The sequence below is a fragment of the Geodermatophilus sp. SYSU D01105 genome, assembly GCF_054050095.1.
This window is the reverse complement of the sequence record NZ_JBJGYR010000025.1, coordinates 1-56781: the sequence shown is the minus strand read 5'-3', so window position 1 is coordinate 56781 and position 56781 is coordinate 1. Positions and strand designations below refer to the sequence as shown.

The 56781-nt window shown below is 75.3% G+C and carries 54 protein-coding genes and 1 riboswitch (1 of these 55 only partly in view); of the genes, 30 read left to right on the top strand and 24 right to left on the bottom strand.

The genetic code is table 11. From position 1 onward, the window contains the following. From ACI79I_RS20675 to ACI79I_RS20660, 4 genes are all read right to left on the bottom strand, one after another. A protein-coding gene (locus ACI79I_RS20675) for an FAD-binding and (Fe-S)-binding domain-containing protein (RefSeq protein ID WP_456994194.1) crosses the window boundary here: on the bottom strand, window positions 1–1536 show its 5' portion. 1308 nt of this gene lie to the left of the window's left edge; only the first 1536 of its 2844 coding nucleotides appear in the window; it begins with the start codon at window positions 1534–1536; the stop codon falls past the left edge of the window. A 43-nt stretch (window positions 1537–1579) separates the two neighbouring features. Further along, on the bottom strand, window positions 1580–2221 hold the full coding sequence (locus tag ACI79I_RS20670) for a response regulator (RefSeq protein ID WP_456994193.1): 642 nt from the start codon (window positions 2219–2221) through the stop codon (window positions 1580–1582). Then, on the bottom strand, window positions 2218–3633 hold the full coding sequence (locus tag ACI79I_RS20665) for a sensor histidine kinase (RefSeq protein ID WP_456994192.1): 1416 nt from the start codon (window positions 3631–3633) through the stop codon (window positions 2218–2220). The genes ACI79I_RS20670 and ACI79I_RS20665 overlap by 4 nt, the downstream gene beginning before the upstream one ends. 192 nt (window positions 3634–3825) lie before the next feature. Then, window positions 3826–5121 carry a hydroxyacid-oxoacid transhydrogenase gene (locus ACI79I_RS20660; protein ID WP_456994191.1) on the bottom strand — a complete coding sequence of 432 codons (1296 nt, stop codon included), beginning with the start codon at window positions 5119–5121 and terminating at the stop codon, window positions 3826–3828. 196 nt (window positions 5122–5317) lie between these two features. Between ACI79I_RS20660 and ACI79I_RS20655 the strand changes: the two genes are divergently transcribed. Beyond that, a complete protein-coding gene (locus tag ACI79I_RS20655; protein ID WP_456994190.1) occupies window positions 5318–5569 on the top strand; it encodes a hypothetical protein in 252 nt (83 codons plus the stop codon). A gap of 52 nt (window positions 5570–5621) precedes the next feature. Here the strand turns inward: ACI79I_RS20655 and ACI79I_RS20650 are convergent, their stop codons facing one another. Continuing rightward, a complete protein-coding gene (locus tag ACI79I_RS20650) occupies window positions 5622–6023 on the bottom strand; it encodes a cupin domain-containing protein (RefSeq protein WP_456946621.1) in 402 nt (133 codons plus the stop codon). 292 nt (window positions 6024–6315) lie between these two features. Beyond that, window positions 6316–7968, bottom strand: coding sequence for a flavin-containing monooxygenase (locus ACI79I_RS20645; RefSeq protein WP_456994189.1), 1653 nt, complete (start codon window positions 7966–7968; stop codon window positions 6316–6318). Window positions 7969–8220: 252 nt separating this feature from the next. Here ACI79I_RS20645 and ACI79I_RS20640 point away from each other — a divergent pair, with 252 nt between their 5' ends. From ACI79I_RS20640 to fmdA, 6 genes are all read left to right on the top strand, one after another. Further along, entirely contained in the window at window positions 8221–9552 is a 1332-nt protein-coding gene (locus ACI79I_RS20640) for an MFS transporter (protein ID WP_456994188.1), read from the top strand. Window positions 9553–9762: 210 nt separating this feature from the next. Then, window positions 9763–10821, top strand: coding sequence for a DivIVA domain-containing protein (locus ACI79I_RS20635; RefSeq protein ID WP_456994187.1), 1059 nt, complete (start codon window positions 9763–9765; stop codon window positions 10819–10821). A gap of 67 nt (window positions 10822–10888) precedes the next feature. Continuing rightward, a complete protein-coding gene (locus tag ACI79I_RS20630; RefSeq protein WP_456994186.1) occupies window positions 10889–12439 on the top strand; it encodes a gluconokinase in 1551 nt (516 codons plus the stop codon). 102 nt (window positions 12440–12541) lie between these two features. Next, window positions 12542–14116, top strand: a complete 1575-nt coding sequence (locus ACI79I_RS20625) for an FMN-binding glutamate synthase family protein (protein WP_456994185.1) — start codon at window positions 12542–12544, stop codon at window positions 14114–14116. 208 nt (window positions 14117–14324) lie between these two features. Further along, window positions 14325–14603 carry an FmdB family zinc ribbon protein gene (locus tag ACI79I_RS20620; RefSeq protein WP_456994184.1) on the top strand — a complete coding sequence of 93 codons (279 nt, stop codon included), beginning with the start codon at window positions 14325–14327 and terminating at the stop codon, window positions 14601–14603. Window positions 14604–14728: 125 nt separating this feature from the next. Beyond that, a complete protein-coding gene (gene fmdA, locus ACI79I_RS20615) occupies window positions 14729–15982 on the top strand; it encodes a formamidase (RefSeq protein ID WP_456994183.1) in 1254 nt (417 codons plus the stop codon). Window positions 15983–16040: 58 nt separating this feature from the next. Here the strand turns inward: fmdA and ACI79I_RS20610 are convergent, their stop codons facing one another. Beyond that, the gene (locus ACI79I_RS20610; RefSeq protein ID WP_456994182.1) at window positions 16041–16208 is read right to left on the bottom strand and encodes a hypothetical protein; all 168 of its coding nucleotides are present in this window, start codon (window positions 16206–16208) and stop codon (window positions 16041–16043) included. Between the two features lie 121 nt (window positions 16209–16329). On the opposite strand from ACI79I_RS20610, the gene ACI79I_RS20605 reads away from it, so the two are divergent. Continuing rightward, on the top strand, window positions 16330–16584 hold the full coding sequence (locus ACI79I_RS20605; protein ID WP_456994181.1) for a hypothetical protein: 255 nt from the start codon (window positions 16330–16332) through the stop codon (window positions 16582–16584). 298 nt (window positions 16585–16882) lie between these two features. Next, a complete protein-coding gene (locus ACI79I_RS20600; RefSeq protein ID WP_456994180.1) occupies window positions 16883–17632 on the top strand; it encodes an AmiS/UreI family transporter in 750 nt (249 codons plus the stop codon). A 58-nt stretch (window positions 17633–17690) separates the two neighbouring features. On the opposite strand, the gene ACI79I_RS20595 is transcribed toward ACI79I_RS20600, so the two are convergent. Then, entirely contained in the window at window positions 17691–18314 is a 624-nt protein-coding gene (locus ACI79I_RS20595) for an FMN reductase (RefSeq protein ID WP_456994179.1), read from the bottom strand. Further along, window positions 18311–19471 (bottom strand): LLM class flavin-dependent oxidoreductase, encoded by a 1161-nt coding sequence (locus ACI79I_RS20590; RefSeq protein ID WP_456994178.1) that lies wholly within the window; start codon window positions 19469–19471, stop codon window positions 18311–18313. Before ACI79I_RS20590 ends, ACI79I_RS20595 begins: the two co-directional genes overlap by 4 nt. Before the next feature lie 208 nt (window positions 19472–19679). Beyond that, a riboswitch (cyclic di-AMP (ydaO/yuaA leader) is annotated at window positions 19680–19828 on the top strand. A 238-nt stretch (window positions 19829–20066) separates the two neighbouring features. Here ACI79I_RS20590 and ACI79I_RS20585 point away from each other — a divergent pair. From ACI79I_RS20585 to ACI79I_RS20560, 6 genes are all read left to right on the top strand, one after another. After that, complete coding sequence (locus ACI79I_RS20585; protein ID WP_456994177.1) at window positions 20067–20948, top strand: aggregation-promoting factor C-terminal-like domain-containing protein; 882 nt, start codon at window positions 20067–20069, stop codon at window positions 20946–20948. Between the two features lie 471 nt (window positions 20949–21419). Further along, window positions 21420–22055 (top strand): class I SAM-dependent methyltransferase, encoded by a 636-nt coding sequence (locus ACI79I_RS20580; protein ID WP_456994176.1) that lies wholly within the window; start codon window positions 21420–21422, stop codon window positions 22053–22055. Between the two features lie 59 nt (window positions 22056–22114). Further along, window positions 22115–22759, top strand: coding sequence for a TetR/AcrR family transcriptional regulator (locus tag ACI79I_RS20575; protein ID WP_456994175.1), 645 nt, complete (start codon window positions 22115–22117; stop codon window positions 22757–22759). Between the two features lie 37 nt (window positions 22760–22796). Next, window positions 22797–24353 carry a flavin-containing monooxygenase gene (locus ACI79I_RS20570; protein ID WP_456994174.1) on the top strand — a complete coding sequence of 519 codons (1557 nt, stop codon included), beginning with the start codon at window positions 22797–22799 and terminating at the stop codon, window positions 24351–24353. Further along, the gene (locus tag ACI79I_RS20565; RefSeq protein WP_456994173.1) at window positions 24350–25195 is read left to right on the top strand and encodes an SDR family NAD(P)-dependent oxidoreductase; all 846 of its coding nucleotides are present in this window, start codon (window positions 24350–24352) and stop codon (window positions 25193–25195) included. The genes ACI79I_RS20570 and ACI79I_RS20565 overlap by 4 nt, the downstream gene beginning before the upstream one ends. An 18-nt stretch (window positions 25196–25213) precedes the next feature. Next, window positions 25214–25942: a DUF72 domain-containing protein gene (locus tag ACI79I_RS20560; RefSeq protein ID WP_456994172.1), complete on the top strand. Its 729-nt coding sequence runs from the start codon at window positions 25214–25216 to the stop codon at window positions 25940–25942. Between the two features lie 9 nt (window positions 25943–25951). On the opposite strand, the gene ACI79I_RS20555 is transcribed toward ACI79I_RS20560, so the two are convergent. From ACI79I_RS20555 to ACI79I_RS20540, 4 genes are all read right to left on the bottom strand, one after another. Next, entirely contained in the window at window positions 25952–26143 is a 192-nt protein-coding gene (locus tag ACI79I_RS20555) for a hypothetical protein (protein ID WP_456994171.1), read from the bottom strand. A gap of 158 nt (window positions 26144–26301) precedes the next feature. Then, complete coding sequence (locus ACI79I_RS20550) at window positions 26302–26586, bottom strand: hypothetical protein (protein ID WP_456994170.1); 285 nt, start codon at window positions 26584–26586, stop codon at window positions 26302–26304. Window positions 26587–26719: 133 nt separating this feature from the next. Beyond that, window positions 26720–27895 (bottom strand): DUF2332 domain-containing protein, encoded by a 1176-nt coding sequence (locus ACI79I_RS20545; protein WP_456994169.1) that lies wholly within the window; start codon window positions 27893–27895, stop codon window positions 26720–26722. Between the two features lie 96 nt (window positions 27896–27991). Then, entirely contained in the window at window positions 27992–28381 is a 390-nt protein-coding gene (locus tag ACI79I_RS20540; RefSeq protein WP_456994168.1) for a DUF2784 family protein, read from the bottom strand. Between the two features lie 99 nt (window positions 28382–28480). Here ACI79I_RS20540 and ACI79I_RS20535 point away from each other — a divergent pair, with 99 nt between their 5' ends. Further along, complete coding sequence (locus ACI79I_RS20535) at window positions 28481–28891, top strand: hypothetical protein (protein WP_456994167.1); 411 nt, start codon at window positions 28481–28483, stop codon at window positions 28889–28891. Between the two features lie 12 nt (window positions 28892–28903). On the opposite strand, the gene ACI79I_RS20530 is transcribed toward ACI79I_RS20535, so the two are convergent. After that, complete coding sequence (locus ACI79I_RS20530; protein ID WP_456994166.1) at window positions 28904–29287, bottom strand: VOC family protein; 384 nt, start codon at window positions 29285–29287, stop codon at window positions 28904–28906. A 45-nt stretch (window positions 29288–29332) separates the two neighbouring features. On the opposite strand from ACI79I_RS20530, the gene ACI79I_RS20525 reads away from it, so the two are divergent. From ACI79I_RS20525 to ACI79I_RS20515, 3 genes are read left to right on the top strand one after another with little or no spacing between them, the layout of a single operon-like run. Continuing rightward, a complete protein-coding gene (locus ACI79I_RS20525; RefSeq protein WP_456946646.1) occupies window positions 29333–29542 on the top strand; it encodes a DUF4177 domain-containing protein in 210 nt (69 codons plus the stop codon). A 16-nt stretch (window positions 29543–29558) separates the two neighbouring features. Then, window positions 29559–30383 carry a pentapeptide repeat-containing protein gene (locus ACI79I_RS20520; RefSeq protein ID WP_456994165.1) on the top strand — a complete coding sequence of 275 codons (825 nt, stop codon included), beginning with the start codon at window positions 29559–29561 and terminating at the stop codon, window positions 30381–30383. Beyond that, window positions 30380–30928 carry a GXWXG domain-containing protein gene (locus ACI79I_RS20515; protein ID WP_456994164.1) on the top strand — a complete coding sequence of 183 codons (549 nt, stop codon included), beginning with the start codon at window positions 30380–30382 and terminating at the stop codon, window positions 30926–30928. Before ACI79I_RS20520 ends, ACI79I_RS20515 begins: the two co-directional genes overlap by 4 nt. Window positions 30929–30933: 5 nt before the next feature. Here ACI79I_RS20515 and ACI79I_RS20510 read toward each other — a convergent pair whose 3' ends face one another. The 5 genes from ACI79I_RS20510 to ACI79I_RS20490 are packed head-to-tail and all read right to left on the bottom strand — an operon-like array spanning window position 30934 to window position 35938. Continuing rightward, window positions 30934–31380: a hypothetical protein gene (locus ACI79I_RS20510; RefSeq protein WP_456994163.1), complete on the bottom strand. Its 447-nt coding sequence runs from the start codon at window positions 31378–31380 to the stop codon at window positions 30934–30936. A gap of 59 nt (window positions 31381–31439) precedes the next feature. Next, complete coding sequence (locus ACI79I_RS20505; RefSeq protein ID WP_456994162.1) at window positions 31440–32075, bottom strand: ATP-binding protein; 636 nt, start codon at window positions 32073–32075, stop codon at window positions 31440–31442. Beyond that, window positions 32072–32956, bottom strand: a complete 885-nt coding sequence (locus tag ACI79I_RS20500; protein ID WP_456994160.1) for an MEDS domain-containing protein — start codon at window positions 32954–32956, stop codon at window positions 32072–32074. Before ACI79I_RS20500 ends, ACI79I_RS20505 begins: the two co-directional genes overlap by 4 nt. A gap of 46 nt (window positions 32957–33002) precedes the next feature. Further along, entirely contained in the window at window positions 33003–34406 is a 1404-nt protein-coding gene (pntB, locus tag ACI79I_RS20495) for a Re/Si-specific NAD(P)(+) transhydrogenase subunit beta (RefSeq protein ID WP_456994159.1), read from the bottom strand. Continuing rightward, the gene (locus ACI79I_RS20490; protein ID WP_456994211.1) at window positions 34403–35938 is read right to left on the bottom strand and encodes a Re/Si-specific NAD(P)(+) transhydrogenase subunit alpha; all 1536 of its coding nucleotides are present in this window, start codon (window positions 35936–35938) and stop codon (window positions 34403–34405) included. Before ACI79I_RS20490 ends, pntB begins: the two co-directional genes overlap by 4 nt. A gap of 370 nt (window positions 35939–36308) precedes the next feature. Between ACI79I_RS20490 and ACI79I_RS20485 the strand changes: the two genes are divergently transcribed. Together ACI79I_RS20485 and ACI79I_RS20480 are read left to right on the top strand one after the other, a co-directional pair. Continuing rightward, window positions 36309–38378 carry a putative bifunctional diguanylate cyclase/phosphodiesterase gene (locus ACI79I_RS20485; protein WP_456994158.1) on the top strand — a complete coding sequence of 690 codons (2070 nt, stop codon included), beginning with the start codon at window positions 36309–36311 and terminating at the stop codon, window positions 38376–38378. Window positions 38379–38410: 32 nt separating this feature from the next. After that, window positions 38411–39229: an HDOD domain-containing protein gene (locus ACI79I_RS20480; protein ID WP_456994157.1), complete on the top strand. Its 819-nt coding sequence runs from the start codon at window positions 38411–38413 to the stop codon at window positions 39227–39229. Between the two features lie 84 nt (window positions 39230–39313). Here the strand turns inward: ACI79I_RS20480 and ACI79I_RS20475 are convergent, their stop codons facing one another. Then, window positions 39314–40480, bottom strand: a complete 1167-nt coding sequence (locus tag ACI79I_RS20475) for an acyl-CoA dehydrogenase family protein (RefSeq protein WP_456994156.1) — start codon at window positions 40478–40480, stop codon at window positions 39314–39316. Between the two features lie 7 nt (window positions 40481–40487). Next, on the bottom strand, window positions 40488–41663 hold the full coding sequence (locus ACI79I_RS20470; RefSeq protein WP_456994155.1) for an acyl-CoA dehydrogenase family protein: 1176 nt from the start codon (window positions 41661–41663) through the stop codon (window positions 40488–40490). Window positions 41664–41832: 169 nt separating this feature from the next. Here ACI79I_RS20470 and ACI79I_RS20465 point away from each other — a divergent pair, with 169 nt between their 5' ends. The 3 genes from ACI79I_RS20465 to ACI79I_RS20455 all read left to right on the top strand — a co-directional run bounded on the left by ACI79I_RS20465 (window position 41833) and on the right by ACI79I_RS20455 (window position 46893). Next, on the top strand, window positions 41833–42186 hold the full coding sequence (locus tag ACI79I_RS20465) for a TFIIB-type zinc ribbon-containing protein (RefSeq protein ID WP_456994154.1): 354 nt from the start codon (window positions 41833–41835) through the stop codon (window positions 42184–42186). A 68-nt stretch (window positions 42187–42254) separates the two neighbouring features. After that, entirely contained in the window at window positions 42255–43082 is an 828-nt protein-coding gene (locus ACI79I_RS20460) for a hypothetical protein (protein ID WP_456994153.1), read from the top strand. Between the two features lie 424 nt (window positions 43083–43506). Continuing rightward, entirely contained in the window at window positions 43507–46893 is a 3387-nt protein-coding gene (locus tag ACI79I_RS20455; protein ID WP_456994152.1) for a hypothetical protein, read from the top strand. Window positions 46894–47019: 126 nt separating this feature from the next. On the opposite strand, the gene ACI79I_RS20450 is transcribed toward ACI79I_RS20455, so the two are convergent. Continuing rightward, complete coding sequence (locus ACI79I_RS20450) at window positions 47020–48189, bottom strand: 4-hydroxybenzoate 3-monooxygenase (RefSeq protein ID WP_456994151.1); 1170 nt, start codon at window positions 48187–48189, stop codon at window positions 47020–47022. Between the two features lie 50 nt (window positions 48190–48239). Continuing rightward, on the bottom strand, window positions 48240–49016 hold the full coding sequence (locus tag ACI79I_RS20445; RefSeq protein ID WP_456994150.1) for an IclR family transcriptional regulator: 777 nt from the start codon (window positions 49014–49016) through the stop codon (window positions 48240–48242). A 69-nt stretch (window positions 49017–49085) separates the two neighbouring features. Here ACI79I_RS20445 and pcaH point away from each other — a divergent pair, with 69 nt between their 5' ends. The 5 genes from pcaH to pcaC are packed head-to-tail and all read left to right on the top strand — an operon-like array spanning window position 49086 to window position 53023. Next, complete coding sequence (gene pcaH, locus ACI79I_RS20440; RefSeq protein WP_456994149.1) at window positions 49086–49832, top strand: protocatechuate 3,4-dioxygenase subunit beta; 747 nt, start codon at window positions 49086–49088, stop codon at window positions 49830–49832. Continuing rightward, the gene (gene pcaG, locus ACI79I_RS20435; RefSeq protein ID WP_456994148.1) at window positions 49829–50491 is read left to right on the top strand and encodes a protocatechuate 3,4-dioxygenase subunit alpha; all 663 of its coding nucleotides are present in this window, start codon (window positions 49829–49831) and stop codon (window positions 50489–50491) included. Before pcaH ends, pcaG begins: the two co-directional genes overlap by 4 nt. Before the next feature lie 38 nt (window positions 50492–50529). Continuing rightward, window positions 50530–51858, top strand: a complete 1329-nt coding sequence (pcaB, locus tag ACI79I_RS20430; RefSeq protein WP_456994147.1) for a 3-carboxy-cis,cis-muconate cycloisomerase — start codon at window positions 50530–50532, stop codon at window positions 51856–51858. Then, window positions 51855–52628: a 3-oxoadipate enol-lactonase gene (gene pcaD, locus ACI79I_RS20425; protein WP_456994146.1), complete on the top strand. Its 774-nt coding sequence runs from the start codon at window positions 51855–51857 to the stop codon at window positions 52626–52628. Before pcaB ends, pcaD begins: the two co-directional genes overlap by 4 nt. After that, entirely contained in the window at window positions 52625–53023 is a 399-nt protein-coding gene (gene pcaC / locus ACI79I_RS20420) for a 4-carboxymuconolactone decarboxylase (RefSeq protein ID WP_456994145.1), read from the top strand. The genes pcaD and pcaC overlap by 4 nt, the downstream gene beginning before the upstream one ends. A 72-nt stretch (window positions 53024–53095) precedes the next feature. On the opposite strand, the gene ACI79I_RS20415 is transcribed toward pcaC, so the two are convergent. Next, window positions 53096–54853 carry a ScyD/ScyE family protein gene (locus ACI79I_RS20415; RefSeq protein ID WP_456994144.1) on the bottom strand — a complete coding sequence of 586 codons (1758 nt, stop codon included), beginning with the start codon at window positions 54851–54853 and terminating at the stop codon, window positions 53096–53098. Window positions 54854–55130: 277 nt separating this feature from the next. On the opposite strand from ACI79I_RS20415, the gene ACI79I_RS20410 reads away from it, so the two are divergent. Further along, a complete protein-coding gene (locus ACI79I_RS20410) occupies window positions 55131–56591 on the top strand; it encodes a benzaldehyde dehydrogenase (protein WP_456994143.1) in 1461 nt (486 codons plus the stop codon). Window positions 56592–56781 lie beyond the last annotated feature (190 nt).

Genomic DNA, 56781 nt, shown 5'->3' with positions numbered 1-56781 from the left:
GTCGTCCTCCACCCGCGCCGGCCGCACCAGGACGCCGGGGTTGAGAACGTCCCCGGGGTCGAACAGGCCCTTGACCCGCTCGAACAGCGCGAGCACCTCGGGGGAGTACATGGTCGCCAGCAGCTCGCTGCGGGCCCGGCCGTCGCCGTGCTCGCCGGACACCGACCCGCCGAAGCGGGCCACCAGGCGGGCGGCGTCCTGCACGAAGGAGCGGTAGGCCGCCCGGCCGCGGTCCTCGCCGTGCCCCAGCGGGAAGTCGATGCGCACGTGCACGCAGCCGTCGCCGAAGTGGCCGTAGGGCACGCCCTGCAGGCCGTGCTCGTCCAGCAGTGCCTCGAAGCCGCGCAGGTAGGCGCCCAGCTGCTCCACCGGCACCGCGGCGTCCTCCCAGCCGGCGTGTGCCGGGCGGCCGTCGGAGGTGCGAGCGGCCAGGCCCGCGCCGTCCTCGCGGATCCGCCAGATGGCGGCGGCCTCGGCCGGGTCGGTGACCACCAGGGAGTCCAGCCCTCCGGCGTCGCCGAGCACGCCCCTCGCCTTGGCCTCGATCTCGGCGACCGAGTCCCCGGTCAGCTCGACGATCAGCCAGCCGTCGCCGCGGGGCAGGTCCGGCACGACGGCGGCGGGGACGTCGCGCAGCCGCTGGACGATGCGCTGGTCCAGCCCCTCGCACGCGGTCGGCTCGTGCCGCAGCAGCGCCGGGGTGGCGTCGGCGGCGTCGGCCATGGACGGGTAGCCCAGCACGACCAGCCCCCGGTACGGGGCGTCGGTCACCAGCCGCACGGTCGCGCCGAGCACCAGGGCGAGGGTGCCCTCGCTGCCGACCAGCGCGCGGGCGACGTCGAAACCGCGCTCTGGGAGCAGGTGCTCCAGCGAGTAGCCCGACACCTGCCGGCCGAAGCGGCCCAGCTCGGTGCGGATGGGTGCGAGGTGCCCGTCGACCAGCGCCCGGAGCTCGCCGAGCACCCCGCCGGCCGGGGCGCCGTCCGGGCCGAGGGTCAGCCGCTCGCCGGCGCCGGTGACGACGTCGAGGCCGACCACGTTGTCCGACGTCCGGCCGTAGCCCAGGGCGCGGGAGCCGCAGGCGTTGTTGCCGATCATCCCGCCGATCGTGCAGCGGTTGTGCGTGCTCGGGTCGGGGCCGAAGCGCAGGCCGTGCGGCCGCGCCGCCGCCTGCAGCGCCGCCTGCACGACGCCGGGGTCGACGGTCGCCGTCCGGGCCTCCGGGTCGATGGCACGCACCCGGGCGAGGTACCGGCTGGTGTCGACCACGACGCCGGGGCCCACGGCGTTGCCGGCGATCGAGGTGCCCGCGCCGCGGGCGGTCAGCGGGACGCCCAGCTCCCGGCAGACGGCGAGGGTCGCCTCAATCTCGTCGGGGTGCCGGGGCCGCACCACTGCCCGCGGCAACACCCGGTACAGCGAGCCGTCGGAGGAGTAGAGGGCCCGGGCCAGCCCGGAGTCGTCGACGTCACCGATCCCGGCTCCGCGCAGCGCGGCGAGCAGGTCGGTGGCAGGGGGTGCGGCGGACCGGGTCACGCCCTCCAGTCTCGGCCCGGACCTCGGCGCGCGGCGAGCGGGGTCACTCCGCGAGCCCGGGCGGGTCCTCGGCCAGGTGGGTGCGCGCCCACAGCGCCGCCGACGTCCGGTCCCGCACGCCGATGCGCTGGAACACGCTGGTCAGGTGCGCCTTCACGGTGCCCTCCCGGATGCCGAGGGCGCGGGCGATCTGCTTGTTCGCCATCCCGCGGCCGACCAGGGCGAGGACCTCCTGCTCCCGCTCGGTCAGGTCGGCGACCCGGGCCGGGCCCCGCCGGGCGTGCAGCAGCGTCCGCGCCACCCGAGGGTCGAGCGGGGAGTGCCCGCGAGCGGAGGAGCGGATGGCGGTCAGCAGGTCGGCCGGTTCGGTGTCCTTGAGCACGTACCCGCCGGCGCCGGCGTCGAGCGCCTCCACCACCCGCTGCTGGTCGGAGAACGAGGTGAGCACGAGCACCTCGACGGCGGGGTGGTCCTCGACGATCCGGCGGGTCGCGGTGACGCCGTCCATCACCGGCATGGACAGGTCCATGAGGACGACGTGCGGGGCGAGCCGGGCGACCGCGGCGACCGCCTCGGCACCGTCGGCGGCCGTGCCGACGACCCGCATGTCGTCGGCGGCGGCGATCAGGCCGGCCAGGCCCGAGCGCATGAGCGCGTGGTCGTCCACCACGAGGACGTCGATCACGGTCGCGGGACCTCCAGTCGCAGGCTCGTGCCCGCGCCGGGCGCGGTGCGCAGGGACAGGGTCGCCCCCTCGGCGGCGGCCAGGTCGGCGAGCAGGCGCAGGCCCAGGTGGCCGCCGCGCCCGTCCAGCGCCGGGCCGACGTCGAAGCCGACCCCGTCGTCGGTGATCTGCAGGACCACGGCGCCGGGGAGTTGCTCGACGGTGACGTCCACCCTGCGGGCGCCCGAGTGCTTCACCACGTTGCGCAGCGCCTCCTGGACGGTGCGCAGGACCAGGGCGGCGGTCCCCGGCGGCGGGGCGAGCCCGCCGGCGACGGACAGCCGGACGTCGATCCCGCGGGGCCGCAGCCGGTCGGCGCAGTCGGCCAGGGCCATCTCCAGCCCCGCCTGGTCCAGCGTCGGCGGGTAGATCTCCACCAGCAGCGACCGCAGCGACGCGACCGAGTCCCGCAGCGCCCCGGCGGCCTGCCCGAGCCCGTCGGCGACCTCCGGCGCAGGAGCGCTCGCCGGGGACTGCCGGAGCTGGTCGGCGGCGCGGGCCACGAGCAGGGCGGTCGCCGACACGTCCTGCACCAGGCCGTCGTGCAGGCTCCCGGCGATCCGGCGCCGCTCCTCGGTGGAGGCGTCCAGCGCCCGCGCCTGCAGCAGCTCGCGCTCGTGCTGGCTGGCCCGCAGCTGGGTGACCATCCGGCGGGCCAGCGGCAGCTGCACGGCCACCATGGTGAGCAGCACCGCCACGGAGATCGGCGCGAACTCCCACCAGATCTCCTGCTGGCGCGCGGTGGCCTGGCCGTAGTCGGAGTAGGTCTCCAGCAGCAGCGGCCGGCCGTCGGGCCCCTCGATCTCCCGGTAGACCTCCAGCAGGCGCCCCTCCGCGGCCTCGAACCGGTTCTCCGGGCGGCTCAGGTCGCTGACCTCGGCGCGGGTGACGCCGTCCTGCAGGGCCTGCCGGTCGTCGTCGCCCAAGGGGAAGGAGCGGCCGATGAGCCGCGGCTCGTCCGAGTAGGCGATCCGTCCCTCGGGGGTCCAGATCTTGATCCGCAGGATGCCGACCTTCGGCAGGCGGTCGCGCATGCGGTCGTCGAACGCGGCGATCGACGCCGGGTCCCCGGCGAGCAGCCGCTGGTCGAGCGTGGGTTGCACCAGGACCTCGGCCAGCAGGTCGGTCATGCGCCGCGCGTCGGCGAGGGCCTCGTGCTCGGCGGCCCGGGCGCTGGCCCAGACACCGACGCCCAGCAGCAGCAGGATGGCGACGACGTTGGCCACGACGAAACGGGTCACCACCCGGCCCACCGACGGCGAGCGCGGTCGCTGCCGCGCCGCCGGGCTCTCGACCAGGGGCACCCAGCCGGCGTCGGGGCCGGGCGGGGTCAGGGACGGCGGGGCCACGGTCGTCCGCGAGCGCGTGGCCATGGCCCACCCACCCCCCGCGCGCGCCGTTGCGCATCCCGTGCCGGCCCCGGACCGTCCGGCGCCGCCCTGCTGGGGAGTTGTGTCACCGGGTGGGTCGATCGCGCAAGGGGACGGGCGTCCTACGACCTCATCCGGTGACCCCGCTCCAGCCGCAGCAGCGGCTGGAGCGGGGATCGGGCCACCAGCCGCGGGTCACCACAGCGAGAGCGAGCGCGAGAAGATCCCCGCGACGTCGTCCTCGGTGACCTCCTTGGGGGCGGTGGCCAGCAGCCGCTGCTGCTTCATCGTGCCGTCGACCAGGTCGGGGATGTCGCCCTCGTCGTAGCCGACCGCGCCGATGCCGCCGGGGATGTCGATGTCGCGCATGAGCGCGCTGAGCACCGTGGGCAGGAACTGCGTGGGGTCGTCGGTCTGCTCGGCGCGGGGGTCCAGCAGCCGCGCGGCGCGCAGGTGCCGCTCCGGGTCGGCGTCGAAGGTGAACCGGAACGCCTCGGGAGCGGTCAGGGCCACCGACATGCCGTGCGGGATCATCGGCTCGTCGGCGGGGTAGTCCTTGGGGTGGAAGTCCTTGACCCGCCCGGCGATCGGGTAGGCGTTGGCGTGCGGGATGTGCACGCCGGCGTTGCCGAAGCCCAGCCCGGCGAAGGTCGCGGCCATGGCCATCTCCCCGCGGGCGGCCTCGTCCTCCCCGTCGCGCACGGCCCGGCGGAAGGACCCGGCCAGCAGCGACAGCGCCTTCTCCGACCACATGTCGGCGATCGGGTTGGCGCCGTTGTACGGGACCCGCTGCTCGGGGCGCTTGTGCTCGTAGCTCGTGTAGGGGCGGGCGGTGTAGCTCTCCAGCGCGTGACACAGGATGTCCATCCCCGCCGCCGCGGTGACGCCGGCCGGCTGCGTGCGGGTCAGTGACGGGTCGACGACGGCGAGCGTCGGCCGCAGGCGAGCGTGGCTGATCCCCGTCTTGACCTTGAGCGAGAGGACGTCGAGCACGCAGATCGTGGTGCTCTCCGCGCCCGTGCCGGTGGTCGTCGGGACGGCGACCAGCGGGTTGAGCGGGTTCACCGGGGCCTTGCCCTCGCCGACCGGCTTGTTGACGTAGTCCATGAGCTCACCGGGGTTGGTGGTGAGCAGGTTGATCGCCTTGGCGGTGTCGATGCTGGTGCCACCGCCCACGGCCACGATCGCGTCCCAGGGGCCGTGCTCGCGCGCCCAGTCGACGGCGTACCCGAGGCTCTCGTCGGTCGGCTCGACGTGGGCTCCGTCGAAGACCACCGCCTCGATGCCGAACGGCGTCATCTGGTCGGCGACCCGCTGCGGGTGCCCGGTCGCGGCCACGCCGGGGTCGGTGACCACGAGGACCCGCTTGGCGCCGGTCTGGCTGAGGTCGTAGCCGATCTCGTCGGAGGCGCCGGGGCCGAACTTCAGCTGCGGCGCGCCGTAGGTGAAGACGCTCTCGGGGTTCGCGGGGGAGTAGGTGGGCGACGGCATGGCCCCTCCTCGGTCGGCGCTGACGGTCGGGTGCGGTACGCCCCTGCGAGTCTGCTGCCGCAGCCGGGACGGGGCCAGCCCGCAGCGCCTCCGCCGCTAGACCACCGACCTGGGACACCCGGCGGCGACACGCGGGAGGCCCCGGGTGAGACATCTCCCAGTGTCACGAAACGGTCACGCCGGGACACTGGACCGCGTGCTGGACTACCTCGTCGTCGGCGGACTGCTGGCCGTCATCGCCTTCTGCCTGTTCATCCTGACCCGCATCCAGCCGGAGCAGCCGGCGCAGCAACGCCGGTCGGTGGGCGACGGGGGGACCACCCTGATGCCCGCGCAGGTCGCGCCCTCCCCGGCCCTCGCCCCGCGGCCCCAGCCGGCCGCGGCCCGGCCGCCCGTGCCGCGGTCGGTCCGGCGCGGCTCGGTCCAGCGCGCCTCCGCCGAGCGCTGAGCGGAGCGGGGAGCGCCGGCCTCCTGCGTTCCCGCGCCCCGCTCGGGGAGGGTCACTCGGTCGGCGGCTCGTCCTGGCCCGACTCCTCGGCCGCGTCGGCCTCCTCCTTGGTCTTGTGCACCGCACCGTCGGCGTGCTCCGGCGGGCCGTACACCGTGTAGAGGACCAGGGGGTTGGGCCCGGTGTTGACGAAGTTGTGCTTCGTGCCGGCCGGGACGACGACCAGGTCGCCCTGGGCCACCTTCTTCTTGTTGCCCGAGATCTGCGCCTCACCGGTGCCGCTGACGAAGGTGAGGATCTGGTCGATGTCCTCGTGCACCTCCTCGCCGATCTCCCCGCCCGGCGGGATGGTCATGATCACCAGCTGGGTGTTCTTGCCGGTCCAGAGGACGCGGCGGAAGTCGGCGTACTTCTCGGCCTCGGTCGCGATCGTGTAGTGGATGACGGACGCCATTCCAGGGCGCTCCTCTCGTCGGGCGGGCAGGGCAGCTGCGGCCGGGCGCACCGGGCCCCGGCGGCTGCGCTGCTCCTGCCCGCCGACGTGCGCGGTTAGTCCTGGATCGGGGAGGAGTTGATCACCCTCACCCGGCGGTGGGTCCGGCAGCGGGCCCGCGTCCGGTGGGCAACAGCCGGTGGTGTGCGTTCGTGGCGGCTCCTGCGGCAGGGACCCGCCACCACCGCACACTGCTCCGGCTCACCGGGCTCCGCGCGCCGGTCCGTTCCTCCCGGCGGTGCTCCGGCCGCCGTCACCCGGCGAGGACGAAGCCCTCGTAGTCCTTGGCGGCCACCTCGTCGCACCGCTCGCGGTACAGGCCCACGCCGCCGATGTAGGGCATGAACACCCGCGGCTTGCCCTCGACGTTCGAGCCCATGTACCAGGAGTTGGCGGTCGGGAAGAGGGTCGCGTTGCCGACCTCCTCGTTGTGCTCGACCCACGCCTGCTCGGCCTCGGGGGTCGGCTCGATGGTGCGCAGGTCGTGCTCGCGCACGTACCCGATGGCGTCGGAGACCCACTCCACGTGCTGCTCGATCGACACCATCATGTTGGACAGCACCGAGGGGCTCTGCGGCCCGGTGATGACGAAGGCGTTGGGGAAGCCGGCCATCGCGATGCCCAGGTAGGTGCGCGGCCCGGCCGACCAGTGGTCGGTCAGCCGCTGCCCGCCGCGACCGCGGATGTCGATGGCGGTCAGCGCGCCGGTCTGGGCGTCGAACCCGGTGGCGAGCACCAGGGCGTCGAACTCGTACTCCCGCTCGGTGGTCCGCACCCCGTTCGGCGTGATCTCCACCAGCGGCGTCTTCCGCAGGTCCACCAGGTGGACGTTCTCGCGGTTGTAGGTCTCGTAGTAGTCGGTGTGCACGCAGATCCGCTTGGTGCCGATCGGGTAGTCCTTCGGGCACAGCGTCTCGGCCACCTCGGGGTCGTGCACGATCTCCCGGATGCGCTCGCGGACGAACTCCGCCGCGGTGTCGTTGGCCGCCGGGTCGGTGAGCATGTCGGTGTAGGCGGCCATCAGGTCCACGAGGGTGTTGTCCCGGTCGTGCCAGGCCTTCTCGTACCGGCGTCGGCGGGACTCGGCGTCGTCCTCGAGCGCCCCCTTCTCCGGCGGCGGGGTGGGGATGCCCAGCGGCGAGGTCCGCGCGTCCTGCCGGAACTCCGGGTAGTGCGCCTTCATCTGCTCCTGGTAGCCCGGCGGGAACGGGTGGTTGTGCGCCGGGACGGCGAAGTTCGGCGTCCGCTGGAAGACGGTGAGGTCGGCGGCCTGCTGCGCGATCAGCGGGATGCTCTGGATCGCCGAGGAGCCGGTGCCGATGACGCCGACCCGCTGGCCGGTGAGGTCCACGCCCTCCCGCGGCCACCGGGCGGTGTGGAACCACGGCCCCCGGAAGCTCTCCAGACCCGGGATCTCCGGCTTCTTGTAGATCGACAGGCAGCCCGAGGCGTGCACGACGAACTGCGCCGACAGCACGTCGCCGCGGTCGGTCCGGACGATCCAGCGCCCGGCGTCGTCGTCCCAGACCGTCGACTCCACCCGGGTCTCGAACCGGATGTCGCGGCGCAGGTCGTAGCGGTCGGCGACGTGGTTGGCGTAACGGAGGATCTCCGGCTGCGTCGGGTACTTCTCCGTCCACTGCCACTCCTGCTCGAGCTGCGGGTCGAAGGAGTAGGAGTACTCCATGCTGCGGACGTCGCAGCGGGCTCCGGGGTAGCGGTTCCAGTGCCAGGTGCCGCCCACGCCGTCGGCCATCTCGATGACCTGCACCGAGCACCCGAGCTGCCGCAGCCGGTGGAGCATGTACATGCCGGAGAACCCGGCGCCGATGACCACCACGTCGACCTGGCGGGGTGCGGCGTCGGGCGCGGGAGCCTGCTGCTGGGCGGGGGCGGTCTGGGTCATGGGACGGGTCCTCCTCGGCGCGGCCGGACGGGCCCGCGACCCGGCTGCCGGGTGTCGCGGGAGCGGTGGCCGGGGCGACGACGCCGTCACCCCGTGTGAGCTGGGTCACAAGCTAGGAGCGCCGATCCGGCCGGGTCAAGGCCGCGGCGGAGGGTGGCGGTGCGCGCCCACGGGGGACGACGGCGGTCGCGTGGTGAGCGATCTCACGGGTCGGACCGGAAGCACCCGGGGCAGGTGGACGTCGTCCTTGGGGTGAGCACGCCGACCGCACCCCGACCGAGCGCCCGTGCCTACACCGTGTGGCTGGTGGCGCTGGCCGCGTACGCGGTCGCCGTCTTCCACCGGGCCTCCCTGGGTGTCACCGGGGTGGAGGCGCAGGAGCGGTTCGCGGCGGGGGCCTCGGCGATCTCGCTGTTCGTCGTCCTCCAGCTGGTCGTCTACGCCGGCATGCAGGTGCCGGTGGGGGTGGCCCTGGACCGCTTCGGCTCGCGGAACCTGGTCCTCGCCGGGGCGCTGACCATGGCCGCCGGGCAGGCACTGCTCGCGCTGGCCGGCGACGTGCCCACCGCGGTCGCCGCGCGGGTCCTGGTCGGGGCCGGTGACGCGATGACCTTCGTCAGCGTGCTGCGGGTGATCGGCTTCTGGTTCCCCGGCCGGACGGTCCCGCTGATCACCCAGCTCACCGGCATGCTCGGCCAGTTCGGGCAGATCGCCGCCGCGTACCCGCTGGTCACGCTCCTGCACTCCACCTCGTGGGAGGCGACCTTCCTCGGCGCCGCGGGGATCGGCGTCCTCGTCGCGGTCCTCGTCGTCGTGGCGCTGCGCGACGCGCCTCCCGGCACGGTGCTCACCCCGCCCTCGGGGCTGGCCGAGGTGCGCCGCAGCCTGGCGCTCACCTGGCGCGAGCCGGGCACCCGCATCGGGCTCTACACCCACCTGGTCACCCAGTTCTCCGGCACCGTGTTCGCCCTGCTCTGGGGGTACCCGTTCCTCGTCGTCGGTGAGGGCCGCAGCCCCGAGACGGCGGCGGGCCTGCTGACCCTCCTGGTCGTCGTCGGGATCGCGGTGGGACCGCTGCTCGGCCGGCTCTGCGGCCGCTGGCCGCTGCGCCGCTCCTCCCTGGTCTTCTCCATCCTGCTGGCCACCGCGGCCACCTGGACCGTCGTGCTGCTGTGGCCGGGCCGGGCCCCGCTCCCGCTGCTGGTGGTGCTGGTCGTCGTCCTCGGGACCAACGGGCCCGGCTCGATGATCGGGTTCGACTTCGCCCGGACCTGGAACCCCGCCGAGCGGCAGGGCAGCGCGAGCGGGGTGGTGAACGTCGGGGGGTTCCTCGCCTCCCTGCTGACCATCCTGGCCGTCGGCGCCGTGCTCGACCTGCTCACCCCGGGTGCCTCCACCGCCTACTCCCTGGACGCCTTCCGCGCCGCCTTCGCCGTCCAGTACGTGTTCTGGGCGATCGGTTTCGTCGGGGTGCTGCGCCACCGGCGGCAGCTGCGCGAGCGGCTGGCCGGTGACGGTGTCGTGCTCGCGCCCCTGCACGTCGCCGTCGGGGCTCGGCTGCGCGGGGAGTCGGCCTACCGCTGACCCGGGACCACCGACCGTAGTCGTCTCGGTACAGGCCGACGGGACTACGCCGAGGGGTCCGCGCGTCCCGCGGCGGGACGTCGTCGCTGCGGCTGCGGACCGGGCGGTTCTGGCATCGTCCGGAGCCCCGAGCAGTCGTTCGAGCTGTCCGGACGTGGGGCCGGTCGAGCTGTGGCACGGTCGCACGCCGGGTCAGAGAGGGAGGCCCGGATGTTCCGACACCGCGAGGTCGTGGCTGCAGACGGCGCCCGGCAGACGGACGCCTCCAGTCCCGGCGCCGCGTCGGCCCGCCCGAACCTCACCGGCGACCTCGAGACCCTCTTCGCGCCCCGTCCGCTGTTCCGGACGGCGCTGCGCGGCTACGACCGGTTGCAGGTGGACAACTACGTCGCCTGGGTCGAGTCCGAGCTGGTGGCCACCCGCAGGGAGAACGAGGACCTGCTCGCCCGGTACGGGGCCTGCTCGGCGGAGCTGGAGCTCTCCCGCCGCCTGCTGGCCTGCTCGCCCGAGGGCAGGGAGATGGTGCGCACGTCCGAACGCGTCGGCGAGATCCTCCGCCTGGCCGCGGACGAGGCCGCCCAGCTGACCGAGGCTGGGCAGGCCGAGGCCGACCGGATCCGTGGCCAGGCGCGCGGCGAGGCCGACCTCCTGCTGCGGCGGGCGCACGAGGTCAAGGACGAGGCGGTGGCCGAGTCCGTGCGGATCCAGGAGGAGGCCCAGCGCGTCCGCGAGGACGCCGCCGCGGAGTGGGAACTCGCCGGTGCCGAGGCGGCCCGGATGCGGGCGGAGGCGGCGACCGAGACGGCCGAGGAACGGCACCGGGCCGCGGAGGAGGCGGCAGTCACCAGGCGGGAAGCCGAGGAGCAGGCGGCGGAGGAGCTGCGGCAGGCCCGGTCGACCGCCGACCGGTTGCTGGCCCAGGCCGCGGCCGAGCGCACGCGGCTCGCGGAGGAGGCGGCGGCCGAGCGGGCCCGGGAGGCCGCCGAGGCCGCAGCGCGGATCTCGGCCCAGGTGGAGCAGACCCTCGCCGACCTGGCGCAGACCTGCGCGGCCCGCGTCGACGCGGCCCAGGAGCGGTTCGACGACCTCGAGCGGCGGCGCGCCGAGGCGCGGGCCGCGCTGCGCCGGCTCGCCGGCCAGATCGGCGACGCGCTCGGGACGCTCTCGGGCGTGCTGGCCGCGGAGGAGCAGGCCGCCCGGGAGGACGAGGGCGTGCCGGAGGAGCGTGCGCAGGAGCGCTCCGTGGCGGAGGAGCAGCTCGCGTCCTGAGCCCGGTGGCGCCCCGCCGCCGAGCCGAGCACGATCCCCAGAGCGGGAGCTGCTCGGGAGGGGTGTCGTGGACGTCGTCGTCGGGCTCGACTCCGGGACGACGGCGACGAAGGCGGTCACCGCCGGCACCGACGGGCGGGTGCGCGACCTCGCCAGCGTCGGGTACCCGCTGCTGGTGCCCGCTCCCGGCCGGGCCGAGCTCGACGCCGGACGGTTGCAGACCGCGGCGGTGGAGGCGCTCGCGGCGGTGAGCGCCCGCGCGCGTGAGCGCGGCGACCGTGTCCTCGGTGTCTCGCTGAGCACGGCCATGCACGGGCTGGTGCCGATGGACGACCGGGGCGCGCCGCTGGGCCCCGTGCTCACCTGGGCCGATGCCCGCGCGGCCGAGTGGGCCACCGCGCTGGTCGCCGACGGGCGGGCCGCGGACCTGCACGCCCGCACCGGCACCCCCGTGCACGCGATGTCCCCGCTGGTGAAGCTGTCCTGGGAGCGCGCGCAGGACCCCGACCGGGTCGCCGGGACGCCGCGCTGGGGCGGGGTCAAGGAGCTCGTCGTGGCCGCTCTCGTCGGAGGGCGGCACGTGGTCGACCGGTCCAGCGCGTCGACGACCGGGTTGTACGACATCCGGGGCGGCCGCTGGGACGAGGAGGCGCTGGCGATCGCGGGGGTGCGGGCCGACCAGCTCGGCGAGGTGCTGCCCACGACGGCGGTGCTGACCGGCCTGCGCGCCGACGTGGCCGAGGCCACGGGGCTGCGCGCGGGGCTGCCGGTCGTGGTCGGCGCCTCCGACGGCGTGCTGGCCAACCTGGGCGTGGGCGCGGTCCGGCCGGAGGTGGCCGCGGTCTCCCTCGGCACCAGCGGTGCGATGCGGGTCGTCGTCCCGGCGCCCACGGTGGACCCCGGCCACCGGCTGTTCTGCTACGCGCTCACCGACGACCACTGGGTGGTCGGGGGAGCGGTGAACAACGGCGGTTCCGTGGTCCGGTGGGCGGCCCGGGCGCTGGCGGCCGGCTTCGACACGCCCGATCCGGAGGGCGAGGCCGCCGACGACCTCGACGCGCGCCTGCTCGCCGAGGCCGCCGAGGTGCCGGCGGGCAGCTCCGGGCTGCTGTGCCTGCCCTACCTGCTCGGGGAGCGCGCCCCGTGGTGGCGCTCGGGCCTGCGGGGCGCCTACATCGGGCTGCGCCGGGAGCACCGCCGGCCGCACCTGGTGCGGGCCGCGGTCGAGGGTGTCTGCCAGCAGTTGGCGCTGGTCCGCGACGCCTTCGCCGCCACCGACCTGCCGGTGCGCGAGGTGCGGGCCACCGGCGGCGCGGTCGCCTCGCCGCTGTGGGTGCGCACGCTCGCGGCCGCCCTCGACCTGCCGGTGCGGGTCGCGGACTCGCCGGAGGGGACCGGCCTGGGCGCCTGCCTGCTCGGCCTGCACGCGCTGGGCGCGCTGCCCGACCTCGACGCCGCCACCGCGCTGGTGGCCGTCAACGACCCGGTGCAGCCCGACCCCGGCGAGGTCGCGGTCTACCGCCGGCTGCGGCCGCTGGTCGACCGCTCCACCCAGGCGCTGACCGACGTCCTCACCACGCTCGACGCGCTCGACGACGGCCCCGGCGCGCCCGCCTGACCAGGCGGCGCGGGCCGCAGTGCCGGCGGGCGGGCGCGGGTTCTCGGCGCGGGCGCCGTCCTCGACCCGCCGGAAGCGGCCGTGGCGTGCCAGGGTGAGGGCATGAAGCGCGGGTCGCGTGCCGCCGTCGCCGGTCTCTCCGCCCTGGCCGCGGTCGCCGCCCGCGACCTGCTGCAGCGCGAGCACACCCTGCTGCGCAACTTCCCCGTCCTCGGGCACGCGCGGTACCTGCTCGAGTCGGTGGGCCCGGAGCTGCGCCAGTACCTCGTGGCCGGCAACAACGAGGAGCGGCCGTTCACCCGCGACCAGCGGCGGTGGGTCTACGCCTCGGCGAAGAAGGAGAACAACTACTTCGGCTTCGGCACCGACAACGACCTCGAGTACACCGCGGGCTACCCGGTCATCAACCACCGCACCTTCGGCCGCGCCGTCCCGCCGTCGCACCCCGCCTCGGCGCACGACGTGCAGGTGCCCTCGGCGAAGGTGCTCGGCGGCCCGCGTGGCCGGGCGCGGGCGTTCCGGCCGGCGTCGGTCGTCAACATCTCGGCGATGAGCTTCGGCTCGCTCTCCGGTGCGGCGGTGGAGGCGCTCAACCGCGGCGCGGCGCTGGCCGGCTGCCTGCAGAACACCGGCGAGGGCGGCGTCTCGGTGCACCACCGGCACGGCGGGGAGCTGGTGTACCAGATCGGCACCGCCTACTTCGGCTGCCGCGACGAGCACGGCCGCTTCGACCTCGCAAGGCTGAAGGACCTCGTGGCCGGCGCCCCGGTGCGCGCGCTGGAGATCAAGCTCAGCCAGGGCGCCAAGCCGGGCCTGGGCGGGGTGCTGCCCGGCGCCAAGGTGTCCGCCGAGATCGCCGCCGCGCGCGGCGTCCCCCAGGGCGTGGACTGCGTGAGCCCGTCCCGGCACGCGGAGTTCTCCGACACCGACGGCCTGCTCGACTGGGTGGAGCTGCTGGCGGCCGAGACCGGGCTGCCGGTGGGCATCAAGTCCGCGGTCGGCGACATGGCCTTCTGGGACGAGCTCACCGACCTCATGGACCGCACCGGCCGCGGTGTGGACTTCGTGACCGTCGACGGCGGTGAGGGCGGCACCGGCGCCGCGCCGCTGATCTTCACCGACTCGGTCTCGCTGCCCTTCCAGCTGGGGTTCGCCCGGGTCTACTCGACCTTCGCCCGCCGGGCGCTGCACGAGCGGGTCACCTTCATCGGCGCCGGGAAGCTGGGCCTGCCCGACAACGCGATCGTGGCGTTCGCCCTCGGCTGCGACATGGTGAACGTCGGCCGCGAGGCGATGCTGGCGATCGGCTGCATCCAGGCGCAGAAGTGCCACACCGACACCTGCCCCACCGGCGTCGCGACGCAGAACCCGTGGCTGTCCCACGGGCTGGACCCGTCGCTGAAGTCGGTGCGGGCGGCCAACTACGTCGAGACGCTGCGGCGGGACCTGTTCAAGGTGGCCGAGGCCTGCGGCGTCGAGCACCCGGGGCTGATCCCGGTCGACGCGGTGGAGATCCTCGACGGGCGGACCAGCTCCACGCCGCTGGGCGAGGTCTACGGCTACGAGCCCGGCTGGGGCCTGCCGTCGGCCGCCGACCGCGCGGAGATCGTGCGGTTGCTCACCGGGACCGTGCCGCAGGGTGGCTCCGCGCCCGAGTCCGCCCACGCCGTGGGCTGAGGGAGGACCCCCTCCTCACCCCTCGCAGGCACGCGGCGGTGCCCGGACGGGCCGACCGCACCGGCGGTCACGTCCCAGGGGCCAGCCGTAGCGACGCGCGAGGGGGACGGATCCGGCCGGGAGGGGGAGCCCGCGCGACCTCCGCGAGCGTCGCGCCACCACTAGCTTCGCCCGAACCTGAGCGGTCCCGACACCTCGGAGGACCCCGATGGCGGCCTACCTCTACCGGTGCACCACCTGCGGTCCGTGGGAGATCCGGCGCCCCGTCGGCACGGCGGAGAGCACCAGCCCGTGCCCCGCCTGCGGAACGGACGGCCGACGGCTCTACACACCACCCCTGCTGTCCCGCACCCCCGCACCCGCGGCCGCCGCGCGGTTGCGGGAGGAGGCCAGCCGCGACGAACCCGCGGTGACGACGGCGGTGCCCCCAGCCGTGCGCCGTCCGGCCCCGCGCGACCCGCGGTGGAGCTCGCTGCCCCGCCCCTGACCCGCCCGCGCGGTGCCCCCCTGCCCGGGACGCCGTCTTCCCCGCCGGCTCCGTCCGGAGCCCCACGAACGGCCCGCAGCCGCGGGCTGACGCTCACCATCAACGCAGATCGGAGAGTGGGGGACATGCCCGACGTGGTGTTCACCGTCGACCAGGCCAAGTCCATGCGCGACCAGGCCGTGCCCGGCCACAACCGCTGGCACCCGGACGTACCCGTCGCCACGATGGTGCGCCCCGGCCAGAGCATCCGGGTCGAGTGCCGGGAGTGGACCGACGGTCAGATCGGCAACAACGACTCCGCCAACGACGTCCGGGACGTCGACCTGACCCACGCGCACATGCTGAGCGGTCCCATCGGCGTCGAGGGTGCCGAGCCCGGTGACCTGCTCGTCGTCGACATCCTCGACCTCGGCCCGGTGCAGGCGCCGCAGGAGTACGGCGACGCCCCCGGCCAGGGCTGGGGCTACACCGGCATCTTCGCCAAGGTCAACGGCGGCGGCTTCCTGACCGACTACTTCCCGGACGCCTACAAGGCGATCTGGGACTTCCAGGGCCAGGTGGCGACCTCCCGGCACATACCGGGCGTGCGCTACACCGGCCTGACCCACCCCGGGTTGTTCGGCACCGCGCCGTCGGCCGAGCTGCTGGCCCGGTGGAACGAGCGGGAGCGGGCGCTGATCGCGACCGATCCCGACCGCGTCCCGGCCCTGGCGCTCCCGCCGCTGGAGGAGAACACCCTCGGCGGTCAGGCGACCGGTGACGTGCTGGACGGCATCGCCCGGGACGGCGCGCGCACGGTGCCGGCCCGCGAGAACGGCGGCAACCACGACATCAAGAACTTCTCCCGCGGCTCCCGGGTGTTCTACCCGGTCCACGTCGAGGGCGCGAAGCTCTCCGGCGGCGACCTGCACTTCAGTCAGGGCGACGGCGAGATCACGTTCTGCGGTGCCATCGAGATGGGCGGGTTCATCGACTTCCACATCGACCTGATCAAGGGCGGCATGGAGACCTACGGCGTGACCACCAACCCGGTGTTCATGCCCGGCAACGTCGAGCCCCGGTACTCGGAGTTCCTGACGTTCATCGGGGTCTCGGTCGACCACGAGAGCAACACGAACAAGTACCTGGACGCGACGCTGGCCTACAAGCGGGCGTGCCTGAACGCCGTCCGGTACCTGGAGAAGTTCGGCTACTCGGGGGAGCAGGCCTACCTGCTGCTGGGGTCGGCACCGATCGAGGGCCGCATCAGCGGGGTGGTCGACATCCCCAACGCCTGCGCGTCCCTCTACCTCCCGACGGCGATCTTCGACTTCGACATCAGGCCGTCGGCGTCCGGGCCGGTGCGCGCGGACCGGGGGCAGTGCGCCGTGACCTCGTGAGGGGGCGCGGGCTCCCCGCGCCCGCCGGCTGACCGGCTCCCCGACCGGGATCCCCGCCTCAGGCGGCCTCCCGGTCGGGGAGCCGCCGAACGGTCGGCCGGGCGGTCACGACGACCGGCCCACCGCAGTTCCAGCAGGCCGGGTCGGCATCACCGTCCTCCGGTGCGTCCTGACCGCCCACCTCGCAGGGCGTGCACGTCCAGCTCACCTCGACCCGGTGCTCCACGGATCGCTCCTTCGTTCGCCTCTCCGTGGCCACCGGTTGTTCGAGGCCGGACCCGGCTGTACCCCCGCGTGCCGTCCCCGAACCGGGGGAGGGCCTCACCGACGGTGACCCGGGAGGAGTCGTGACCGACGGACCGCCGCCGATCGAGCGGCACCAGGCGACCGAGCGGTTCGGCAAGGCCGCGCTGCGGGCGGCGCACGAGCTGACCGAGGCGCTGGCCGAGGACGAGGACGACGTGCCCGAGCCGGTCGTCGTCCGCCGCACCGGCCCCCACCGCTCCCTCGACGGGCTCGCCGCCCTGCTCGACGAGGCCCTCGAGGACGACGAGGACGGGACCGGTCCCGACGACGTGGCGGGGGATCGCCCGGCCCGTTGACGCGGCAAGGGACCAGCGCCATCGTTGTCCGGCGATCGGTCGTGAGCAGCGCCGAGCCGGCCTCGGCCTCCCGACCGGCAGGAGATCGAGATGACCCCGGACCTGCACCCGACGACGCGGGTCGCCCTGGCCCCGGTCGCCGTCCCGGGGCGCGCCGGCGCCTCCCGCCCGCGCGCCCCGCTCTGCTGACTGCCGCGACCAGCGGCCGTTGCGCCGCATCCGGCCGGCGCCTCCGCGCCGCCGCCATCCGTCACGGGGGACATCCGCACCGTTGCGGGACCCGAGGAGATGAGTGCACATGGGAGCTGTCGGACTGCTGTACGTCGGAGCCGTCCTGATCGTCAACGGCCTGATGCTGCTGGGGAGGGTGGACCCGCGGGCGGCGGCTCCGCTGAACCTGTTCGTGGGCGCGCTGCAGGTGTTCACGCCCACCTACCTGATCCTCACCTCCGGCGGGGACACGGCCGCGATCCTCTCCGCGGGGGGCATCTACCTGTTCGGCTTCACGTACCTCTACGTCGGGATCAACCTGCTGGGCGACCTCGACGGCACCGGCCTGGGCTGGTTCTCGGCCTTCGTCGCCGTCTGCGCGGTGGTGTACGCCGGGCTGAACTTCTTCTACTTCGCGCCGCGGGACCCCGGCTTCGGCGTGATCTGGCTCTACTGGGCCGTGCTCTGGACGCTGTTCTGGCTGGTCCTCGGGCTCAAGCGGGAGGACCTCACCCGCTACACCGGTGCGATCGCCGTCGTCGCGGGCGTGCTGACCACGGCCCTGCCGGCGTTCCTGCTGCTCACCGACTCGTGGACCCCGTACAGCGACGTGTGGGCGATCATCCTCGCCGTCGTCCTGCTGGCCAGCCTGGTGCTGCCCTATGGCCGGCTGCGGGCCCGCCCCGAGCCGGCCGTCCCGCCGGCGGCTCCGGTCCCGCAGGGTGCTCCCGAGGCGCCGGAGGGCGTGCCGGTGGCGCGGCACTCCACCGAGCGCGGCGGCGGGGTGGGCACGGGCACGCCGGGCCCGTCCGGACGCACGGGCGGTCCGACCGCCTGACCCGGGGAGCCGTCGGGCCCCCTCCGCTGCTGCGGAGGGGGCCCGACGGTGCGGCGGCTCAGGTGCCCCGGAGGAGCTCCTCGAAGGAGGGCACGTCCTCGAACGGGTCGGCCGGGCGGCGAGCCGACGCCGGCCTGCCGGTGACCAGGTCGGCCAACTCGCCCGCGGCGCGGTCGATCCGCGCGGCCAGCGCCTGGTCCACGCCGCCGGCGCCGGCCCAGTCCTCCGAGGCGGCGAACACCCCGGTGGGGACGGCGATCGCCCGCAGGTGGGCGAACAGCGGCCGCATCGCGTGCTCGATCACCAGCGAGTGCCGGGCGGTGCCGGCCGTCGCACCGAGCAGCACCGGCGTCCCGGTGAGGGCGTCCTTGTCGACGACGTCGAAGAAGGTCTTGAACAGGCCGCTGTAGGAGGCCGAGAAGACCGGGGTCACCGCGATCACGCCGTCCGCTCCGACGACGGTGTCGATCGACGCCTGCAGCGCTCGGTTCGCGAACCCGGTGACCAGGTGGTCGGCCAGGTCGCGGGCGTGCTCGCGCAGCTCGACCACCTCCACGGCGGCGTCGTCGCCCCGCTCGCGCAGGGCGGCGACGGTGGCCGCGGTGAGCCGGTCGGCCAGCAGCCGGGTGGACGACGGCGTCGACAGCCCGGCGCTGACGACGGCGAGGGTGCGGGTGGTCATCGGACGGTCACCTCGTCGGAGACCGCCGCCACGGTGCGGCCGGTGACGTCGTCGCCGGCGGCGTGCACGGTGCCGTCCACGGCCCCACCCCGGGCGGCCACCAGCGACGCGTGGGTCGGCGCGTCGGGCACGTGAGCCGGCTTGACCGCTGCGAACTCGCGGCGCAGCACCGGCACGACCTCCTCGCCGAGGATGTCCAGCTGCTCCAGGACGGTCTTCAGCGGCAGACCGGCGTGGTCGACGAGGAACAGCTGCCGCTGGTAGTCGCCGACGTAGTCCCGGAAGCCGAGGGTGCGCTCGATGACCTGCTGCGGGCTGCCGACGGTCAGCGGCGTCTCGCGGGTGAACTCCTCGAGCGACGGGCCGTGGCCGTACACGGGCGCGTTGTCGAAGTACGGCCGGAACTCGTTCACGGCGTCCTGACTGTTCTTGCGCATGAACACCTGCCCGCCGAGGCCGACGATCGCCTGGTCGGCGGAGCCGTGGCCGTGGTGCTCGAAGCGCCGGCGGTAGAACTCCACCATCCGCTGCGTGTGCTCCTTGGGCCAGAAGATGTGGTTGGAGAAGAAGCCGTCGCCGTAGTAGGCGGCCTGCTCGGCGATCTGCGGGGAGCGGATCGAGCCGTGCCACACGAACGGCGGGACGCCGTCCAGCGGGCGCGGGGTGGAGGTGAAGCCCTGCAGCGGGGTGCGGAACTGGCCGGACCAGTCCACGACGTCGGAGTCCCAGAGCCGGCGCAGCAGCGCGTAGTTCTCCACCGCCAGCGGGATGCCGTTGCGGATGTCCTGCCCGAACCACGGGTAGACCGGCCCGGTGTTGCCGCGGCCCAACATCAGGTCGACCCGGCCGTCGGCCAGGTGCTGCAGCATCGCGTAGTCCTCGGCGATCTTCACCGGGTCGTTGGTGGTGATCAGGGTGGTCGCCGTCGACAGCTGCAGGGTGCTCGTCCGTGCCGCGATGGCGGCCAGCGTGGTGGTGGGGGAGGACGAGAAGAACGGCGGGTTGTGGTGCTCGCCGAGCGCGAACACGTCCAGCCCGACCTCCTCGGCCTTCTGCGCGATCGTGAGGATCGCCTTGATCCGCTCACCCTCGCTGGGCGTGCGCCCCGTCGTGGGGTCGGTCGTGATGTCGCTGACCGAGAAGATCCCGAACTGCATCTCGTGCTCCAGGTGGTTGAGAGCGCAACTACTGCTGCGTGCAACGGTCCCACGGCCGGGGTATTCCGCCGCGGCCGGCACTCCCGCGCGAGGTACCTCACGCAACGGATGTGACCCCTGGGATTGTCACGGCACGGTAACGGCCCCTACGGTGAGTGCGTCCGGTCGGTCGTGCGTCCCCATCCGGGGAGCCTGGCCGGACGCCGCCGAGTCGTGTCCGCCTCCCGTGGACGCGAGCCGGGGACCCACCGCAGTCCTGGGGTGAGTCCTGCCCGCCGAGCCCCGCTCGGAGGGCAGGTAGGGCACCTTCCCGCCCGAACCCGTCAGCTAACTCGGTAGGCGGCCACGGAAGGAACGGAGAGCATCCGCATGCCTCGCCCACGGGCCCTCGCGGCTCGCAGGGACTCCCGGCCGCGCGCACCTCGCGCCTCCTCCCCGGCCCGCCCGTCCCGCTGACCGCGAACCGCCGGCGCCGCGCGTCCCTCCCGACCGCCACCGGCACCTCCCGACGTCGACCGCCGCACCCCGGGCTGACCTCACTTCGCTGAGATCCGGCTCGTGCGCGCCCCCACGCCCCCGGAGCACACGAACCCCCATGACCTCCCGCACGTCGCAGTTCCCGCGTCCCGCCGACGCCGACGCCCTCACCGGCGAGCCGGCCACCGCCGAGCTCGCCGCCGCCGAGCCCGCCACCGCGGAGCTCCCCTCCGCCGCTCCCCGTCGCCGGCTGCGGCTGCCGGCCCGGGGTCGCCGGCCGGCGATCCTGCTGGCCACCGCGGCCGCGGGCGCCATCGTCGTCAACGTGCTGACCACCGGTCAGCCGGCCGCCGAGGCCGAGACCGCGACGGTCAGCGCCTCGATGAGCGTCGCCGAGCAGCTCGGCATCACCGCCGACCCCGCCACGGCGTCGGCGCCCGACCTCGCGCCGCTCGAGGGCCTCACCGCCTCCCGCAGCGAGCGCGAGGCGGCGCAGGCCAGCGCCGCCCAGGCGCAGGCCGCGGCCGACCAGGCCGAGCTGGAGCGCCAGGCCGCCGAGCGCGCGGCCGCCGAGCGTGCCGCCGCCGAGGCCGCTGCTGCCGAGCAGGCCGCCCGGGAGGCCGCCGAGCGCGCTGCCGCCGAGCAGCAGGCCGCGCAGGCGGCCCGGGCTGCCGCCGCCGCTGCTCCGGCCGCGGCCGCCGCCCCGGCGCGCAGCGGGTCCTTCAAGGACTACGCCATGAGCAAGGTCGGCAGCGCCGACCAGTTCAGCTGCCTGGAGAAGCTGTGGGGCAAGGAGAGCGGCTGGAACCCCAACGCGCAGAACCCCTCCAGCACCGCCTACGGCATCCCGCAGTTCCTCGACTCCACCTGGGCCGGCACCGGGATCGCCAAGACCTCGGACGGCTACCGCCAGATCGACGCCGGCCTGATCTACATCGAGGAGCGCTACGGCTCCCCGTGCGGGGCCTGGTCGCACTCGCAGTCCACCGGCTGGTACTGAGCCGACACCGCGCGCGTCCCGGACGCGCACTGCACGCCGAGAGCCGCACGCCTCCCCGGGGAGGGGTGCGGCTCTCCGCGTCGACGGGCTCGGGCACCCTGGTGCCGGGGCCCGTCGCGCGACGGGACCCGTTCGGACCGACACGCGGGACGGTGAGGACCACCGGCCGCCGAGACCGGGGAGGCGCAGGGTGGAGCGGCGCGCCGTCGAGCAGGGTCCCGACTCCGGAGCCGCGCGGCCGCCCGAGCGCCCCCGCCGCACCGGAGCGGCTCCGGTGGACCGGCCGATCTCGACCGGCAACCTGCTCGCCGACTGTGAGCGGTGGTGCCGCGACCACCTGCCCCGCCGGACGCCGCGCACGCCGCCGCCGGGCCGCCCGCGCACTCCCTGACCCGCCGGCGGGCGTGCCCGGAGCGACCGGTCGCCGGTCGGGTGACCGGAGCCCGGGGCACGGGTGGTGGACTGCCGGGCGTGAGAGTCGTCCCGTCCCGGTTCGTCCGCGCCCACACCCAGGTCCGGCGGCCGTCCTCCGTGCCGGAGGTCCGGCTGCACGTGGCCGACGACGTCGTCGCGCTCTGGGAGGCCATGGAGGCCGGCGGCGGCGCCGGTGAGGCGCCGCCGTTCTGGGCCGCGGCCTGGCCGGGCGGGCAGGCGCTGGCCCGGTTCGTGCTCGACCGGCCCGCCGTGGTCGCCCGCCGGGCGGTGCTCGACCTGGGCTCGGGCAGCGGCCTGGTCGCCATCGCCGCCCGGCTGGCCGGGGCCCGGTCGGTCCTGGCCAGCGACGTCGACGTGTTCAGCCGGACGGCGATCGGCGTCAACGCCGGCCTCAACGGGGTCCCGGGCATCAGCGTGACCGGCGACGTCCTGGGCCGGGACCTGCGCGGCGTCGAGGTCGTCCTGGCCGGGGACGTCTGCTACGACCGCGAGATGACCGAGCGGGTGCTGCCCTTCCTCGACCGCGCTCGCGCCCGCGGGGTGGAGGTGTACGTGGGCGATCCGGGACGGCCGTACCTGCCGCACGAGCGGCTGGCCGCGGAGGCCGTGTACGAGATCCCGGAGACCGAGGGTCCGGGCCTGCGGCGGACGACGGTCTGGCGGCTCCCCTGAGCGGGGGACGTCGTCCCCGGCCGGCGCCCGGGCCGCCCGGGCGTCGGTAGGGTCGCGGCGTGGCCGCCCCGCTCCCCGCTGCCGTCCCCGGCCGGGGGCGCCGGGCCCGCCGCCCCTCCGGCGACGACCGGGAGCGCGCGCTGCTGGCCACCGCCGAGCGGCTGCTGGGGGAGCGGCCGCTGGCCGAGATCTCCGTCGACGACCTCGCGCGCGGCGCGGGCATCTCGCGGCCGACCTTCTACTTCTACTTCGCCTCCAAGGAGGCCGTCGTCCTCGCGCTGCTCGACCGCGTGGTGGCCGAGGCGCGCGAGTTGCGGGCCGCCGCGCTGGCCGGTACCGCCGACGACGCGCGGGCTGGCTGGCGCGCGGCGCTGGTCGCCGTCCGCGACACCTTCCGCGCGCACCGGGCACTGACCGCGGCCGCGACCGAGCTGCTCGCCGGCAGTGCCGAGGTGCGCGAGCTGTGGTCGCAGGTGATGGAGGGCTTCGTCGCCGAGACCGCCGCCGCCATCGAGGCCGAGCGGGCGCGCGGCGCCGCCCCCGCGGGCCCGCCGGCGCGCGACCTGGCCGTGGCGCTGAACTGGATGAACGAGCGGGTGATCCAGGTGACGCTGGGCGGCCACCGTCCGGCCGTCGCCGAGGACGACCTCATCGACGTCCTGCTGACCGTCTGGCTCAGGACCATCTACGGCGCCGACGGCTGACCCGTATTCTCGACGCCGAGTCGGCACAGTCGACATTGTGTCGAGTACCGTGGTGGAGGTCACCACCGACCGCCAGGGAGCGCCCATGCCCGAGCTCGCGGAGCACACCGCCACCGAGCACGTCGACGTCCTGATCGTCGGCGCCGGCCTGTCGGGCATCGGGGCGGCCTGTCACCTCCAGCGCGAGCTGCCGGACCGCAGCTACGCCGTCCTCGAGGCGCGGGAGGCCATCGGCGGGACCTGGGACCTGTTCCGCTACCCCGGCGTCCGGTCGGACTCGGACATGTTCACCCTGGGCTACTCGTTCAAGCCGTGGACCGAGGCGCGGGCGATCGCCGACGGCGAGTCCATCCGCCGCTACGTCCAGGAGACCGCGCGCGAGCACGGGGTCGACCGGCACATCCGGTTCGGTCACCGGGTGGTCTCCGCCGAGTGGTCGACCGACGAGGCACGCTGGGCGGTCACCGCGCAGCGCACCGACACCGGCGAGACGGTGCGGCTGACCTGCTCGTGGCTGTCGGTCTGCTCCGGGTACTACCGCTACGACGAGGGCTACCGCCCGCGGTTCCCCGACGAGGAGCGCTTCCGCGGCCCGATCGTGCACCCCCAGCACTGGCCCGAGGACCTGGACTTCGCCGGCAAGCGGGTGGTCGTCATCGGCAGCGGCGCGACCGCGGTCACCCTCGTGCCCAGCATGGCCGAGACGGCCGCGCACGTGACCATGCTGCAGCGCACCCCCAGCTACGTGCTCTCCCTGCCCGGCCGGGACCCGCTGGCCGACACGCTGCGCCGCCGGCTGCCGGCACGCGCGGTCTACCCGGTGGTGCGGTGGAAGAACGTGCTGGTCTCCATGGCCTCCTACCAGCTCAGCCGGCGGCGCCCGGCCGCGATGCGGCGGTTCATCCAGCGGCTGGCCGGCAAGCAGCTCCCGGCCGGGTTCGACGTCGACACGCACTTCGGCCCGCCGTACGACCCGTGGGACCAGCGGCTGTGCCTGGTGCCCGACGGCGACCTGTTCCGCGCGCTCCGCGAGGGCCGGGCGTCGATCGTCACCGACCGGATCACCGGGTTCACCGGGACCGGGATCGCGCTGGAGTCCGGCGAGGAGCTCCCGGCCGACGTCGTCGTCACGGCCACCGGGCTGAACCTGCTGCCGATCGGCGGCATGACCCTCACCGTCGACGGCGAGCCGGTCGAGCTGTCGGAGCGGGTCAGCTACAAGGGGATGATGGTCTCCGGGGTGCCGAACTTCTCCATGACGATCGGCTACACCAACGCCTCCTGGACGCTGAAGGCCGACCTCGTCGCCCGCTACGTCTGCCGGCTGCTGCGGCACATGGCCGCCTCCGGGTACGCCACCTGCACCCCGGTCGCTCCCCCCGGCGGTGGCACCGAGCCGTTCATCGGGCTGACCGCCGGTTACGTGCAGCGCAGCCTGGCCGCCCTGCCCAAACAGGGCGCGCGGGCCCCGTGGCGGCTGTACCAGAACTACGTGCGCGACGTGCTGCTGATGCGGCGCGGCCCGCTGGAGGACGAGGGTGTGCGCTTCGCCCGCCAGCAGCCGGCCCGGGCCGCCGAGGAGGTCGCCGCGTGAGCCTCGCCCCGTACCGGTTCGCCGGCGGGACGGCGGTGGTCACCGGCGCCGCCGGCGGCATCGGCGCCGCGCTCGCCTCCGGCCTGGCCCGGCGCGGCAGCTCGCTGGTGCTGCTCGACCGGGACGCCGAGGGGCTGGAGACGGTCGCGCGGGGGATCCGGACGGCGCACCCCGCGCTCACCGTCACCACGTACGTCGTGGACCTCGCCGACCCTGCGGAGACCCGGCGGGGAGCCGCGACCCTCGCCGCGGCGCACCCGGAGGTCACCCTCCTGGTGAACAACGCCGGGATCGCCCTCGGCGGGCGGTTCGACCAGGTGACCCTCGAGGAGTTCGAGGAGGTCCAGGAGGTCAACCTGCGCGCCGTCGTCCGGCTGACCCACGCGCTGCTGCCCACGCTGAAGGCCCACCCGGGATCGCACCTGGTGAACGTCTCCAGCGTGTTCGGCCTGATGGCGCCGGCCGGTCAGGCGGCCTACGCCACCAGCAAGTTCGCCGTCCGCGGCTTCACCGAGGCGCTGCGCTCCGAGCTGGCCGAGGACGGCGTCGGGGTCACCTGCGTGCACCCCGGCGGCATCCGCACCCGCATCGCGGAGAACGCCCGCGTCGGCTCCGGCGTGCCAGCCGAGGAGGGGGAGCGCGGGAAGCGGGAGTTCGCCCGGCTGCTCACCATGGACCCGGCGAAGGCCGCAGGGGTCGTGCTGACCGCGGTGGAGCGGCGCCGGCCCCGGCAGCTGGTCGGCTGGAGCGCCATCGTCCCCGACCTGCTGGTCCGGCTCGCGCCCGGCTCCTCCGGCCGGCTGCTGGCCGGCCTCACCGCCCTGGCGGGACGCCGCCGCTGAGCGGGTAGGAGGGCGCCCGTGGCGGTGCACATCGGGACGTCGGGCTGGAGCTACGACCACTGGGACGGCGTCCTCTACCCGCCCGGGACCCCGCCGCGCGACCGGCTGGCCCACTACGTGCGCCGGTTCGGGACCGTCGAGCTCAACGCGAGCTTCTACCGCTGGCCCCGGACGGCGACCTTCGTGGGCTGGCGGCAGCGGCTCCCGCCGGGGTTCCAGCTGTCGGTCAAGGCGCCGCGCGGGCTCACCCACGCCAAGCGCCTCTACGCGCCGGAGACCTGGATCGGCCGGATGACCGCGTGCTGGCACGAGCTCGGCGACAAGCGCGCGGTCCTGCTGGTGCAGTTGGCCCCGACCCAGGAGCGCGACGACCAGCGGCTGGACTTCTTCCTGTCGCTGCTCCCGGACTGGATGCGGGTCGCCGTGGAGTTCCGCCACCCCAGCTGGCACGACGAGGGCGTCTTCGCGCTCCTCGAGCGGCACGGGGCGGCCTACTGCGTGATGAGCGGCGCGGGCCTGCCCTGCGAGCTGCGGGCGACCGGGCCGTTCGTCTACGTCCGGATGCACGGGCCCGACGCCCGGCACCTCTACGCCGGCTCCTACCCCGACGCCGACCTGCGCTGGTGGGCCGACCGGGTGGGGGAGTGGGCCGAGGCCGGGCGGGACGTCTACGTGTACTTCAACAACGACGGGTACGGCCACGCCGTCCGCAACGCCGAGACGCTGCGCGCGATGACCGGCTCCTGAGCGACCGGCTCACCCGTCGTCGCCCACCTCGTTCCACAGGTCCAGCAGCTCGTCGATCCGGGCCCGGCAGCGGTCGACGCGGGCCGTGGACTCCGGGGTGGGGAACCGCCGCTGCACGGAGCGGGCCTCGGCCAGGTCGATGCAGGCCTGGCGGAGGTCGACGACGACCGCCTCGTGCGGGCTCTCACTGACCACGACCATGGCTGCCTCCTGACGGTGCGGCGTGGAGCTCCCCCGGTCGGCGGATCCGTGTCCACCCCCAGCGTGGCCCTCTCGCGGCCTCGTGGCCAGTGCCCGGTGTCTCTGGCGCTCCGGGCGGTCGCTCGACGGTGGGTGCCGCTGACGGGGCGCCGACGCGGTCACGCGGTCGCGGCCAGGGCGCCACCCAGGTCGACGTCGACGGCGAGCACGCTGGGGAACCGGTGCAGCCGGGCTCCCAGGAGCTCGACCTGGTCCAGGTCGGCGATGAGGTCGAGGCTGACCCGCCAGCGCCCGGCGCCCGCTTCCTCGGCATCGAAGCGGGTGAGCCGGTGGTTGCGTCCGGTCACCATGGTGAGGACGCGTTGGACGCCGATCAGGTCGGTGACGGTGACGGTGACGTGCAGCTTCGCTGCGTCCCGGGTGTGGTCGGAGCGGGGGAGCATGTGGTCCTCCGGGCCGGTCGAGGCCCTGGTCGGCGGGGTGGTCGCCCTCGAGAGCCGTGCCACGGACCCGCCGGCTCGAGAGTCATCCGCCGACGGGCCCGCACCCGATGAGTCGTCCGGCCACGCCAGCAGGCTAGGTGTCGAGACGGCCGGGGGACAAGCCGGGGAGTCCGGTGCGGAGCCCAGGCGCTGGGAGGTGCTCGAGGGACGTCCGGGACCAGTCGTCCGCGAGCCACGCCAGCAGGCGGCCCCGTGACCAGCAGCGGCCGACGGCCTCCGCGTGCAGGGCCGACCCGGAGAACACCGCCAGCCCGATGGTGCTGTGGCCGGAGGCCCGGCGATCGCCGAGCGTCGGGATCGCCGGCGCGACCCCGACCCCCTCCGCCGACACCCACGCCACCGCTCGGCCGGCCGCCGCCTCGTCGAGGCGCTGGAGGAAGCGCAGGCGGCTCTCGAGCGGGAGGCGCGACAGCGTCCACGTCGTGGTGACGACCGGCAGGGCGTCCGCGGGCACCCGGGCGAGGGCGTCCGGCAGCACCTCGACGGCGTTCCCCCGCAGCAGCTCCGGAGGCTCCGCCGCCGCCAACGCGATCTCCGCGTCGAGCTCCGCGGCCCGCTCCGGCCGACCCGGCCACAGGCAGGCGCGCAGCCACCGGGCGTCGTCGGCGTCGGTCACGTCGAGGGGGTCGGTGTCGACGCCGATCCGGGCGACGACCGGGGGCACCGCCCGGAGCGGGACGGGCCGGTGGCCCACGATCGAGGCCGACTGCTGGACGGGAGAGGACGGGTCGCCCAGCGATCGTCCGTCCCCGTAGGAGATGCCGACGCGATCGACGGTCAGGTTGAGCCCGGCCGAGCAGCCGACGTCGACCAGCCCGACCGCATCCGCGCCCACCCGGCGCGCCGCCTCGGCGATGGCCGGGTACAGCACGGCGCCGTGTCCGGTCTCGTCGGTCCGCGGCCGCCCGCGCACCGCGATGGCCACGACCTCGTCGGTCATCCGCAGCAGCGTGTCGATCGCCGCGCCGGCGGCCGCGTCGCCGTCCCCAGCGGCGTAGGCCCCGGCGAGCGCCGGGGCGTGACCGGCGAGGGCGAGGTCGTGCAGCGCCGCGAGGACCACCGTGGGGTGCCGCTTGCGTGCCGGCACCGCCTCGATCGCCCGCAACGCCTCGTCGGAGCCACTCAGGGCGACGGCGACGCGCTGGTACAGCGGCGAGGTCCCGGCGGCGTCGACCTCACCGAAGCGCCGGTACACCCGGGCGAGCGTGCGGGCCCGCCCCGCGGCGCTCCCTGCGGTCGGCTCCGGCACCCCGACGACCCTAGCCACGGGAACGTGACCACGGGGTCGACCTCTCCCGACCCGGCACGCAGCTCCGGAGCGGCCTCCCCGGCGGCGTCCCCCGGGTCAGCCGCTCACGCCGGGGCCGGGCAGGCCGCGCCGGCGCAGCGCCCGGGTGGCGAGCACCCCGTAGCCGACGGCGTTGGGCAGCAGCGCCACCGTGTGGGTCCAGGCCTGCACCGCCGCGCTGCCGACCTCCAGACCCAGCGGCGAGAACAGGTAGTGGCCCAGGAAGCCACCGGTGTAGGGCTCGACCCCGGCCCGTGCCCACAGCGCCAGCTCCAGCTCGGTCAACGGGCACGGCGCACCGGCCAGGTTCACCGCGAGGACGGCGGCAGCCACCGGCGCGTGCACGAGCACCAGCCGCGGCCACCGCAGGGCCAGCAGCGCGCCGGTCAGCATCACGACGACGACGGCCGCGTGCAGGACGGCGACGGCGGAGGCGGCGGCGACCACGGCACCAGCGTGGCACGCGGGAGGGCGCGGGAGCAGCGCCCGCGGCGGGAGACTGGGGGAGCCGGCCACCGCGAGCCGGGACGACGCGAGGAGGACCGCATGAGCGAGCAGCCGGACGGCAACCGGGAACCGGGGTCGGGCAACCGGGTCGGCCGGTCGGTCGAGGAGTTCGTCAGCCAGCTGCGCGCGTTCACCGACCGCGCGCGGGGGCTGGCCGCCGGCGCCGTCCCGTTCTCCCTGCCGCGGCTGCCCTCCCCGCCCGGCGCCCTCTCGGCGGCCCAGCTGAAGGCGATCGACAAGGCGGTGCGGGGCCAGCGCCAGCAGATCCAGGCGATGACGGCCCAGCTGCAGGCCTTCGACGAGCAGCTCGCCGTCTTCGAGCGGATCCTCGAGCCGCTCGTGGAGTGGAGCGCGACGTGGGCTCGGCTCGAGGAGTCGGTGGCCGACCTCGTGCGCCGCCAGCCGCCCGAGGACCGGCCCGCCGGTGACGCCCCCGCCGGGAACGCCTAGGGCCGACCGCCCTCAGCGCGGGTCGCGGCGCAGCGGGTGGTCGGGGGGCACCTCGACGAGGACGATCCGGAGGCCGTCGGGATCGGCCACCTCCGCCTCGACCAGACCCCACGGCTCGGTGCGCGCCTCGCGCAGCACCGGGACGCCGGCCGCCCGCAGCCGCGCCACCTCCGCGGCGGCGTCGCGGACCTGCAGCCACAGCGCCAGCCCGCGCGGCGCCCCGTCGCCGCGGCCGGAGACCTCGAGCAGGCCGTTGCCCAGGAAGAACACCTGCCCGGGGTCGTCCCGCGGCCCGAACTCGCGGTAGACCGCCAGCCCCAGGACGTCGCGGTAGAAGGCCCGGGAGCGCGCGGGGTCGCTCGGCCGCAGCAGGATCCGGCTGCTCAGCACGTCCACCCCGGCATCATCGGGGTGGACAGCCCCCGACGACAGGAGGAACTCGTGACGCAGCGCTACGAGTACAAGGTGGTCGAGCTCCGGGAGGGGCTCATCGGCGGCAAGATGTCGGGTGACAAGCTGGAGAAGGTGCTCAACGAGCACGCCCGGCAGGGGTGGCAGCTCCGGGCCATCACGTCGGTCGAGGTGAAGGGCCGCATCGGCCCCGGGGGCGTCGAGGGCGTCCTCGTCACCTTGGAGCGCGCCACCAGCTGATCCCCGGGAGGACGTCGTGCCCCACCCCGCCGCCGACGGCCGGGCACGGCTGCGGGCCGACTGCGCCCGGTGTGCGGGGCTGTGCTGCGTGGCGCCCGCGTTCACCGCGTCGGCCGACTTCGCGCTCGACAAGCCCGCCGGCCGCGCCTGCCCGCACCTGCAGGGCGACTTCCGCTGCGAGATCCACGCCGACCTGCGCGAGCGGGGGTTCCCCGGCTGCACGGTGTTCGACTGCTTCGGCGCCGGCCAGCAGACCGTGCAGGTCACCTTCGGGGGTCGCGACTGGCGCGAGAGCCCCGAGGTCGCCGACGCGGTGTTCACCGCGTTCGGCGTGCAGCGCCAGCTGCACGAGCTGCTCTGGTACCTCACCGAGGCCCTCGCCCTGGCGGCCGCGGGGCCGCTGCACCGCGAGCTCGCCGCCGCGCACGAGCGCGCCGAGCGGCTCACCGCGGCGGGACCCGACGAACTGGCCGCCGTCGACACCGCTGCGCTGCGGCAGGAGGCCGGGGGGCTGCTGACGTCGGTGAGCGAGCTGGCCCGCTCCGGCGTCCGCCGCCGGGGAGCGCGGGACCGTCGCAACGCGGACCTGGTGGGCGCCGACCTGCGCCGTGCCGACCTCCGCGGCGTGAGCCTGCGGGGCGCGTACCTCATCGGCGCCGACCTCCGGGGCGCCGACCTGCGGACCGCCGACCTGCTGGGTGCCGACCTGCGCGCCGCGGACCTGCGCGGCGCCGACCTGACCGGCGCGCTGTTCCTCACCCGCCCGCAGGTCGCGGCGGCCGTCGGGGACGCCGCGACGGTGCTCCCCGCCGGCCTGGAGCACCCGGGGCACTGGTCGTGAGCGACGACGCCGTCGACTGGCTGACCCGGCACCGGGGCGGGGCGGCGCCGGCCGACGTCCTGGGCTTCGCCGACCGGCTGCCCGCGGTGGACCCGGAGACCCTGGTCGGCCGCTGGCGGGGTGCCGAGCTGCCCACCGGCTCACGGCTGGACGGGCTGCTCGCGGCGCACGGCTGGTGGGGCAAGGAGGTCGTCGACGCCGAGACCGTCCACCCGCTGCTGTTCGCCGGCCCGGACGGCGTCCCGCGGCCGGTCGACCCGGCCCTCGCCCCGCTGGCGCTGCTGCGCCGGGCGCCCGGGCCGGCCCGGAGCCGCGCCGCCCGGGTCGCGTTCGCCGCTGTCCGGCCGCTGCTGCGCACCGGCCGCCCGGCCGCCCGGGTGCGGGTGGTCACGCACCGCGGGGTGGCCACCGGCGCGCTGGTCTACGACCGGCTGCCGGTCATCGACGCCTTCCGCCGGGTCACGCCCGACCTGCTGCTGGGCCTCATGGACATGCGCGGCCTGCCCGAGCCCTACGCGTTCCTCCTCGAACGGGACGGCGGCTGACCGGCTCAGGCCCCCGATGGCGGCTCGTCGGCCTCCTCGAGGCGCCCGCGCCGGCGCAGGATGCCGGTGACCGACCCGAGCCGCGTGGTGGCCTGGCGCAGGGTGTGGATCAGGGGCAGCAGGTCCTCGGAGATCCGTCGCAGGGTGTCGGGGACGGTGTCGATGACCGGGTCGTCGAGCACCTTGCCCACCCGCTCCAGCCCGGGCCGCAGCGACCGGACCGGCTCCTCCAGCTCCTCGACGAGGGTCTCCAGCCGCTCGGCGGTGCGCTGGGCGGAGGCGATCGTCTCGGTGGCGACGGTGGTCGCGGCGATGAGGTCGCGAACGGCCGTGTTGAGGTCGGTCATCGTCCGCGGCAGCTGGGCCAGGGCCTCGGTCTGCGCCTGCAGCTGGGCGATGAGCTCGGACAGTCCGGGGATGCGCGGCATGCCCAGGCTGCGGAAGGGGTCCACGCCGCAACGGTCGGGGACGCGGGGCGCCGGCGCAAGCGCCGGTGCGGGCGGGGGCCCGGTCAGAGCCAGGTGGTGACGCGGACCGTCGTCCCCCGCGAGGAGCTGCGCACCTGCACCAGGTCGCACAGCTGGTGCACCAGGTAGACCCCGCGCCCGCCGAGCCGGGTGGGGTCGGGGAGCCGCCGGCCGACCAGCGGATCGGTCAGCCGCCCGGCGTCGGTGAACTCGACGACGGCGGCGCCGGGCTGGCGCCACATCGCCAGGGTCCCGCCGCCCTCGCCGTGCCGCACGCTGTCGGTGGCCAGTTCCGACGCGGCCAGGGCCAGCGCCTCCACGCGCTCGGCGGGCAGGTCGCAGGAGCGCGCGTACGTCGCGACGGTCCGGCGCACGTCGGGCAGGTCCGCCTCCCGGAACCCGCCGCGCAGCACGACCTCCCCCGGCGGGGGCAGCGGGGCCCAGACGCCGATGATCCGGCCGGGGTTGGCGCCGACCTGGGTCATGTCGAGGAGCTCCACCGCGGCCGAGTCCGAGCCGAGGGCGTCGCGCAGCAAGCCGAGTCGCGGCCGTGGCTCGACGACCACGACGTCCTCGTCGCGGTCCAGCCCCGCGCGCACGAACCCGAGCACGCCGTCGAGGAAGCCTTCGTCGCCGCGGTAGGTGACCGTCTCGTGCAGGAAGCCCGAGGCCGCCCTCACGCGGTGGCACTCCCCGGCGTGACCGGCGCCAGCGCGTCGTACCCGAGCAGCCGCCACACCCGGGCGAACACAGGTGTGGTCTCGACCAGGACGACGCGCCGTCCGCGGCGCAGGCGGTCCTGGGCCCAGGAGGCGATCGCCCGGCAGCCGGCCGCGTCGGCGAACCGCAGCCCCGCGAGGTCGAGGGTGGCCAGCTCGAGGGCGTCGGCGGGGGAGGCGGCGAGGACCCGGGCGAGGCGGTCGGCGCTGAAGGCGTCGACGCTGCCGGCCACGACCACCCGGCCCTCGTCGCAGAAGACCCGGAACGGCGCCACGTCGTCGGGCGCTCCGCCGCCGGGGACGCGCACCTGCGGGTGCACGCTCGCCACGGCGGCGAGCGCCTCGGCGTCCAGTCCGTCGCGGCGGTAGGCGCACAGGGCCGACATCCCGCTGCCCGCGGCCATGAAGTCGTCGGCCAGGTGCTCCCACCGGGCGAGCTCGTCCCGTGTGGCGGGATCGGCGGCCAGCGCGGTCAGCTCGGCGACGACCCGCAGGCCGGAGCAGCCGTCCTCGATCGCCTGCCGGGTGGCCTCCTCGTAGAAGGCCAGCTGCCGCTCGGGCACGAAGCGGCCGACGCGGCTGTAGGCGTCGGCGAGGGACAGCAGGACCAGCCGGCCGTCGGCCTCGAGGTCCGCCAGCGGGCCGAGCGGGCCGGGATCGCTGCGGAGCCGGGCGATGCCGTCCTCCGGACCGACGTAGAGCAGGCGCTCGCCACGGGCCAGCCCGCCGGCCAGGAAGCGGCTGGCCGCCTCGGCGAGGGACTCGGCGTCGTCGTGGACCCAGCAGACGTGGTCGGCCGGGCCGGTGACGACCGGCTCGAGGACCGTCCCCGAGGAGCGCACGGACCCACGGTAGGCGCTCGGCCGTCCAGGAGACAGCCCCCCTCGGTCACAGTGCGCGGAGGATGTCCTCGACCCGCTCCCGGGCGTCGCCGAACAGCATCCGGGTGTTCTCCCGGAAGAACAGCGGGTTCTGGACGCCGGCGTAGCCGGTGTTCATCGAGCGCTTGAAGACGACGACGTGCTCGGCCTCCCAGACCGCGAGGACGGGCATGCCGGCGATCGGGCTGCCCGGGTCCTCGAGCGCGGCCGGGTTGACCGTGTCGTTGGCCCCGATGACCAGGACGACGGAGGTCTCGGGGAAGTCGTCGTTGATCTCGTCCATCTCCAGGACGATGTCGTAGGGGACCTTCGCCTCGGCCAGCAGCACGTTCATGTGGCCGGGCAGCCGGCCGGCGACCGGGTGGATGCCGAAGCGGACCCGCACGCCCTTGTCGGTGAGCCTGCGGGTGAGCTCGGCGACCGGCCCCTGCGCGTGCGCGACCGCCATCCCGTAGCCCGGCGTGATGACCACCGACTCCGCCTCTCGGAGCAGCTCGGCGGCCTCCTCGGCGGTGATCTCGGTGTGCTCGCCCTCCACGCCGGCGGCGGTGCTGCCCTCGTTGCCGAAGCCGCCGGCGATGACCGACAGGAAGGACCGGTTCATCGCCCGGCACATGATGTAGGAGAGGTAGGCGCCCGAGGAGCCGACCAGTGCACCGGTGATGATCAGCAGGTCGTTGTCGAGCAGGAAGCCCGACGCGGCGGCCGCCCACCCCGAGTAGCTGTTGAGCATCGAGACGACGACCGGCATGTCGCCGCCGCCGATGGAGGCGACCAGGTGCCAGCCCAGCGCGAGGGCCAGCGCCGTGACGACGGCGAGGACGGCGAGGTTCGGCGCGGCGACGAAGGCGACGGCCAGCCCGGCGAAGGCGACGAGCGCGCCGAGGTTGAGCGCGTTGCGGCCCGGCAGCATCAGCGGGTTGCTCCTGATGCGGGCCGAGAGCTTGAGGAAGGCGACGATGGAGCCGGTGAAGGTGACCGCGCCGATGAAGACGCCGATGACCACCTCGGCGGAGTGGATGCCGAGCAGGTCGGCGGGCACCTCGGTCTGTTCGGTGCCCGCCCGCTCGACCGACAGGTAGCCGTTCCACCCGACCAGCACCGCGGCCAGGCCGACGAAGCTGTGCAGCACCGCGATCAGCTCGGGCATGCCGGTCATCTGCACGCTGCGGGCCCGCCACAGGCCGAGGGCCGCGCCGATGACCATCGCGGCGGCGATGGCGGCGATCGCGGCGGCCCCGGCGCTGCGGGCGGCCAGCCCGATCGTGGCGACCAGGGCGACGGCCATGCCGGCGATGCCGTAGGCGTTGCCGCGCCTGGCCGTCTCGTGCTTCGACAACCCGGCCAGGCTGAGGACGAACAGCAGGCCGGCGACGATGTAGGCCGCCGCGGCGGCGGAGGACGCGCTCATGCCCGGCCTCGCGTGAACATGCCGAGCATGCGGCGGGTCACGGAGAAGCCGCCGAAGACGTTGATGCTGGCGACCAGCACCGCGATGAACGCCAGCACGCTGACCAGCGTGCTCGTGTGGCCGATCTGCAGCAGGGCCCCGACCACGATGATCCCGGAGATCGCGTTGGTGACGCTCATCAGCGGCGTGTGCAGCGCGTGGTGCACGTTCCCGATGACGTAGAAGCCGACGACGATCGACAGCGCGAACACGGTGAGGTTGCCGATCAGCTGGCTGGGTGAGAACGCCGTGACGAGGAACAGCGCCACCGCCGCCCCGCCGACCAGCAGCGGGGTCCGGGTGCGGGAGGCCGGCGGCCGCTCGGCCGGTGCGGGGGCGGCCGCGCTGGGGGCCGGCGCGGGGGGCGGCGCCGCCGACACCTGCACCGGCGGGGGCGGCCAGAGGACCTCACCGTCCCGGACGACGGTCATCGCCCGCTGGACGACGTCGTCGAGGTCGAGGACCAGCTGCCCGTCCTTCGCCGGGGTCAGCAGCTTCACCAGGTTGACCAGGTTGGTGCCGTACAGCTGCGAGGACTGCCCGGGCAGCCGGCCGGGCAGGTCGGTGTAGCCGATCACCGTCACGCCGTTGGGCGTCACCACGACCTCGTCGGGGACCGAGCCCGCGACGTTGCCGCCCTGCGCGGCGGCCATGTCCACGATCACGCTGCCGGGCCGCATGCTCGCCACCATCTCCTCGGTGATCAGCCGCGGCGCCGGCCGGCCGGGGATGAGGGCGGTGGTGATGACGATGTCGGCCTCGCGGACCTGCTCGGCGTACACCTGCGCCGCCCGGCGGTCGTAGTCCTCGGAGGTCACGCCCGCGTAGCCCGTGCCGCCGGCCTGCTGGTCGTCGGCCGGCACACCGACGTACTCGCCGCCCATCGAGGCGATCTGCTCGGCGACCTCGGGCCGGACGTCGGTGGCCCGCACGATCGCCCCGAGGCTGCTGGCCGTGCCGATCGCCGCCAGCCCCGCCACCCCGGCGCCGGCGACCAGCACCGTGGCCGGCGGGACCTTGCCGGCGGCGGTGACCTGCCCGGTGAAGAACCGGCCGAACGCGTGCGCGGCCTCCACCACGGCCCGGTAGCCGGCGACGTTGGCCATCGAGGACAGCACGTCCAGCGACTGCGCGCGGGAGATCCGGGGGACCGCGTCGACCGCCAGCGCCGTGACCGGCCGGGCGGCCAGCGTGGCGACCAGGTCGGGGTCGAGCGCGGGGGTCAGCTGGCTGATCAGCACCGCGCCGTCCCGGAGCAGGTCGATCTCCCCTGCCCGCGGCCGGGCGACGTGCAGGACGACGTCGGCGCCCCACGCCTCGGCCGCCGTCCCCACCAGCCGCGCGCCGGCGTCGGCGTAGGCCTCGTCGGGGAAGCTGGCCGCCCGCCCGGCCCCGGCCTCGACGACCACGGCGTAGCCGAGCGCGGTGAGCTGCCGCACCGTCGCCGGCGTCGCGGCCACCCGTGTCTCCCCGGGACGGGTCTCCCTGGGCACTCCGATGAGCACGTCCACTCCTCCTGGCGGGTCGGCCCCGGCGTCGTCGACGGGGCATCCGGTGCGAGGTACGGGTGGGCCCGCCGGTCCAGCGGGTCCACGGGACGGCGTGCGTGGTGGCGCAGCCGGAGCCGATCATGCCGCTCCCACCCGGTGGCGCGCCCCCGGACGGCGCCGAGCCGCCCTCCCGCGGCCGGTGACCGACCGCAGCCGCGGGGCGGCGCGCCACCTCCGCGGGGCGCCGCCCCCACCCGTGCGGGTGAGGCCACACCGCCGTCGGCTGCAGCCGCACGCCCGGGCTGCCGTACTCGTCAGTGAGCCGGGACCGCCCGGCGCGCCCGGCATCCCCCGCCGGTGCGGGGACGAAGGGGTGAGCGTGTCAGCGACGACGGTGCCGGCCGAGCCGGTGGTCTCACCGGAGATCGTCTCGTCGATCTTCTACGGCGCCGCGGTGAGCGACACACTCGTCCTCCTCGTTGCCGAGCTGGTCGGCGGGACCCCCCGCGTCACCTGGGGCAACGAGGGCGCCACGCAGCTGCTCGGCTTCGGCCTGGCCGACCTGCGGTCGCTGCCGGTCGCCACCCTGGTCCCCACCCTGCGCGGCGGCGAGATCAAGCTCCTGCTGCGCCGCGAACGGGCCGCCCGCATGAACCTGCCGGTCCGGACCGCCAGTGGCGCCCTGGTCGACACGCTCGTGGTGTGCACCCCCTCGCCGTCGGGCCGGATGTGGACCCTGCGGCTGGTGCCGACGTCCAACGAGCAGGAGCGGGCGCTGCGTGCGACCGCCGACGCCCACGAGCAGCGCTTCGCCACACTGACCGAGCGCTCGCCCATCCCGACCCTGCTCTCCGAACAGGGGATGCGCCTCGCGCACGTCAACGACGCCTTCTGCAGCCTCGTGGGCCTGCAGGCCGAGCAGCTCCTGGGCACCGGCTGGATGGCCACGGTGCACCCGGAGGACCTCGACGCGGTGATCGAGCAGGTGGTCGCGGTCCTCGGCGGCGGGGACGGCGAGGCGCAGGCGCGCCTGGTCCGCGAGGACGGCACCGAGCGGACGACGGTCATCCGCTTCGCGCACCTGTTCACCCCCGGCGTGGGCGCGGGGTTCGTCGGCACGATCGAGGACATCACCGAGCGGCTGGCCTTCGAGACGCGGCTGGCCCACCAGGCCAACCACGACCCGCTGACCGGGCTGCCCAACCGGACCCTGCTGGCCGACCACGTCGCCGCGCGGTTCACGCGGGGCGGCAGCGGCCTGGCCTGCCTGTTCCTCGACCTGGACAACTTCAAGGTCGTCAACGACTCGCTGGGGCACGCCGCCGGCGACGAGCTGCTGGTGGAGATCGCCGCCCGGCTGCGCGCGACGGTGCGCCCCGGCGACCTGGTGGCGCGCTTCGGCGGCGACGAGTTCGTGGTCGTCTGCGAGGACGTGGGGGAGGACGACGCCGTCGCGCTGGCCGAGCGGATCGGTGCCGTGCTGACCGAGCCGGTGAAGCTGGGCGGGGTCGACGTCCGGCCGCACGCCAGCGTGGGGGTCACCGTGCAGACCGCCGAGCACACCGCCGCGGAGGAGCTGATCCGCGACTGCGACATCGCCATGTACCAGGCCAAGGCCGGCGGCAAGGGCCGGATCACCGTGCTCGACCAGCGGGCCCGTGCCGAGGCCCGCGACAAGCTGCGGCTGGTCGTCGAGCTCCGCGAGGCCATCGAGGGCCGGGAGATCACGCTGCTGTACCAGCCGATCTTCAGCGCCGTCGACGGCAGCTCGGTCGCGGTCGAGTCGCTGGCCCGCTGGGACCACCCCGAGCGGGGCCCGATCAGCCCGGCGACGTTCGTGGCCCTGGCCGAGGAGAGCGGGCTGATCGGCGGGCTGGGCCTGCTGGTCCTCGACGAGACCTGCCGGCAGGTCGCGGAGTGGGACCGGCTGCTCGGCCCGGCCGCGCCGCGGCGGGCCAACGTCAACGTCTCGGCGCTGCAGCTGGACGCCAACCTGCACGGCCACGTGGTCGCGGCGCTGGAGCGGCACGGGCTGGCCCCGTCCCGGCTGTCCATCGAGATCACCGAGTCGGCCCTGATGAAGGACCCCGCCTCGGCCCGCGAGGTGCTCGGCCAGCTGCGCGCGCTCGGCGTCCAGCTGGCGATCGACGACTTCGGCACCGGCTACTCGTCCCTGGCCTACCTGCGACACCTGCCGGTGGACTGCCTCAAGGTGGACCGCTCGTTCGTCGCCGAGCTGGCGCACGGCCACACCGAGATCGCCTCGGCGGTCATCGCGCTGGCCAAGAACCTCGGTCTGTCCACCGTCGCCGAGGGGGTCGAGACCGCCGAGCAGGCCGCGCAGCTCGCCGCCCTCGGCGCCGGCTTCCTGCAGGGCTTCAGCCTCGCCGCGCCGATGACCGGCCACCGGACCGCCGCGTGGTTCGCCGCGCACACCCCATGACCCCAGCCCGCCTCGTCCTCCCGGGAGCCGACGTGCCCGCCACCCTGGCCGCCGCACCGACCTTCGACCTGGAGGCGGTGCTCGCCAGCATCGACACCATGGCCGCCCAGAAGCCGGTCGCCGCGCACATCGTCTCCGCGGCCAACTCCGACGACACCAGCGCCAGGGTGCTGGCCGAGACCCTCGCCGCGGACGTCGCGCTGGCCGGCCGGGTGATGAAGCTGGCCAACTCCGCCTACTTCGGCATGCGCGGGCGGGTGACCTCGCTGCAGTTCGCGGTGACCGTCATCGGCTTCACGACCGTGCGGACCATGGCGACCGTGGCGCTGACCGACCTGGACGACGAGTCGCGGCTGCCGGAGGACTTCTGGCGGCGCAGCACCAGTGTCGCCCTGGCCGCCTCGACCCTGGCCCCGCGGTTCGGCGAGCGGCCACAGGACGCGCTCTGCCTGGGCCTGCTCGCGCCGCTGGGGATCGCCCTGCTGCACCACAACGACCCCGACGGCTACGCCGATCTGGTCGCGGCCGAGTCGACCATCGCCGGTCGCCGCGCCGCGGAGGTCCACCGGTACGGCATCCACGCCTTCCGGCTGACCGCGGTGGCGCTGGACCAGTGGGGCTTCCCGGCGAGCATGGTGGCCCCGTTGACCGCCGTCGACGACCTGGGCGCCGACGAGGGGGCCCTGCTGCGCGGCGCGCTGGAGATCGTCTCGCGGCTCACCTCGGAGGGGTACCAGCCGGTGCCGGTGGAGCAGGTCACCGGCGGCCTGCTGCGGGAGGACGCCGTCCCCGCGGTGGCCGAGAAGGTCACCGCCGGGGCCGAGGAGCTGCGCCTGGCGATGCTGGGCTGAGGATGCTGGCCTGAGGGAGAGCCCGCCCCGCGCAGGAGGGCCGCACCAGGGCCGGCGCCCCCTGAGGGACGCCGGCCCTGCTCGTCAGCCGGTGTAGGGGGCGCCGATCGGGTCGACCGTCTCGTGGTCGGTGACGCCGGCGGCCAGCCGGGCCAGCGCCCAGTCGCCGTCACCGAGCAGGTGGTCGATCGCGGTGAGCCGGCTCGTGTAGTGACCGACCTTGTACTCCGCGGTCACCCCGATGCCGCCGTGCAGCTGGATGGCCTCCTTGCCGATGTGCCGTCCGGCGCGGCTGGTCTGCAGCCGCACGCGGTCGGCCGCGGCGACGACGTCCCCACCGGCGTCGGCCACCATCGCCCCCCACAGCGCGGTGCTGCGGGCCAGCTCCAGGGAGACGTACATGTCCGCCGCCCGGAAGGTCAGCGCCTGGAACTTGCTCAGCGTCACGCCGAACTGCTTGCGGGTCTTGAGGTACTCGGCCGTGGTCCGCAGCGCGGTGTCCATGGCGCCGACCGCCTCGTGGCTGTAGGCGATGCGGGCCGCGGCGAGCGCGTTCTCGACGTCCGCGGCCCGGTCACCGGTCCCCTCCCCGAGCAGCTCCGCGGGGGTGCCGTCGAACGCCACGCGCGCCGCACGGCCGCCGTCGTGGGTGCGGTAGCCGGTGCGGGTCAGGCCGTCGGCGTCGCCGCGGACGAGGAACAGCGCGGTGCCGCCGGAGGCCCCGTCCCCGGTCAGCCGAGCGGACACCACCAGGACGTCGGCCCGCGCGCCGCCGGGCACCGGCTCCTTGACGCCGGTGAGCCGCCAGCTGCCGCCGTCCTCGGTGGCGGTGACCGCCGCCGCCGACGGGCTCCACCGGGTGCCGGGCTCGGCGTGCGCGAACGCGGCCAGCGAGGTGCCCTCGGCGATGCCCGCCAGCACCTCGCCCCGCTGCGCGTCGGTGCCGACCGCGGCGACCAGCCCGCCGGCCAGCACGACCGTCTCGACGAAGGGCTCGGGCGCGAGCACCCGCCCGATCTCCTCGGCGACGATCGCCACCTCGATCGGCCCGGCGCCCATGCCGCCGTGCTCCTCGGCGAAGGGCAGGCCGAGCAGGCCCATCTCCGCCATCCGCGACCACGTCTTCTCGTCGAAGCCCGGGTCCTGGGCCACGACCCTGCGGCGGGCCTCGCTGTCGCCGTAGGCGCGCTCCAGCAGGCCGCGCACGGCCTCCCGCAGGTCGTTCTGCTCGCTGTCGAAGGTGAAGTCCACGGTTACCTCACAGCCCCAGGATCGTGCCGGCGATGATGGTGCGCTGCACCTCGTTGGAGCCTCCGTAGATGGAGACCTTGCGGTTGTTCAGGTACTCGGGGGTCGCCACGCGGGCCCAGTCCGGCACGTCGGAGCCCTCGTCGGCGAAGGAGGCGACCGAGAGCGGGCCGGCGATGTCGACGATCAGCTCGGTGGCGGCCTGCTGCAGCTCCGACCCGCGGAGCTTGAGCACCGAGGACGCCGGGTGCGGCCGGCCGTCGGAGGAGTGCGCGGCCACGCGCAGGGCGGTCAGCTCCAGCGCGAGCAGGTCGTTCTCCAGCTCGGCGATGCGGCCGGCCATCCGCGGGTCGTCGGCGAGCGGCCGGCCGTCGACGGTGACCTCCCGCGCGTACTCCTTGGCCTGGGCGAGCAGCCGCTTGGTGGCGCCGACGCGGGCGATGCCCACGCGCTCGTTCCCGAGCAGGAACTTCGCGTAGTCCCAGCCGCGGTTCTCCTCGCCGATGAGGTTCTCCGCCGGGACGCGGACGTCCTCGAAGAAGACCTCGTTGACCTCGAAGCTGCCGTCGACGAGCTCGATCGGCCGCAGCGTGACCCCGGGGGAGTCCATCGGGAAGACCAGCATCGAGATGCCGCGCTGCTTCTTCTCGGCGGTCGGGTCGGTGCGGACGAGGCAGAAGATCCAGTCGGCGTGCTGGCCCAGCGTCGTCCACGTCTTCTGGCCGTTGACGACCCAGTCGTCGCCGTCGCGGACGGCGGTCGTGCGCAGGCTGGCCAGGTCGGAGCCGGCGTCGGGCTCGGAGAAGCCCTGGCACCACCAGATGTCGAGGTTCGCCGTCGCGGGCAGGAACCGCTCCTTCTGCTCCTGGTTGCCGAAGGCGGCGATGACCGGGCCGATCATGCCGGCGTTGAAGGCCAGCGGCTCCGGCACGCACGCCAGCTGCATCTCCTCGCGCCAGATGTGCCGCTGCAGCGGCGTCCAGTCCTTGCCGCCCCACTCCACCGGCCAGTGGGGGACGGCGAGCCCTGCGGCGTTCAGGATCCGCTGGGTCTGGACGTACTGGTCCTTGGACACGTGCCGGCGGGCGGCGACGGTGTCGCGGATCTCCTGGGGGACCTCGGTCGTGAAGAACGTCCGCATCTCCTCCCGGAACGCCTCCAGCTCCGGGGACAGCTGCAACCGCATCGGGCCTCTCTCCTGACGGCAGCACCGCCGTCTCGCAGGTGGGTCACCCCGACGATCCCACACGAGCTACCGACCGGTAGCTCCCGGGGCGACCGCGGCTCCCGGCGCGTCGGGACGGCGGCGGGCCCCGACGGGGAACCCGTCCCGGCGGGCCGGTCGTTGCCGCGCCATGGAGCTGATCTGCCCGAAGTGCCACGGCGCGATGCGGACCTACGAGCGCAACGGCGTGCACGTCGACCAGTGCTCGGACTGCCGCGGCATCTTCCTCGACCGGGGTGAGCTGGAACGGCTCATCGACGCGGAGAACGACTGGCACGGCCGGACGTCGTCCGGGCACGGCACCGCCGCCGCGCACGGCACACCCGGGCACGCGAGCTCCGGCGGCTACGGAGCCGGCGCCGGCACCGGCGGGCTCGGTGCGGTCGTCGGCGAGGTGCTCAACCAGGTGCAGGGGAAGAAGCACTCGTCGTCCGGGCACGGCGGCAAGCGCAAGCAGTCCTTCCTGGACGGCCTCTTCGGCTGAGGCCGTGTGCACGGCCGTCCGGCCGAGGCCGTGTGCACGGCGGGGCCCGCGGGGGCACCCTCGGGGGCGTGTTCGACGTGGACTGGATGGGCCAGCTGACCCGGGAGGTGCTGCGCGAGCGGGTGCCGGCACTCATCGCCGAGACCTGTGCCTGGAGCGTCGGCATCTCCGACCGGCCGCACCACGAGCGGCGCCGCGGGCGGCTGGTCGAGACCGGCGGCACCAACGGCGACCGGCTCGCCCGCGGGCAGGCGCTCAGCGGCGAGGAGGACGGCCGGCTCGAGCTCGGCGACGCGCGGCCGGGCAGCTTCCGCGACGCCCTCAACGCGGTCGACGCCGACGGCGTGGTCTACGCCGACCGGTTCGACACCGAGGTCGTGGAGCCGTTCGTGCTGGCCACCTGCGTGCTGGCCGCCGAGCGGGCGCGGGCCACCCGCGGGCCGGAGTGGGCCGAGCTGCTCGACGACCTCGGGGAGGACGGCCGCGACCTGGTCGCCGTCGTCCGGGCCGGTGGGTGGGAGGCGCCGCTGCGGACCGAGGCCGAGCACGCGGTGCTGGCCGCGCTGGCCGACGTCCCGCTGCTGGAGGTGGAGGCCGAGGGCCTGCCGCTGTCGCTGGTCCGGGCCGCCGAGACGCTCACCCGGGAGGCCGTGCCGGCAGTGCCGCCGGGTCGCCGGGAGGACCCCGCCGCCTCGGGTGCGGTGTTCCTCGCCCGCGCGGCCCTGGCGGAGGCGGGGCTGGACGGGCCGGTCGGGGCGCGGGACGCCGCCCGGGTGCTCGCCGCGCTGCTGGCGGAGGGGATCGAGCCCGACGAGCTGCCCGCCGTGCTCCCGCACCTGCCGCTCGCGCCGGGTACCGCGGCCGCCGTCCTCACCCTGCTCGACGCCGGCCGCTGACCCCGCGCCGGTATCGGGAGCGACACCCACCTCCTGCGGGGCTGGGACGGGGGCATCGCTCCCGACACCGGCGGAGGCCGGGGCGTCCGCGCAGGACGTCCGGCCGAGCGGACCCCGGTCGCGGTGGGGGTGATCGTGCCGTGACGGAGCGGTGACGCCCGCCGTGCAGCGTGACCCACCACATCGACTCGGATCGGACGATGCCAGGGGGCCACGCGGCGATGAGGCGGGACACCCCGGCAGGTGACCGGACCCGGGTCGCGGCGTCGGGGAGGCCCCGATGAGACGGCGCCGGTCAGGGCTCGCGGACCCTCCTCGCGGTGCACGGGACGACAGCACGCCGGTGCGCGCGCCGGCCGACCGACCGCCGGAACCGACCGACGGCCGGGCACCGCGCGGCCGGCCGCGGGCGCCCGACTCCGCGGTGGGAACCACCGGCCGCGGGTCGTCGGGGACCGCCGCCCGGCTCACCGCTGTCGCCGTCGGCCTGCTGGTGGTCCTCGGGCTCGCGCCGCTCAGCTCCCTGCTGGGACACCGGCCGGAGCGACCGACCGGGCTGGCGGTGGAGTTCAGCACCGGCGCGGGCGTGCCCGCGGGGCACTCGAGCCGCCAGGACGTTCCGCTGGGGCTGTCCGTCGACGCAGAGATCCGGACGGTGGAGGACGTCCGCCCGTACGCGGTCGAGGCCCTGGGACAGGCTCGTGCCGACGCGCTGGTCGCCGCGCTCGGCTCGGGCGAACTGCTCGCCAGCCAGCTCGCCGAGGACTCGGGGGGCTACCCCGAGTACCCGTACCGATACCTCGCCCTCGAGACGCTGCTCGCCGGCACCCCCGATCGAGAGCTCGCCCCCGCCTGGACCAGCCTCGGGGCAGCGCTGACCGTCCTCGCGGCCCAGGCCCCGCTGGACTACGAACGTGTGCACCCAGCGGACAACGCCGGGCCGGCGGCCTTCGCCGTCCTGGAGCGGGCACGTGTTCACGGTGGGTGCGCGGCGCAGCTCGACCTCCTCCTGCTCCTCACCGGTGAGGCCTCGATCCTCGCCAACGCGGCCTCGGGCGACTCCTCCGTGCTCGCCACCGAGCAGCGCCGCGCCGAGGAGGTGTGTCCCGGCGACGTGACCCCCGGTTGGCTGGTCGGCCAGGCGCAGCTGCGGCACTTCACGGAGGGGCGCTACCCCGAGGAGCCGGAGATGCCGACGGCCGAGGCCGTGGTGACGATGCGGCGCCTGGTCCAACGCCATCCCACCGACGTCGCGGCTCTCACCGGGCTCGGCGACGCCTACCTCAGCGCGGCCATGTCCCTCGGCGGGAGCCCGCCGTTCACCGCGCGCCGCTACTTCCGGCAGGCCGTCGCCGCCTACGACCGGGCGGTCGACCATGGTGGCCGACAGGACGCCGCCGCCGGTCTCGGCCGGGCTCTCGTCGGTCTCGGCGAGCCGTCGCGCGCGATCGAGCTGCTCGAGCCGCTCGCGGAGTCGGACGCGACCCCCGGTCCGGTGCTCGAGGTGCTGGTCGCGGCCCAGGAGGGAGCGCGCCGCTTCGCCGACGCCGAGCGCACCGCCCGACGACTGGCCGACCTGGGCGCCGCGGCCTACCCGCGCGGTCCCGCGCTGCTCCCCGTTCCGCAGCGCTCGTGGGACAACACGCTCCAGGACGTGACGCCCGCCCTGTCCCTGGGCATCGACCGGCTCCAGCCGCTGCGTTCCCAGCTCTGGCCGGAAGGCGGAGCCGGTGGGGACGTGCAGGACCTCTCGTTCATCCCGCAGTACCGGGACGCGCCCGGCCTCACGGGTACGCGCGCCGCCTGTGCGTCCTGGGCCTGGCGGCGCAACGCGGTCCTGGCGGGACACGGGTCCACCGTGCTGACGAACTGGTCGACCCTCAACGCCGGCTCCCGACCCGACGGCTCCGGCTGCGCGCCGGACGACGTCGACCCCACGCGGTTGCGGGCGGTCGCCGAGCTGCTCGTCGCCGGTGACGAGGCCCTGCAGGACCCCGGGAACGACGTCGCGGCCGACGACTGGCAGAACCTGCTCCGCTGGGCGGACGACCTGGCCGCCGCGCGACGATTCGTCCTCCGGTGGGAGGCGGCTCGCGGGGACGGGAGCGAACTGCCCGTACTCCGTCTCGGCGAGATCGACTTCCTGCGGCACCGCTACGACGACGCCGCGCTCGAGTTCACCGTCGCCGCCAGGCGCGCACGCCTCCTGCGGTACCGCGACGACCTGGCGGTGACCCAGGCCGAGCTCGATCGCGCGGCGTCGCTGACCGCCGCAGGACGTCCCGCGGAGGCCGAGGTGATCCTGCGGAGGCTGAGCGCCTTCGGTGTCGCCGCCTACGCCTACCAGGCCAGCCCCGAGGGGGTCGGCGCGACCGAGGGCTTCGGACTCCTCTCCTACCACGCGAGCGCCCAGCTGGCCGACGAGGAACGCCGGACCGGTCGGCTCCACGCGGCGGTGGAGGACTACGGGACGGCGCTGTCGTGGCTCGACCGGTGGCTCAGCGTCCCCGCTCCCGAGGTGGTGCACAACAACGCGGCGCTCGCCCATCTCGGCCTGGGCCACACCGCGCGGGCCTCGGAGCTGGTGGAGCAGGCGCTGCGCGAGGACCCCCACAACCCCGTCACCCTGATGACCGCCGCGTTCATCGCCGATCGCCGGGGGGACGTCCCCGAGGCCGTACGGCTCAACCAGCGAGCTCTCGCGAACGACCCGGGTCTGTACCCCGCGGCCAACGACCTCGGTGTCCAGCTCGCGCGCTCGGATCGCCCGACCGAGGCGCGCAGTGCGTTCCAGCAGTCCGTCGGAGCTCGCCCGGACTACGCCCTCGGCTGGTTCAACCTCGGAGTCCTGGAGGCGTCGTCAGGACCCACCCGCCTGGTCGCCGCGCAGCACGCGCTCGGCACGGCGTACCGACTCGATCCGGACCTCCGCGACCGGCAGCTGGAGCTCACCATCGACGGCCGGGTGTACCGGACCGCGCTGGACCTGTCCAAACCGCTCCCCCCGGCCTGGACCTTCGCCGACCTCCACCGTCCCGCACCCGCGGCAGCGGTCGGCCTGCTCGCCCTGGCAGGGGTGGGACTCGGCCTGGCCCGGGCGGCGGACCGCGGGGCGTCGGGGACCGCCGACCAGTGGCTCGAGCCGGTGACCCGACGGCTGGAGGTGCTGCCCGTGGTGGGCGCGGCCCGCGCGCCCGTGTGGGGGATCGCCGCGACCCTGCTGACGTTCCTCCTCGCGGACCTGCACCACGGCACGGCTGCGATCGGGACGGTCCTGTACCCCGTCGGCGTGCTCGTCCTGGTGACCACCGCCATGGGCGCACGGGTCCTGGTCGGCCTGCGGACGCGGAGGGCGTCGAGACAGCGATCCTGGGGGCCGGGCATCGTCGTCGGGGTCGTCGCGGGTGCGGTGGGGTACCCGTGGGCGGCCCTCCCGGTCCTCGACGTCGAGCAGCACGCCGCCGAACCCGGCCAGCGGCAGTCCGGCGATCCCGAGGGGGGAGGAGCCGAGCGCGCCACCGCCGCTCGGGCGGCCGGCACGGCGGCGGGTACCGACGCCGCGAGGAGGGACGTCGGGCTGCACCTCGCCGCGCCGTTGACGCTCGCCGGCGTCGCGCTCGTGCTCTTCCTCGAGTCGGCCTGGACCCGCGCACCGCTTCCCCAGGCCTGGGCGGTCGCGGCCCTGGTCATGTGTGCGTCGGTGCTGCTCCCGGTCGGCCCCCTCGACGGCGCCCACCTCGGCAAGGCCGGGGTCGCCGTGAGCGCCGGGGTGATCGGGACCGCGCTGCTGTTCGCCCTGGGGCTCCTCTGAGGTCCGCCCCGCCTCGGGCGACGCCGGCCGGGCCGCTGACCCCGCGCCGGTATCGGAAGCGACACCCACCTCCTGCGGGGCTGGAACGGGGGCATCGCTCCCGATACCGGCGGAGGGCCCCCGGGGTCAGAGCTCGAGCGGGAGGCCGGTGTAGTTCTCCGCGAGCTCGCGGGCGGCGGGCTCGGACGCCGCGATCCGGCGCAGCTGGGAGAGCTGCAGCTCGGCGTCGAAGTCGTCCCCGGAGCGGTGCAGCATCGAGGTCATGAACCAGGAGAAGTGGGTGCACCGCCAGACGCGGGCCAGCGCCCGGTCGGAGTAGGAGTCGACCAGGTCGGTCTGCTTCTCCTGCAGCAGGCGCACCAGCGCCGAGGCCAGCAGGGTGACGTCGGCGACGGCGAGGTTGAGCCCCTTGGCCCCGGTCGGCGGCACGATGTGCGCGGCGTCCCCGGCCAGGAACAGCCGGCCACGGCGCATCGGGGCGCTCACGAACGAGCGCATCGGCAGGATCGACTTCTCGGTCACCGTCCCGGTGCTGATCTCCCAGCCCTCGTGCGCGAACCGCGTCGCGAGGCCCTCCCAGATCCGGTCGTCGGACCAGTCCTCGATCTTCTCGGTGGGGTCGACCTGCAGGTACAGCCGCGAGACCTTCGGCGAGCGCATCGAGTAGAGCGCGAAGCCGTCGGGGTGCCAGGCGTAGATCAGCTCGTCGGTCGCCGGCGCGGCGTCGGCCAGGATGCCCAGCCACGCGTAGGGGTAGGTGCGCTCCCACACCCGCCCGCCGGCCGCCTGCACCACCGGGCGCGAGACGCCGTGGAAGCCGTCGGTGCCGGCGATGACGTCGCACTCGAGCACCTGCTCGGCGCCGTCGGCGTCGACGAACCGGATCCGGGGGCTGTCGGTGTCGACGTCCTCGGGGCGGACGTCGGACACCTCGAACAGCAGCGGCGGGCCGCCGTCCAGCTGGGCCTTGATGAGGTCCTTGGTGACCTCGGTCTGCCCGTACACCCAGACCGTGCGCCCGCACAGCTCCGGGAAGTCCAGCTTGTGGCGGGCGCCGGGGTACTGCAGGTAGATGCCGCGGTGCTCGAGGCCCTCGCGCTGGAGCCGGTCACCGACGCCCGCCGCGGTGAGCGTGTCGACTGTGTGCTGCTCGAGGATGCCGGCGCGGATGCGGGCCTCCACGTACTCCCGCGACCGGTTCTCCAGCACGACCGAGTCGATGCCCTGCAGCTGCAGCAGCCGCGACAGCAGCAGGCCGGCCGGGCCGGCGCCGATGATCCCCACCTGAGTACGCACGGCCCGAGTGTGACCGGCGGTACGCGCACCTGGGAACCGCACGTTGCCGCTCAGTGGAAACGCTGGGCCCGCGACAGCTCGCGGCCGATGCCCCGAGCGGCCACCTCCAGCACCGGCACCAGGCGGGCGAGGTCCCGTCGGTGGCTGGGTGCCACCACACCCAGGGCCGCCACGGCCACGGGCGTGCCGGCCCGCTCGGCGGACACCGGGACGGCGACCGAGAGGGTGCCCAGCGACATCTCCTCGGCGGTGCGCGCGTACCCCCGGCGGCGCACCTCCCCGAGCTCGCGCCGCAGTCGCGCGGGGTCGACGACGGTGTGCCGGGTCTCCCGGGTGAGCGAGCGCAGGACCTCCTCGACCACGTCGTGCGGCGCGTTGGCCAGCAGCACCTTGCCGACCCCGGTGGCGTGCAGCGGCAGCCGGCTGCCCACCTGGCTCACCACGGGGACCGACTCCCGGCCGGAGATGCGCTCGACGTAGAGCGCGCTGCGCCCCTCCCGGACGGCGAGGTGGACGGTGTCGCGGGTCGCGGTGTGCACGTCCAGCAGGAACGGTGCGGCCACCTGCCGCAGCTCCAGCTGCACCGGCGCGAGCAGCCCGAGGTCCCACAGCTTGCGGCCGATCTCGTAACGACCGTCGGCCCGCCGCTGCAGCGCCCCCCAGTCGGTGAGCTCGGTGAGCAGCCGGTGGGTGGTCGACAGCGGCGTCCCCGAGCGCTCGGCGATCTCCGACAGCGTGAGGTGCGGCGCGCTGCTGCTGAACGCGTCGAGCACCGCCAGCGCCCGCGAGGTGACCGAGCGCCCCGGTGTGGCGCCTCCTCCGGCCACGGCTCCCTCTTTTCACTGGCCGGAAGTCCCGGCTTGGGCAGCCTAGCCCGCCGGCCGTACCTTCCCAGCATGACCGGGACCACATCCGAGAGCCGGCTGCACCTGCCGCGCTACCTGCGCGAGGACGCCACGGTGCGCACCCCCGTCGGCTTCCCTGACTACCGGAGCACCGCCCTGCGCGCACCCCTGCGGACGCCGATCGACCTGCCGCACCGGCTGACCGAGGTCACCGGTCCGGTGCTGGGCGAGGACCGCGTCCTGCCGCAGGACGCCGACCTGACCTACCGCAACGGCGGCGAGGCGGTGGGCCAGCGGATCCTCGTCTACGGGCGGGTGCTCGACAGCGACGGCCGTCCGGTGCCGGACGCGCTGGTCGAGGTGTGGCAGGCCAACGCGGCCGGGCGCTACCGGCACGTCGTCGACAACTGGCCCGCGCCGCTCGACCCGCACTTCGACGGCCTCGGCCGGGTGGTCACCGACAGCCTGGGCCGGTACGAGTTCATGACGATCAAGCCCGGCGCCTACCCGTGGGGCAACCACCACAACGCGTGGCGGCCGGCGCACATCCACTTCTCGCTGTTCGGCCGGGCCTTCACCCAGCGGCTGGTCACCCAGATGTACTTCCCCGGCGACCCGCTGTTCGAGCAGGACCCGATCTACAACGCCATCCCGGCCGCGGCGCGCCACCGGGCGATCAGCCGGTACGACCTCGAGCGGACCCAGGACAACTGGGCGCTGGCCTTCGAGTGGAACATCGTGCTGCGCGGCCAGGACCAGACCCCGTTCGAGACCGACGACGACGGAGATGTCGCGTGACCCAGATCGTGAACCCGCTGGACGTCCCGCCGGACCCCACCACGCCCTTCCAGCCGCGCTCGGGGCAGCGCGGCACCGGCTTCCTCACCGGGCCGCTGCGGCTGGGCTCCACGCCGAGCGCGACGGTCGGGCCCTACCTGGCGATCGGGCTGACCTGGCCGGACGGCGCGTGGGCCGCCGCTGAGGGCACCGAGGGCGGCATCTGGATCCGCGGGCGGGTCTTCGACGGCGCCGGTGACCTCGTCCCCGACGCGATGATCGAGACCTGGCAGGCCGACCCGAACGGCGGCTTCCCGTCGCCCGAGGACCCCCGCGGCGCGTCGTCCTACCCGGGCTTCCGCGGCTACGCCCGGGTGCAGACGGTCCACCCGCCCGGCGAGTTCGCGTTCCACACGCTCAAGCCAGGCCGGCTGCCCGACGGCGAGGGCGGCCTGCAGGCGCCGCACATCGACGTCAGCGTGTTCGCCCGCGGCCTGCTCGACCGGGTGGTCACCCGGATCTACTTCGAGGACGAGGCCGAGGCCAACACCGAGGACGCCGTGCTGGCGTCGGTGCCCGAGGACCGGCGGGGGACCCTGATCGCCCGGCGGACCGAGGACGGGTACTCCTTCGACGTGCACCTGCAGGGCGACGCGGAGACGGTCTTCTTCGCGGTCTGAGCGGCCGGGGTGTGGAGCCGCACGGTATGAACACAGCCGTGACAGCTCTGTTCGCCGGCACGTTCGCCCGCGGCGCGGCGGCGGCCGCCGTCTCCGACGACGCCTGGTTCCGGGCGCTGCTCGACGTGGAGGCGGCCCTCGCCCGCGCCGCGGCGCGCTCCGGGCTGGTGCCGACGACGGCTGCCGACGCGGTCACCGCCGCCTGCGCCGCCCCCTCCCGGCTGGACCTGGCCACCGTCGTGGCGAAGGCCGCCGACGCGGGCAACCCGGTCCCGCCGCTGGTGCGCGCGGTGCAGGACGCGGTGGGTGAGCGCGACGCCGTCGCCGTCCACGTGGGCGGCACCAGCCAGGACGTGCTGGACACCGCCCTGGTGCTGCTCGCCCGCAACGCGGTCGCGGCGATCGACGCCGACCTGGCGGCGGCCGCGGAGACCGCTGCCGGGCTGGCGCGCACCCACCGGGACGACGTGGTCATGGGCCGCACCCTGATGCAGCAGGGCCTGCCCACGACCTTCGGCCTGAAGGCGGCCGGCTGGCTGGCCGGGCTCGACGGGGCGCGGCTGCGCCTGGCCGAGGTGGTGGCTTCGCTGCCGGTGCAGTACGGCGGCGCGGTCGGCACGCTGGCGGCCAGCGAGGGGGCCGGGGTCGCTGTGCGCGCGGCGCTGGCCGACGAGCTGGGGCTGGTGACCACCGCCGTCCCGTGGCACACCGTCCGGCTGCCGATCGCCGACCTGGCCGGCGCCCTCGGGGCCGCCGCCGGCGCGGTGGCCACGGTCGCCGTCGACGTCGTCCTGCTCGCCCAGTCCGAGATCGCCGAGGTGGCCGAGGTGGGGGAGGGGCGCGGCGGCTCGTCGGCGATGCCGCACAAGCGCAACCCGGTCGCGGCCATCTCCGCCCGCGCGTGCGCCCGGCGCGCCCCCGGCCTGGTCGCCACCCTGCTCGGCGCGATGGAACAGGAGCACGAGCGGTCCGCCGGTGCCTGGCACAGCGAGTGGCCCTCGCTGACCGAGCTGCTCACCACCGTCGGGTCGGCCGCGGCCTGGCTGGCCGAGAGCCTGTGCGGCCTGCGCCCCGACGTCGCGCGCATGGCCGCGACCGTCGCCGCGGCCAACGAGGGGCCGCTGGCCGGCGCGCTCGCCGACGCGCTCGCCCCGAGCCTGGGCAGGGGCCCGGCCCACGACACCGCGGCCGCCGCCGTCCGCGAGGCCCGCGACACCGGCCGGCCGCTGGCCGAGGTGGTGGCCGCGCGCACCGACGTCGACCCCGCTGCCGTCCTGGCCGCAGCGGCCCCGGAGGTGGGAGAGGCCGGTGCCCAGGTGGACGCCGCGCTCGCCGAACACGCCCGACTGACCGAAGGGAAGCCGTGACTGCTGTCGAGGTCTCGTACACCGAGGACGGGCCGCGCGACGCGCCGGTCGTCGTCCTCTCCAACTCCCTGGGCGCCACCCGCGCCATGTGGGACCCGCAGGTGCCGGCGCTGGCCGAGCGCTTCCGCGTGGTCACCTACGACACCCGGGGGCACGGCAGCTCGCCGGCCCCCGCCGGCCCGTACCGCCTCGACGACCTGGTGGACGACGTCGTGGCGCTGCTGGACCGGCTCGGTGTGCGGCGGGCGCACGTGGCCGGGCTCTCGCTGGGCGGCATGACCGCGATGCGGCTGGCCGCGCGGGAACCCGACCGGGTGCGGCGCATCGCCCTGCTGTGCACGTCGGCGAAGACCGAGCCGCAGGGCTTCCTCGACCGGGCGGCCGCCGCCCGGTCCGGCGGCACCGCCCCGCTGGCGCCGGCCGTGGTGAGCCGCTGGCTGACGCCGTCCTTCGCGGCCGCGCACCCGGACCTGGTGGCCCGGCTCGAGGCGATGATCGCCGGCGCGGACGACGAGGGCTACGCCGCCTGCTGCGAGGTGGTCGCGCACCTGGACCTGCGGGAGGAGCTGAGCCGCATCGGCGCCCCGACGCTGGTGGTGTCCGGAGCCGAGGACCCCGCGCTGCCGCCGGACCACCAGCGGGCGATCGCGGAGGGGATCCCGGGCGCCGAGCTGGTGTCGGTCAGCCCCGGCGCCCACCTGGCCAACCTGGAGTCGCCGCTGGAGGTCACCGGCGCGCTGCTCGCCCACCTCGACGGAGACCCGCGATGAGCGAGCTGCCCAGCACCGACGACGCCCGCCGCGAGGCGGGGATGCAGACCCGCCGGCAGGTCCTCGGCGACGCGTGGGTCGACCGCGCGGTGGCCAACACCACCCCGTTCACCGCCGACTTCCAGGACTTCATCACCCGCGTGGCCTGGGGGGACGTCTGGCAGCGGCCGGGCCTGGCCCGGCGGGACCGCAGCCTGATGACCCTGTCGATCACCATCGCGCTGCGGCACTGGGACGAGTTCGCCCTGCACGTGCGCGCGGCGAAGAACAACGGGCTGACCGACGAGGAGATCGCCGAGGTCATCCAGCACTCCGCGGTCTACGCCGGGGTGCCCGCGGCCAACCACGCGTTCAAGGTCGCTGCGCCGATCCTCGAGGAGCTGCGCGGCGCCTGACGCGGACGTGACCGTGCGGTGCCGGGGCGGGGGCACACCGCGGCACCGCACGGCCGGTCTGGAGGGCGCCGGTCAGGGAGCGAGGGCGCCCGGCCCCTGGTCGAGGGTGCCGTCGTCGTCCGCCGTGGCCCCGGTGCCGTCGGCGGGCGCGAGGGTGCCGTCGTCCGGGACGGCGGGGACGAGGACGTCGCCGCTGCCCTGGTCGGGGGTCCCGTCGTCGTCCGGGAGCACCGTGCCGTCGTCCGGGAGCACCGTGCCGTCGTCGGCCGGAGCCGGCGCGGTCGTGCCGTCGTCGGCCGGAGCCGGGTCGACGGCGCCGTCGTCCGCGGGGGCGGGCTCGGTCGCCACGTCCACCACCGGCAGCAGCTGCTCCTCGGCGTCCTCGGGGAAGGTGAAGCGCCACACCTGGCCACCTTCCACGTCCTCGGTGGCCGGGTCGTCGGCGTCGGCGGGGGAGAGGCTGTAGGCCGCGACGTATACCGCGCCGTTGCCGCCCAGCGCCAGGCCGGCCGGGAACGGGACGTCGGCCTCGACGTAGGTCGCGTCGTCGGAGTCCTCGGTCTCGAACCGGACCACCGAGCCGGTGCCGCCACCCGCCGGCCCCTCGCTGCCGAAGACCTGCGAGACGTAGACGTGCTCGCCGTCCGGGGCGACCGCGATGCCGTTGATCGCGGTGAAGCCGCTCCACCGGCCGGTCTCCTCGCCGTCGGCGTCGAGGCGCACGACCTCGGCACCGCCGGGCGCCAGCCCGCCCCCGACGCCGCCGACGTAGACGTTGCCGTCGGCGTCCTGCGCGAGGGCGCTGGGCACGAACTGCGGCTCGCCGTCCTCGGCGGGGAATGCGGCGAAGACGCTCACCTCGTGGTCGGGCAGCTCGTCGTCCCGCAGGTCGTCGAAGTCGGCGGTCACCTTCCACACCGCGTTGGCGCCGGCGTCGGCGACCAGCGCGTACCGGTCGTCGCCGTCGTCCCGGCCGCCGTCGTCCCCGTCACCGTCGCCGTCCCCGTCCTCCGGGTCGACGAAGAGGACCGCGTTCGGGTTGCTGTCGGCGACGCCGTTGCCGTCGGGGTCCTGGTCGCTCTCGGCCTGCCCGAGGTCGACCCACGGGCGGACCTCGCCGTCGTCGCTGACGAGCAGGTGCTCCTGCGTCGCGGCCGCCGCGTCGTCGGTGTCGGGGGCCAGGGCGTCGGGGCTGAGTTCCCCCTCGGCGATCAGCAGGACGTCGTCCCGGTCGGTGGCGGCCACCCCGGCCGGGCCGACGGACCCCTCGGGGCTCTCCACCGAGTAGAGGCCCTCGACGAGGGTCTCGGCCTCGCCGTCCTCGACCCGGCCGGGCCGCTCGATCCCGGCGATGGCGCCGGTCGGGCCCTCGCAGACCTCGGTGGCGGCCGCGGTGGCGGCGTCGTCGGTGGAGGCGGTGTCAGCAGGGGCGGTGGTCGCGTCGTCCGCGGTCGTGTCGCTGGTGGTGTCGTCTGCAGGGGTGTCCGGGGCGACCGGGGTGTCGCCGGAGCCCTGGTCGGCGGTGCCGTCGTCCCCGGCGGGAGCGGTGTCGTCGGCGACGGTGGTGTCGTCCGTGGTCGCCGGGGTGTCGGCGGCGGGCGCCTCGGCGGGGGGCGCCTCGGCCGGGGCCGGCGCACAGTCCGTCCCACCCTGGCCGCTCTCGGCGACCAGCAGCGTGCGGCCGGACCAGGAGAGCTGGCGGGGGTTGTCCAGGTCGCCGGCGACGACGACGTGGTCGACCGGGTCGCTCCCGGGTGGGGCGGCGGTGGCCGCGGTCGCGCTGCCCAGCAGGAGCGCGAACGAGCCGGCGGCGATGATGGTCCTGCGCATGGGGGTCTCCGCTCGCGGGGGATCGGCGGTGGTCGGTCGACCCCGGCCTCGGGGAGCCGGGGCGGGCGGCCGGAGGCGGCCGCGACGGGACCCGAAGCTAGTTCCGCGTTCACCCGATCCGGTGCCCCCAACCGTGGGGACGGACGGGTCCGTCACTGGGGGTGTCGCGGCGCGCCCCGCACGCTGGGTCAGGGGCGGGCCACTCGGGAGTGTCCGTTACCCATCGGTAGCCTCGGTGGTCGGGCCGCAGACGGGCGGCCGGGAACGGAGGCGTGGGATGGCACTGCTGGACGACGGCGCGTGGCAGGGGAAGGTCTGGACGGGGGCCTGGACCGACGGCTCGGGCGGCACCTACGACGCGGTGGAGCCGGCCACCGGCGACGTGATCGGCGCGGTGGGGAAGGCGACGCCGGAGGACGTGCACACCGCCGCGGACCGGGCCGTCGCGGCCCAGCGCGCGTGGGCGGCGCTGCCCTTCGCGGAGCGGGCGCGGGTGCTGCGCCGCGCCGGTGAGCTGCTCGAGGCCAACGCCGAGGAGCTCAAGGGCTGGCTGTCCCGCGAGTCCGGTGCGATCGGCCCGTTCGGCGACTTCCAGGTCCACACCAGCGCCGCCGAGTGCTACGAGGCCGCGGCGCTGCCGTCGCACCCCTACGGCGAGCTGCTGCGCACCGGCGCACCGCGGCTGTCCTTCGCCCGCCGGGTGCCGGCCGGCGTCGTCGGCGTGATCGCGCCGTTCAACGTGCCGACCATCCTGGCCATCCGGGCGATCGCGCCGGCGCTGGCGCTGGGCAACGCGGTGATCCTCAAGCCCGACCCGCGCACCGCGATCTGCGGCGGTGCGGTGTTCGCACGGGTGTTCGAGGCGGCCGGGCTGCCGGCCGGCGTCTTCCAGGTGCTGCCCGGCGGTGCCGACGTCGGCGAGGCGCTGGTCGTCGAGCCCGCCGTGCGGATCATCGCCTTCACCGGTTCCACGAAGGCCGGCCGCGCCGTCGGCTCGCTGGCCGGGCAGCACCTCAAGCGGGCGCACCTGGAGCTGGGCGGGAACTCGGCGCTCATCGTGCTCCCGGACGTCGACGTGGCCGCCGCCGCCTCGGTCGGCGCCTGGGGGACCTTCTCCCACTCCGGTCAGATCTGCATGGCGACGTCCCGGCACCTGGTGCACGAGTCGATCGCCGAGGAGTACACCGCCGTGCTGGCCGAGAAGGTGGAGAAGCTCCCGGTGGGCGACCCGTTCCGCGAGCAGGTGGCGCTCGGGCCGCTGATCGACGCCGGCCAGCGCGACCGGGTGCACAGCCTGGTGACCGCGTCGGTGGACGCCGGCGCCACGGTCAGCACGGGCGGCACCTTCGAGCGGCTGTTCTACCGGCCGACCGTGCTCGCCGACGTCCCGGTCGACGCCCCGGCCTACGCCGAGGAGATCTTCGGCCCGGTCGCCCCGGTGACCCCGTTCTCGTCCCTGGACGAGGTGGCCGCGCTCGCCGCAGGCACCGAGTACGGGCTGAGCCTGGGCATCCTGACCCGCGACGTCTACGCCGGCCTGGAACTGGCCGAGCGGATCCCGTCGGGCCTGGTGCACATCAACGACCAGACGGTCAACGACGAGGCGGTCGCCCCCTTCGGCGGCGTCGGCGCCTCGGGCACCGGCTCCCGGCACGGCGGCCCGCAGGCCAACATCGAGGCGTTCACCGAGACGCAGTGGGTCACCCTGCGCGGCGACCTGCCCGCCTACCCCTTCTGATCCCCCGACGCGTGAGGACCCCCTGGCCGGCCGGCCAGGGGGTCCCCACGCGTGGCGGCGGACCTCAGACGGTGGCGGGCAGTGTCATCTCGGGGACGTGGTCGGGGATGGTCAGGGGCGCGCCGGTGGCCTGGGCGACCTCGTCGGGGGTCAGGCCGGGAGCGGTCTCGACGAGGGTGAACCCGGCCGG

Bases quoted from the DNA above. Each gene is read 5' to 3' on its own strand.
- ACI79I_RS20470 (WP_456994155.1), bottom strand. From the start codon at position 41,663: ATGCGGTTGCAGCTGTCCCCGGAGCTGGAGGCGTTCCGGGAGGAGATG.
- ACI79I_RS20535 (WP_456994167.1), top strand. From the start codon at position 28,481: ATGAGCGAGCAGCCGGACGGCAACCGGGAACCGGGGTCGGGCAACCGG.
- fmdA (WP_456994183.1), top strand. From the start codon at position 14,729: ATGCCCGACGTGGTGTTCACCGTCGACCAGGCCAAGTCCATGCGCGAC.
- ACI79I_RS20635 (WP_456994187.1), top strand. From the start codon at position 9,763: ATGTTCCGACACCGCGAGGTCGTGGCTGCAGACGGCGCCCGGCAGACG.
- ACI79I_RS20415 (WP_456994144.1), bottom strand. From the start codon at position 54,853: ATGCGCAGGACCATCATCGCCGCCGGCTCGTTCGCGCTCCTGCTGGGC.
- ACI79I_RS20625 (WP_456994185.1), top strand. From the start codon at position 12,542: ATGAAGCGCGGGTCGCGTGCCGCCGTCGCCGGTCTCTCCGCCCTGGCC.
- ACI79I_RS20585 (WP_456994177.1), top strand. From the start codon at position 20,067: ATGACCTCCCGCACGTCGCAGTTCCCGCGTCCCGCCGACGCCGACGCC.
- ACI79I_RS20410 (WP_456994143.1), top strand. From the start codon at position 55,131: ATGGCACTGCTGGACGACGGCGCGTGGCAGGGGAAGGTCTGGACGGGG.
- ACI79I_RS20600 (WP_456994180.1), top strand. From the start codon at position 16,883: ATGGGAGCTGTCGGACTGCTGTACGTCGGAGCCGTCCTGATCGTCAAC.
- ACI79I_RS20590 (WP_456994178.1), bottom strand. From the start codon at position 19,471: ATGCAGTTCGGGATCTTCTCGGTCAGCGACATCACGACCGACCCCACG.
- ACI79I_RS20645 (WP_456994189.1), bottom strand. From the start codon at position 7,968: ATGACCCAGACCGCCCCCGCCCAGCAGCAGGCTCCCGCGCCCGACGCC.
- ACI79I_RS20665 (WP_456994192.1), bottom strand. From the start codon at position 3,633: ATGGCCACGCGCTCGCGGACGACCGTGGCCCCGCCGTCCCTGACCCCG.
- ACI79I_RS20660 (WP_456994191.1), bottom strand. From the start codon at position 5,121: ATGCCGTCGCCCACCTACTCCCCCGCGAACCCCGAGAGCGTCTTCACC.
- ACI79I_RS20550 (WP_456994170.1), bottom strand. From the start codon at position 26,586: ATGCTCCCCCGCTCCGACCACACCCGGGACGCAGCGAAGCTGCACGTC.
- ACI79I_RS20555 (WP_456994171.1), bottom strand. From the start codon at position 26,143: ATGGTCGTGGTCAGTGAGAGCCCGCACGAGGCGGTCGTCGTCGACCTC.
- pcaC (WP_456994145.1), top strand. From the start codon at position 52,625: ATGAGCGAGCTGCCCAGCACCGACGACGCCCGCCGCGAGGCGGGGATG.
- ACI79I_RS20620 (WP_456994184.1), top strand. From the start codon at position 14,325: ATGGCGGCCTACCTCTACCGGTGCACCACCTGCGGTCCGTGGGAGATC.
- pntB (WP_456994159.1), bottom strand. From the start codon at position 34,406: ATGAGCGCGTCCTCCGCCGCCGCGGCGGCCTACATCGTCGCCGGCCTG.
- pcaH (WP_456994149.1), top strand. From the start codon at position 49,086: ATGACCGGGACCACATCCGAGAGCCGGCTGCACCTGCCGCGCTACCTG.
- ACI79I_RS20650 (WP_456946621.1), bottom strand. From the start codon at position 6,023: ATGGCGTCCGTCATCCACTACACGATCGCGACCGAGGCCGAGAAGTAC.
- ACI79I_RS20595 (WP_456994179.1), bottom strand. From the start codon at position 18,314: ATGACCACCCGCACCCTCGCCGTCGTCAGCGCCGGGCTGTCGACGCCG.
- ACI79I_RS20465 (WP_456994154.1), top strand. From the start codon at position 41,833: ATGGAGCTGATCTGCCCGAAGTGCCACGGCGCGATGCGGACCTACGAG.